General features: G+C 57.8%; 64 protein-coding genes and 2 tRNA genes (1 of these 66 running past the window's edge). 43 read left to right on the top strand and 23 right to left on the bottom strand.

The genetic code is table 11. From position 1 onward, the window contains the following. The 6 genes in view from CUJ86_RS09940 to pyrI are tightly spaced (at most 2 nt apart) and all read left to right on the top strand, a layout consistent with a single transcriptional unit that may run on beyond the window. Window positions 1-658: the end of a single-stranded-DNA-specific exonuclease RecJ gene (locus CUJ86_RS09940; RefSeq protein ID WP_130647434.1), read on the top strand. Its footprint begins 737 nt before the window's first position; only the last 658 of its 1,395 coding nucleotides appear in the window; the start codon falls outside the window, past its left edge; the stop codon is at window positions 656-658. Beyond that, a complete protein-coding gene (locus CUJ86_RS09935; protein ID WP_130647433.1) occupies window positions 603-1,079 on the top strand; it encodes a PUA domain-containing protein in 477 nt (158 codons plus the stop codon). The genes CUJ86_RS09940 and CUJ86_RS09935 overlap by 56 nt, the downstream gene beginning before the upstream one ends. Window positions 1,080-1,081: 2 nt before the next feature. After that, window positions 1,082-1,426, top strand: a complete 345-nt coding sequence (locus tag CUJ86_RS09930; protein WP_130647432.1) for a nascent polypeptide-associated complex protein — start codon at window positions 1,082-1,084, stop codon at window positions 1,424-1,426. Beyond that, window positions 1,423-2,148: a methyltransferase domain-containing protein gene (locus CUJ86_RS09925; RefSeq protein ID WP_130647431.1), complete on the top strand. Its 726-nt coding sequence runs from the start codon at window positions 1,423-1,425 to the stop codon at window positions 2,146-2,148. Before CUJ86_RS09930 ends, CUJ86_RS09925 begins: the two co-directional genes overlap by 4 nt. A 1-nt stretch (window position 2,149) precedes the next feature. Further along, window positions 2,150-3,046 carry an aspartate carbamoyltransferase gene (gene pyrB, locus CUJ86_RS09920; RefSeq protein ID WP_130647430.1) on the top strand — a complete coding sequence of 299 codons (897 nt, stop codon included), beginning with the start codon at window positions 2,150-2,152 and terminating at the stop codon, window positions 3,044-3,046. Beyond that, on the top strand, window positions 3,043-3,504 hold the full coding sequence (gene pyrI, locus CUJ86_RS09915) for an aspartate carbamoyltransferase regulatory subunit (protein ID WP_130647429.1): 462 nt from the start codon (window positions 3,043-3,045) through the stop codon (window positions 3,502-3,504). Before pyrB ends, pyrI begins: the two co-directional genes overlap by 4 nt. 85 nt (window positions 3,505-3,589) lie before the next feature. Here the strand turns inward: pyrI and CUJ86_RS09910 are convergent, their stop codons facing one another. Continuing rightward, complete coding sequence (locus CUJ86_RS09910) at window positions 3,590-4,054, bottom strand: phosphopantetheine adenylyltransferase (protein WP_130647428.1); 465 nt, start codon at window positions 4,052-4,054, stop codon at window positions 3,590-3,592. Between the two features lie 30 nt (window positions 4,055-4,084). On the opposite strand from CUJ86_RS09910, the gene CUJ86_RS09905 reads away from it, so the two are divergent. From CUJ86_RS09905 to CUJ86_RS09890, 4 genes are read left to right on the top strand one after another with little or no spacing between them, the layout of a single operon-like run. Then, the gene (locus CUJ86_RS09905; protein WP_130647427.1) at window positions 4,085-4,576 is read left to right on the top strand and encodes a gamma carbonic anhydrase family protein; all 492 of its coding nucleotides are present in this window, start codon (window positions 4,085-4,087) and stop codon (window positions 4,574-4,576) included. After that, on the top strand, window positions 4,569-5,852 hold the full coding sequence (locus CUJ86_RS09900; protein WP_130647426.1) for a CoB--CoM heterodisulfide reductase iron-sulfur subunit A family protein: 1,284 nt from the start codon (window positions 4,569-4,571) through the stop codon (window positions 5,850-5,852). The genes CUJ86_RS09905 and CUJ86_RS09900 overlap by 8 nt, the downstream gene beginning before the upstream one ends. Beyond that, window positions 5,849-6,874 (top strand): S-methyl-5-thioribose-1-phosphate isomerase, encoded by a 1,026-nt coding sequence (gene mtnA / locus CUJ86_RS09895; RefSeq protein ID WP_130647425.1) that lies wholly within the window; start codon window positions 5,849-5,851, stop codon window positions 6,872-6,874. The genes CUJ86_RS09900 and mtnA overlap by 4 nt, the downstream gene beginning before the upstream one ends. A 23-nt stretch (window positions 6,875-6,897) precedes the next feature. After that, complete coding sequence (locus tag CUJ86_RS09890; RefSeq protein WP_130647424.1) at window positions 6,898-7,575, top strand: DUF116 domain-containing protein; 678 nt, start codon at window positions 6,898-6,900, stop codon at window positions 7,573-7,575. On the opposite strand, the gene CUJ86_RS09885 is transcribed toward CUJ86_RS09890, so the two are convergent. The 4 genes from CUJ86_RS09885 to CUJ86_RS09870 form a co-directional block, all read right to left on the bottom strand. Continuing rightward, window positions 7,562-7,972 carry a bactofilin family protein gene (locus CUJ86_RS09885; RefSeq protein WP_130647423.1) on the bottom strand — a complete coding sequence of 137 codons (411 nt, stop codon included), beginning with the start codon at window positions 7,970-7,972 and terminating at the stop codon, window positions 7,562-7,564. The genes CUJ86_RS09890 and CUJ86_RS09885 overlap by 14 nt on opposite strands. Before the next feature lie 16 nt (window positions 7,973-7,988). After that, a complete protein-coding gene (locus CUJ86_RS09880) occupies window positions 7,989-8,849 on the bottom strand; it encodes a geranylgeranylglycerol-phosphate geranylgeranyltransferase (RefSeq protein ID WP_130647422.1) in 861 nt (286 codons plus the stop codon). 27 nt (window positions 8,850-8,876) lie between these two features. Then, window positions 8,877-11,126, bottom strand: a complete 2,250-nt coding sequence (locus tag CUJ86_RS09875; RefSeq protein ID WP_130647421.1) for a DUF3160 domain-containing protein — start codon at window positions 11,124-11,126, stop codon at window positions 8,877-8,879. A gap of 68 nt (window positions 11,127-11,194) precedes the next feature. After that, window positions 11,195-11,269, bottom strand: a tRNA-Arg gene (locus tag CUJ86_RS09870). Between the two features lie 64 nt (window positions 11,270-11,333). Here CUJ86_RS09870 and CUJ86_RS09865 point away from each other — a divergent pair. Continuing rightward, complete coding sequence (locus CUJ86_RS09865) at window positions 11,334-12,446, top strand: tRNA (guanine(10)-N(2))-dimethyltransferase (RefSeq protein ID WP_130647493.1); 1,113 nt, start codon at window positions 11,334-11,336, stop codon at window positions 12,444-12,446. Here CUJ86_RS09865 and zupT read toward each other — a convergent pair. After that, window positions 12,436-13,218 (bottom strand): zinc transporter ZupT, encoded by a 783-nt coding sequence (zupT, locus tag CUJ86_RS09860; protein WP_130647420.1) that lies wholly within the window; start codon window positions 13,216-13,218, stop codon window positions 12,436-12,438. The genes CUJ86_RS09865 and zupT overlap by 11 nt on opposite strands. A gap of 73 nt (window positions 13,219-13,291) precedes the next feature. Next, window positions 13,292-14,404, bottom strand: a complete 1,113-nt coding sequence (locus CUJ86_RS09855; protein WP_130647419.1) for an OBG GTPase family GTP-binding protein — start codon at window positions 14,402-14,404, stop codon at window positions 13,292-13,294. Window positions 14,405-14,572: 168 nt separating this feature from the next. On the opposite strand from CUJ86_RS09855, the gene CUJ86_RS09850 reads away from it, so the two are divergent. The 3 genes from CUJ86_RS09850 (at window position 14,573) to CUJ86_RS09840 (ending at window position 16,138) form a co-directional block, all read left to right on the top strand. Beyond that, window positions 14,573-14,647 (top strand) — tRNA-Glu (locus CUJ86_RS09850). Between the two features lie 241 nt (window positions 14,648-14,888). Beyond that, entirely contained in the window at window positions 14,889-15,893 is a 1,005-nt protein-coding gene (locus CUJ86_RS09845) for a site-specific integrase (RefSeq protein WP_130647418.1), read from the top strand. A gap of 2 nt (window positions 15,894-15,895) precedes the next feature. Continuing rightward, window positions 15,896-16,138: a hypothetical protein gene (locus CUJ86_RS09840; RefSeq protein ID WP_130647417.1), complete on the top strand. Its 243-nt coding sequence runs from the start codon at window positions 15,896-15,898 to the stop codon at window positions 16,136-16,138. 265 nt (window positions 16,139-16,403) lie between these two features. Here CUJ86_RS09840 and CUJ86_RS11875 read toward each other — a convergent pair whose 3' ends face one another. Then, complete coding sequence (locus tag CUJ86_RS11875) at window positions 16,404-16,550, bottom strand: hypothetical protein (RefSeq protein WP_165394867.1); 147 nt, start codon at window positions 16,548-16,550, stop codon at window positions 16,404-16,406. Between the two features lie 335 nt (window positions 16,551-16,885). Then, a complete protein-coding gene (locus tag CUJ86_RS09835; protein ID WP_165394866.1) occupies window positions 16,886-17,065 on the bottom strand; it encodes a helix-turn-helix domain-containing protein in 180 nt (59 codons plus the stop codon). Between the two features lie 133 nt (window positions 17,066-17,198). Between CUJ86_RS09835 and CUJ86_RS09830 the strand changes: the two genes are divergently transcribed. The 7 genes from CUJ86_RS09830 (at window position 17,199) to CUJ86_RS09810 (ending at window position 20,811) form a co-directional block, all read left to right on the top strand. After that, window positions 17,199-17,459 carry a hypothetical protein gene (locus CUJ86_RS09830; RefSeq protein ID WP_130647415.1) on the top strand — a complete coding sequence of 87 codons (261 nt, stop codon included), beginning with the start codon at window positions 17,199-17,201 and terminating at the stop codon, window positions 17,457-17,459. A 1-nt stretch (window position 17,460) separates the two neighbouring features. Beyond that, window positions 17,461-17,604 carry a hypothetical protein gene (locus CUJ86_RS11870; protein ID WP_165394865.1) on the top strand — a complete coding sequence of 48 codons (144 nt, stop codon included), beginning with the start codon at window positions 17,461-17,463 and terminating at the stop codon, window positions 17,602-17,604. Further along, window positions 17,604-18,035, top strand: a complete 432-nt coding sequence (locus CUJ86_RS09825) for a hypothetical protein (protein ID WP_130647414.1) — start codon at window positions 17,604-17,606, stop codon at window positions 18,033-18,035. Before CUJ86_RS11870 ends, CUJ86_RS09825 begins: the two co-directional genes overlap by 1 nt. Window positions 18,036-18,043: 8 nt before the next feature. Next, window positions 18,044-18,193: a hypothetical protein gene (locus CUJ86_RS11865; protein WP_165394864.1), complete on the top strand. Its 150-nt coding sequence runs from the start codon at window positions 18,044-18,046 to the stop codon at window positions 18,191-18,193. Then, window positions 18,193-19,185 (top strand): ArdC family protein, encoded by a 993-nt coding sequence (locus tag CUJ86_RS09820; RefSeq protein WP_130647413.1) that lies wholly within the window; start codon window positions 18,193-18,195, stop codon window positions 19,183-19,185. The genes CUJ86_RS11865 and CUJ86_RS09820 overlap by 1 nt, the downstream gene beginning before the upstream one ends. A 109-nt stretch (window positions 19,186-19,294) precedes the next feature. Next, complete coding sequence (locus CUJ86_RS09815) at window positions 19,295-19,825, top strand: DUF6932 family protein (protein WP_130647412.1); 531 nt, start codon at window positions 19,295-19,297, stop codon at window positions 19,823-19,825. Further along, on the top strand, window positions 19,825-20,811 hold the full coding sequence (locus CUJ86_RS09810; protein ID WP_130647411.1) for a hypothetical protein: 987 nt from the start codon (window positions 19,825-19,827) through the stop codon (window positions 20,809-20,811). Before CUJ86_RS09815 ends, CUJ86_RS09810 begins: the two co-directional genes overlap by 1 nt. Before the next feature lie 238 nt (window positions 20,812-21,049). On the opposite strand, the gene CUJ86_RS09805 is transcribed toward CUJ86_RS09810, so the two are convergent. Further along, on the bottom strand, window positions 21,050-21,817 hold the full coding sequence (locus CUJ86_RS09805; protein WP_130647492.1) for a PaeR7I family type II restriction endonuclease: 768 nt from the start codon (window positions 21,815-21,817) through the stop codon (window positions 21,050-21,052). 13 nt (window positions 21,818-21,830) lie between these two features. Then, window positions 21,831-22,769, bottom strand: coding sequence for a DNA-methyltransferase (locus CUJ86_RS09800; protein WP_235855642.1), 939 nt, complete (start codon window positions 22,767-22,769; stop codon window positions 21,831-21,833). Between the two features lie 272 nt (window positions 22,770-23,041). Here CUJ86_RS09800 and CUJ86_RS09795 point away from each other — a divergent pair, with 272 nt between their 5' ends. From CUJ86_RS09795 to CUJ86_RS09790, 3 genes are all read left to right on the top strand, one after another. Next, window positions 23,042-23,185 carry a zinc ribbon-containing protein gene (locus tag CUJ86_RS09795; protein ID WP_130647409.1) on the top strand — a complete coding sequence of 48 codons (144 nt, stop codon included), beginning with the start codon at window positions 23,042-23,044 and terminating at the stop codon, window positions 23,183-23,185. A gap of 138 nt (window positions 23,186-23,323) precedes the next feature. After that, window positions 23,324-23,464, top strand: coding sequence for a hypothetical protein (locus CUJ86_RS11860; protein WP_165394863.1), 141 nt, complete (start codon window positions 23,324-23,326; stop codon window positions 23,462-23,464). Between the two features lie 406 nt (window positions 23,465-23,870). After that, on the top strand, window positions 23,871-25,853 hold the full coding sequence (locus CUJ86_RS09790) for a hypothetical protein (protein WP_130647408.1): 1,983 nt from the start codon (window positions 23,871-23,873) through the stop codon (window positions 25,851-25,853). A gap of 126 nt (window positions 25,854-25,979) precedes the next feature. Here the strand turns inward: CUJ86_RS09790 and CUJ86_RS09785 are convergent, their stop codons facing one another. Continuing rightward, window positions 25,980-26,483 carry a hypothetical protein gene (locus CUJ86_RS09785; RefSeq protein WP_130647407.1) on the bottom strand — a complete coding sequence of 168 codons (504 nt, stop codon included), beginning with the start codon at window positions 26,481-26,483 and terminating at the stop codon, window positions 25,980-25,982. Window positions 26,484-26,553: 70 nt separating this feature from the next. Here CUJ86_RS09785 and CUJ86_RS09780 point away from each other — a divergent pair, with 70 nt between their 5' ends. After that, window positions 26,554-26,766: a hypothetical protein gene (locus CUJ86_RS09780; RefSeq protein WP_130647406.1), complete on the top strand. Its 213-nt coding sequence runs from the start codon at window positions 26,554-26,556 to the stop codon at window positions 26,764-26,766. A gap of 3 nt (window positions 26,767-26,769) precedes the next feature. Here CUJ86_RS09780 and CUJ86_RS09775 read toward each other — a convergent pair whose 3' ends face one another. The 4 genes from CUJ86_RS09775 to CUJ86_RS09760 form a co-directional block, all read right to left on the bottom strand. Continuing rightward, window positions 26,770-28,302 carry a hypothetical protein gene (locus CUJ86_RS09775; protein ID WP_130647405.1) on the bottom strand — a complete coding sequence of 511 codons (1,533 nt, stop codon included), beginning with the start codon at window positions 28,300-28,302 and terminating at the stop codon, window positions 26,770-26,772. 24 nt (window positions 28,303-28,326) lie between these two features. After that, the gene (locus CUJ86_RS09770) at window positions 28,327-28,524 is read right to left on the bottom strand and encodes a hypothetical protein (RefSeq protein ID WP_130647404.1); all 198 of its coding nucleotides are present in this window, start codon (window positions 28,522-28,524) and stop codon (window positions 28,327-28,329) included. A gap of 150 nt (window positions 28,525-28,674) precedes the next feature. Continuing rightward, window positions 28,675-28,899, bottom strand: a complete 225-nt coding sequence (locus CUJ86_RS09765) for a hypothetical protein (RefSeq protein ID WP_130647403.1) — start codon at window positions 28,897-28,899, stop codon at window positions 28,675-28,677. Beyond that, window positions 28,892-29,347 carry a hypothetical protein gene (locus tag CUJ86_RS09760; RefSeq protein WP_130647402.1) on the bottom strand — a complete coding sequence of 152 codons (456 nt, stop codon included), beginning with the start codon at window positions 29,345-29,347 and terminating at the stop codon, window positions 28,892-28,894. The genes CUJ86_RS09765 and CUJ86_RS09760 overlap by 8 nt, the downstream gene beginning before the upstream one ends. Window positions 29,348-29,460: 113 nt before the next feature. On the opposite strand from CUJ86_RS09760, the gene CUJ86_RS09755 reads away from it, so the two are divergent. Together CUJ86_RS09755 and CUJ86_RS09750 are read left to right on the top strand one after the other, a co-directional pair. Further along, window positions 29,461-30,675, top strand: a complete 1,215-nt coding sequence (locus CUJ86_RS09755; protein ID WP_130647401.1) for a site-specific integrase — start codon at window positions 29,461-29,463, stop codon at window positions 30,673-30,675. A 100-nt stretch (window positions 30,676-30,775) separates the two neighbouring features. Further along, entirely contained in the window at window positions 30,776-31,306 is a 531-nt protein-coding gene (locus CUJ86_RS09750) for a PH domain-containing protein (protein ID WP_130647400.1), read from the top strand. 58 nt (window positions 31,307-31,364) lie between these two features. Here CUJ86_RS09750 and CUJ86_RS09745 read toward each other — a convergent pair whose 3' ends face one another. Next, complete coding sequence (locus CUJ86_RS09745; RefSeq protein ID WP_130647399.1) at window positions 31,365-31,553, bottom strand: hypothetical protein; 189 nt, start codon at window positions 31,551-31,553, stop codon at window positions 31,365-31,367. Between the two features lie 76 nt (window positions 31,554-31,629). On the opposite strand from CUJ86_RS09745, the gene CUJ86_RS09740 reads away from it, so the two are divergent. Beyond that, window positions 31,630-31,995, top strand: a complete 366-nt coding sequence (locus tag CUJ86_RS09740) for a DUF2085 domain-containing protein (RefSeq protein ID WP_130647398.1) — start codon at window positions 31,630-31,632, stop codon at window positions 31,993-31,995. Window positions 31,996-32,063: 68 nt separating this feature from the next. Here the strand turns inward: CUJ86_RS09740 and CUJ86_RS09735 are convergent, their stop codons facing one another. Next, window positions 32,064-32,459, bottom strand: coding sequence for a hypothetical protein (locus tag CUJ86_RS09735; protein ID WP_130647397.1), 396 nt, complete (start codon window positions 32,457-32,459; stop codon window positions 32,064-32,066). Between the two features lie 223 nt (window positions 32,460-32,682). Here CUJ86_RS09735 and CUJ86_RS09730 point away from each other — a divergent pair, with 223 nt between their 5' ends. The 8 genes from CUJ86_RS09730 to CUJ86_RS09700 all read left to right on the top strand — a co-directional run bounded on the left by CUJ86_RS09730 (window position 32,683) and on the right by CUJ86_RS09700 (window position 39,028). Continuing rightward, entirely contained in the window at window positions 32,683-33,093 is a 411-nt protein-coding gene (locus CUJ86_RS09730) for a DUF6979 family protein (protein ID WP_130647396.1), read from the top strand. 149 nt (window positions 33,094-33,242) lie between these two features. Next, complete coding sequence (locus CUJ86_RS11855) at window positions 33,243-33,386, top strand: hypothetical protein (protein ID WP_165394862.1); 144 nt, start codon at window positions 33,243-33,245, stop codon at window positions 33,384-33,386. Further along, window positions 33,383-33,640: a hypothetical protein gene (locus tag CUJ86_RS09725; protein ID WP_130647395.1), complete on the top strand. Its 258-nt coding sequence runs from the start codon at window positions 33,383-33,385 to the stop codon at window positions 33,638-33,640. Before CUJ86_RS11855 ends, CUJ86_RS09725 begins: the two co-directional genes overlap by 4 nt. Beyond that, window positions 33,637-33,981: a hypothetical protein gene (locus tag CUJ86_RS09720; protein ID WP_130647394.1), complete on the top strand. Its 345-nt coding sequence runs from the start codon at window positions 33,637-33,639 to the stop codon at window positions 33,979-33,981. The genes CUJ86_RS09725 and CUJ86_RS09720 overlap by 4 nt, the downstream gene beginning before the upstream one ends. Further along, window positions 33,978-36,740: a hypothetical protein gene (locus tag CUJ86_RS09715; protein WP_130647393.1), complete on the top strand. Its 2,763-nt coding sequence runs from the start codon at window positions 33,978-33,980 to the stop codon at window positions 36,738-36,740. The genes CUJ86_RS09720 and CUJ86_RS09715 overlap by 4 nt, the downstream gene beginning before the upstream one ends. Then, entirely contained in the window at window positions 36,737-36,967 is a 231-nt protein-coding gene (locus tag CUJ86_RS09710; RefSeq protein WP_130647392.1) for a hypothetical protein, read from the top strand. The genes CUJ86_RS09715 and CUJ86_RS09710 overlap by 4 nt, the downstream gene beginning before the upstream one ends. 164 nt (window positions 36,968-37,131) lie before the next feature. Next, entirely contained in the window at window positions 37,132-38,649 is a 1,518-nt protein-coding gene (locus tag CUJ86_RS09705; protein WP_130647391.1) for a PIN domain-containing protein, read from the top strand. After that, window positions 38,627-39,028, top strand: a complete 402-nt coding sequence (locus CUJ86_RS09700; RefSeq protein ID WP_130647390.1) for a hypothetical protein — start codon at window positions 38,627-38,629, stop codon at window positions 39,026-39,028. Before CUJ86_RS09705 ends, CUJ86_RS09700 begins: the two co-directional genes overlap by 23 nt. Window positions 39,029-39,195: 167 nt before the next feature. Here CUJ86_RS09700 and CUJ86_RS09695 read toward each other — a convergent pair whose 3' ends face one another. Further along, window positions 39,196-39,645: an EVE domain-containing protein gene (locus CUJ86_RS09695; protein ID WP_130647491.1), complete on the bottom strand. Its 450-nt coding sequence runs from the start codon at window positions 39,643-39,645 to the stop codon at window positions 39,196-39,198. Between the two features lie 214 nt (window positions 39,646-39,859). Here CUJ86_RS09695 and hsdR point away from each other — a divergent pair, with 214 nt between their 5' ends. The 6 genes from hsdR to CUJ86_RS09665 all read left to right on the top strand — a co-directional run bounded on the left by hsdR (window position 39,860) and on the right by CUJ86_RS09665 (window position 48,878). Next, window positions 39,860-42,163, top strand: a complete 2,304-nt coding sequence (gene hsdR, locus CUJ86_RS09690) for an EcoAI/FtnUII family type I restriction enzme subunit R (RefSeq protein ID WP_130647389.1) — start codon at window positions 39,860-39,862, stop codon at window positions 42,161-42,163. A 55-nt stretch (window positions 42,164-42,218) separates the two neighbouring features. After that, window positions 42,219-43,667 carry a type I restriction-modification system subunit M gene (locus CUJ86_RS09685; protein ID WP_130647388.1) on the top strand — a complete coding sequence of 483 codons (1,449 nt, stop codon included), beginning with the start codon at window positions 42,219-42,221 and terminating at the stop codon, window positions 43,665-43,667. Between the two features lie 17 nt (window positions 43,668-43,684). Then, window positions 43,685-45,367: an RNA-binding domain-containing protein gene (locus CUJ86_RS09680; RefSeq protein WP_130647387.1), complete on the top strand. Its 1,683-nt coding sequence runs from the start codon at window positions 43,685-43,687 to the stop codon at window positions 45,365-45,367. Window positions 45,368-45,611: 244 nt separating this feature from the next. Then, window positions 45,612-47,294: a restriction endonuclease subunit S gene (locus tag CUJ86_RS09675; protein WP_130647386.1), complete on the top strand. Its 1,683-nt coding sequence runs from the start codon at window positions 45,612-45,614 to the stop codon at window positions 47,292-47,294. 69 nt (window positions 47,295-47,363) lie between these two features. Next, window positions 47,364-47,726, top strand: a complete 363-nt coding sequence (locus tag CUJ86_RS09670; RefSeq protein WP_130647385.1) for a hypothetical protein — start codon at window positions 47,364-47,366, stop codon at window positions 47,724-47,726. A 51-nt stretch (window positions 47,727-47,777) separates the two neighbouring features. Beyond that, entirely contained in the window at window positions 47,778-48,878 is a 1,101-nt protein-coding gene (locus CUJ86_RS09665; protein WP_130647384.1) for an SDH family Clp fold serine proteinase, read from the top strand. Window positions 48,879-49,189: 311 nt separating this feature from the next. Here the strand turns inward: CUJ86_RS09665 and CUJ86_RS09660 are convergent, their stop codons facing one another. The 4 genes from CUJ86_RS09660 to CUJ86_RS09645 form a co-directional block, all read right to left on the bottom strand. Then, on the bottom strand, window positions 49,190-49,573 hold the full coding sequence (locus CUJ86_RS09660; RefSeq protein WP_165394861.1) for a type II toxin-antitoxin system death-on-curing family toxin: 384 nt from the start codon (window positions 49,571-49,573) through the stop codon (window positions 49,190-49,192). Window positions 49,574-49,888: 315 nt separating this feature from the next. Next, the gene (locus CUJ86_RS09655) at window positions 49,889-50,068 is read right to left on the bottom strand and encodes a hypothetical protein (RefSeq protein WP_130647382.1); all 180 of its coding nucleotides are present in this window, start codon (window positions 50,066-50,068) and stop codon (window positions 49,889-49,891) included. Next, window positions 50,034-51,242, bottom strand: a complete 1,209-nt coding sequence (locus CUJ86_RS09650) for an ORC1-type DNA replication protein (protein WP_130647381.1) — start codon at window positions 51,240-51,242, stop codon at window positions 50,034-50,036. The genes CUJ86_RS09655 and CUJ86_RS09650 overlap by 35 nt, the downstream gene beginning before the upstream one ends. 156 nt (window positions 51,243-51,398) lie before the next feature. Further along, window positions 51,399-51,641: a hypothetical protein gene (locus CUJ86_RS09645; RefSeq protein WP_130647380.1), complete on the bottom strand. Its 243-nt coding sequence runs from the start codon at window positions 51,639-51,641 to the stop codon at window positions 51,399-51,401. Between the two features lie 99 nt (window positions 51,642-51,740). On the opposite strand from CUJ86_RS09645, the gene CUJ86_RS09640 reads away from it, so the two are divergent. Then, a complete protein-coding gene (locus CUJ86_RS09640) occupies window positions 51,741-52,244 on the top strand; it encodes a hypothetical protein (protein ID WP_165394860.1) in 504 nt (167 codons plus the stop codon). Window positions 52,245-52,976: the final 732 nt, after the last annotated feature.

Here is a 52,976-nt window from a genome sequence, read left to right as displayed (position 1 = left end):
GCAGGCGGTGACCTCCGCCCTCGCCGAGCAGATCGTCGCCCACGGCGGGAGCGTCGAACGGCTCTGCGCCGAGGTATATCTCTTCCCGGACGAGGCAGAACGGACGGCCCTGCACAACGCCGCCGAGTACTCCACCCTGCTGAACGCCTGCGGGCGCTGGGCGCGGCCCGACGTGGGGAGCGCCATCTGCGCCGGCGACCGGGGGGAGGCGCTCCGGGAGGCTGAGCACATGCTCAGCCACCACCGCTCGACGATCCGGGAACTGATGAACCATATTATTGAGCATGGGGTGACCGAGGGTGAGGGCGTGCAGCACCTCCATGTCGGCGACAGGTTCCCGGACACGGTCGTCGGGATCGGGGCCGGCATGGCGCTCTCGCGGCTGAACCGGGACAAGCCGATCCTGGTGATGTGCTCCCTCCCCGAGGATTCGACGCTCACCAAGGTCTCGATGCGGGCGACCGATGCGATGGTGGCGTCAGGCATCGACCTGCAGGAGGCGCTGGTGGAGGCCTGCGGTCCCTTCGGCGGTGCCGCCGGCGGTCATGCCATCGCGGCCGGGGCCTATATCCCGCAGAAAATGGAAAAGGAGTTTGTTTCTCGTGTCAACGAAATCATCAGGAAACAGCGCGGAGCAGCAGGTCAGAACGACTGCTGATTTCCAGTTCGGGCGGGGTGCGGGCGTGGCGCTCTTTCCCGCCGGTTGCCGCTTTATCAGGTCGAAGACCAGACGGGTCCGGCAGGTGACGGACGGCGGGCAGCGGATTGTAACAGTCAGGGCGCGGGACGGGCGGTTCACCCTCAGCATCGAGGGCGCCCGCCGCCTGGCGCGGGCCATCCCCCCGCCGGCCTACCGGGTGGAGATCGCCGCCGAGGTGACCGAGTTCATCGCCCGGGGCAAGAACGCCTTTGCCAGGCATGTGGTGGCGGCTGACCCCGGCATCCGTGCGGGCGACGAGGTGATCGTGGTCGGCGCCGGCGACGAGGTGATCGCCACCGGCGAGGCGGTGCTGTCCGGAGCAGAAATGCTGGCATTTAATTACGGAGTAGCGGTAAACGTAAGGAAAGGAGGAACCTGAGCGTGTTTCCAGGCGGCAAGATCAATCCAAAGAAAATGAAGCAGATGATGAAGCAGCTCGGCATGGAGATGGAGACCCTGGAGGACGTGCGGCGCATCGTCATCGAGACCGGTGCCGGGGACTATGTCTTCGATCAGGCCGAGGTGGTTGCGACCATCATGCAGGGGGTCACCACCTACCAGATCACCGGTGACGCCCGCTTCGAACCGGCAGAGCTTGAGATCCCTGAAGACGACGTCAAACTGGTGATGGAGCAGACCGGCGCCGGTGCCGACGCTGCCCGGGAGGCATTGAAGGCCGCCGGCGGCGACATCGCAGAGGCGATCCTGCGTCTGACCGGGGCATGATCGAGGCGGGGGAGCGGCTGGTCCTCGTCTCCGGGACGAGAGAATATTATGTGCGTGCCGGTGAGGGGACGCTCTCCACCGATCTCGGCATACTCGACCTCGCCGCCCTCGTCGGTGGCGACTACGGCGATATCGTCGCCACCCATCTCGGGACGGAGTTTGTGGTCCGCCGCCCCCGCCCGACCGACTTTTTCTCCCATGCCTCCCGGACAGGGGCGCCGATGCTCCCCAAGGACATCGGCATGGTGATCGCCTACACCGGCATGAACCGGGAGGACACCGTCCTTGATGCCGGCACCGGGAGCGGGATTGCGGCGATCTATTTCGGCAGCATCGCACGATGCGTCGTCACCTGCGAGGTCCGCCCCGAGTTCGCCCGAAAGGCGGAGGCGAACATCAGGGATGCCGGGCTTGATAATGTGGAGGTGCGGGCCTGCGACGTGCTCGAGGTCGAGGGTCTCTTTGACGTCGTCCACCTCGACCTGCCGGTGCGGGCCGAGCACCTCGCCCATGCCCACCGCCTCCTGCGGAGCGGGGGCTACTGCGCCTGTTACACCCCGTTTCTCGAGCAGATGTCGGTGGCCTACGACGCCGCCGCAAACCTCTTTTCAGAGGTGCACACCTATGAGTGCATGGAGCGGGAGATGACGCGGGGGTCCCGCGGCACCCGCCCCTCCACGCGTGTCGGTCATTCGGGCTATATCACGATTGCAAGGCGATAAGATGCGGCATATCATCTCAATACGGGAATTTGAGAAGGAGGAGATCGATGCCCTCCTCGACAGCGCCGGGACGATCGATGCGGGGCGCTATGACCGCACCGCCCTCGCCGACAGGATCCTGGGGGTGCTCTTCTTCGAGCCCTCCACGCGAACAAGAATGTCGTTTGAGGCGGCGATGGCCCGTCTTGGCGGGCGGTCGATCGACATGGGCGGTGTGGAGGCGAGTTCGGTCTCCAAGGGCGAGACCCTGGCCGACACTATCAGGGTGGTGAGCGGGTATGCCGATGCCATCGTGCTCCGCCACCCCAGGGAGGGGGCGGCGCGCCTTGCGGCCGAGTTCTCCTCGGTGCCGGTGCTGAACGCCGGCGACGGCGCCGGGCAGCACCCCTCCCAGACCCTCATCGACCTCTATACGATCCGGCAGGCGATGCCCCTCGACGGCATCGATGTGGGCCTGCTCGGTGATCTCCGCTACGGGCGGACGGCCCACTCGCTGGCCTATGCCCTGGCCGAGTACAACGCCACCATCCACACCCTCGCTCCCGGGAGCCTTGAGATGCCCCAGAACGTCATCGAGGGCCTCAGGGATGCCGGCGTGGAGGTGGTGGTGCACACCGACATCACGGAGTTTGCGCACACCCTCGACGTGATGTATGTCACCCGCATCCAGCGGGAGCGTTTTCCCGACACCGCTTCCTATTATGCCGTTGCCTCGAGTTACCGGGTGACCCCCGAACTCCTGGAGGGGGTGCGGGAGCGGATGATCGTCCTTCACCCCCTGCCGCGGGTGGACGAGATCGATTCGCGGGTGGACACCCTCCCGCACGCCCGTTACTTTGAACAGGCCAGAAACGGCATCCCGATCCGCATGGCCCTGCTGATGGAGGTGATGGGATGACCGGAAACCGCCGGACGCTCCAGATCAGCCCGATCCGGAACGGCACGGTCATCGACCACATCACGGCCGGTGAGGCCTTCAATGTGCTGCGGATCCTGGGGATCACCGGCACGACTCACGAGATTCTCTCCATTGCAACGAATGTGGCAAGCGGCAAGGCCGGAAAGAAGGATATCGTCAAGATAGAGAACAGGGAACTCTGCAAGGAGGAGGTGGACCGGATCGCCCTCATCGCACCGAACGCCACCATCAATATCATCAGGGACTATCTGGTCTTCGACAAGAAGGGTGTCGAGATCCCGGACGTCCTCTATGGCGTCATCCGCTGCCCGAACCCGGGCTGCATCACCAATACCAACGAACCGGTGCGGAGCCGGTTCGAGGTGACGGCGAAGGGGCTCCACTGCACCTACTGCGAGTGGTACCTCACCGAGGACATCGCCGGGCACATTATCTGATCTCTCTATTTTGTACGAATCGGTACCGGCCTTCTGCCCTCACCCATCCATCCTGATCGCCCCTGAAGGGGGGGCGTGGAGGGCCCTACTCCCAGCCGATCACATGGCCTTCGTCGTCGATCTCGCCCCTGATGATCCGGGTGGAGGAGATCCAGCGCCCGTCCTCTGCGAGAACACAGGCGATCTGGTGGATCTCGACCATCGGCATCCCCTTTGCCCGGCGGAGGCGGTTGATCTCGATCCCGGCCGGCAGCGTCTCCTCAGAGACCACCAGGATATCGAAATCGGTCTCGAGGGCCGATCCGTAACGGTCGTTCAGCGCCTCGATCTCCCAGGGGGTTTCTGTGCCGAGGGATTGGATATAGGTTCTGAGGGCGCCTTCACGCTCGGCATAGGGCATGACTGGATGGCTCTTTCTCCCGGCGAAGGCGTCTGAGGAGAGGCCGATCACCACCCGGCCGCGCGGTCCGGCGAGTTCGAAGGACCGCGATATCAGTTTTTTGTGCCCGGCGTGGAGGGGTGAAAAGGTCCCCCCTACCATAATCTTCATTCATAGTCATGGGCTACCTGTACTATTAGTATGAACCACAATCTGCGCATCGGCGATCGGGTCTTTGTCGCCGAAAACGCCACGCTGCTTGGCGATGTCACGATCGGCGACGGTTCGGGCATCTGGTTCGGTGCCGTGCTCCGCGGCGACCGCGACCGGATTGTCGTCGGGGCCGGGTCCAATGTCCAGGACAACGCTACCGTCCATGTCTCCGCGGGCCATCCCGCCATCATCGGGGACAGGGTCTCGATCGGTCACGGGGCGATCGTCCACGGCTGCACCATCTCTGACGACGTCCTCGTCGGCATGGGGGCAATCGTGATGAACGGGTCGGTTGTCGGCGAGGGTTCGATCATCGGCGCAGGTGCGGTTGTCACCGAGGGGCGGGTCGTCCCGCCGGGATCGCTCGTGCTCGGGGTACCTGGAAAAGTGGTCCGTGAGGTGACCGGCGCCGAGCGTGAGTCGATCCTGGAGAATGCCCGTGTCTATATGGACCTGGCCGGGGGGTATCTCGGTGAATGAGGCAGTGGTGGTCGGTGGCGGGATCACCGGCATCCAGGCCGCCCTCGATCTCGCCGGCCATGGGGTGCGGGTCAGGCTGATCGAGCGCGAACCATCGATCGGCGGGCACATGGCGATGCTCGACAAGACCTTCCCGACCAACGATTGCTCGATGTGCATCCTCTCCCCCAAGATGGTGGAGGTGGAGCGCCATCCCCTGATCACGCTTCACACCTGCACCGAGGTTGTGGGGATCGAGGGCGAGGTCGGCGATTTTACCGTGCGGCTCAGGCGCCACCCCCGCTATGTGGACGAGGAGCGGTGCAACGGCTGCGGCGACTGCACCGATGTCTGCCCGGTGGAGGTCTACAACCGTTTCGACGCCGGTATCGGCGTGCGAAAGGCGATCTATCGGCCCATGCCCCAGTCTGTCCCGAACATCACCATCCGCGATGCCGAGCACTGCATCGACTGTGGACTCTGCTATGACGCCTGTGGGCGGGATGCGGTGCTGCACGACGATGAGGACGGCGAGGAGGAGTCTACGGTCCGGGCGGCGGCCGTAGTCATCACCACCGGCTATGCCACGTTTGATCCGGCAAAGAAGGGGAACCTCCGCTATCTGAACATCCCGGACGTGATCACGAGCCTTGAGTTCGAGCGAATGATCAATGCCAGCGGTCCGACGGGCGGGGCGCTCAGGCGCCTCTCCGACGGGCGGGTGCCGCGATCGGTGGTCTTCCTCCAGTGCGTGGGGTCACGCGACATGCAGGTCGACCGCCCCTACTGCTCGTGCGTCTGCTGCATGGCGGCGATGAAGAACGCCATGCTGATCAGGGAGCACCACCCCGAGACCGAGGTGACGGTGCTCTACATGGATATCCGCGCCTACGGCAAGGGCTACGAGGAGTACTACAACCGCGCCGTCGATATGGGGGTGCGGTTCGTGCGCGGCCTCCCCGGGGAGATCCTCAGGAACGATTCCGGCATTGAGATGCAGGTCGAGGACACCGAGACCGCCGAGGTCACCACCCTCCGCCCGGACCTTGTCGTGCTCTCGGTGGGGATGGAGCCGCCGGTCGGGGCGGCCGAGGTGGCCGAACGCTTCGGCATCAGCCTTGAAAAGACCGGTTTTGTCCACACCCTCGACGAGAAGACGAACACCGTGGCGACGATCCGCCCCGGCATCTATGTGGCCGGGACCGTTGTCGCACCGAAGGACATCCCGGACTGCGTGGCGATGGGCGGTGCGGCGGCGATGCGGGCCTATACCGACGTCTTGAGGGCGCAAGAATGATCCCCCGCACGATCTGGCGCGAAGGGGAGGCGATCCATCTGATCGATCAGACCCGCCTCCCGACCGAACGGCAGATTGTGGTGTGCACCGACGTCGAGCGTCTGTGCCTGGCGATCCGCCGCCTCGAGGTGCGGGGCGCCCCGGCCCTCGGTGTGGCCGGGGGCTATGGTGTCGCCCTCGCCGCCATGCTGAACCGGGACCCCGGCCGCGATGCATTTCTGGCGGCGGTCACCGCCGCCGCCGACGCCCTGCGGGCCACCCGCCCCACGGCGGTGAACCTCGGGTGGGGGATCGATCGGGTGCTCGCCGCCATTTCGGGGAGCAACACCGTCGGGGATGCGGTTAGTGTTGCGGTCGAGGAGGCCGATGCCATCGCCCGGGAGGACGAAGAAACCTGCCGCCGGATCGGTGCCCACGGCGCCGCCCTCATCCCGGACGGTGCACGGGTGCTCACCCACTGCAATGCCGGCGCCCTCGCCTGCGCCGCATGGGGGACGGCGCTCGGCGTGATCCGTTCGGCGGCAGAGGCCGGAAAAAGCCTGTCGGTGACGGCCTGTGAGACCCGCCCCCTGCTCCAGGGTGCGCGGCTCACCGCATGGGAGCTGGCCGAGGACGGCATTGCGGTGCGGGTGATCCCGGACTCGGCCGCCTCCTTCCTGATGCGGCGGGGCGAGATCGACTGCGTCGTCGTAGGGGCGGACCGGATCACGCGGGATGCCGTCTTCAACAAGGTCGGCACCTACATGCACGCCGTCTCGGCCCGTCACCACAATATCCCCTTCTATGTGGCCGCTCCCCTCTCGACCTTCGATCCTGAGCGCTCGGAGGCGGAGGTCACCATCGAGGAGCGGAGCGCCGACGAGATCGCCGTCTTTAATGGGCGGCGGACGGTGCCGGAGGGTGTTCGCTGCACGAACCTCGCCTTCGACGCCACCCCCCTCGACCTGGTGACAGCGATCGTCACCGAAGAGGGTGTGCTGCGGCCTCCGTACAGGCGGATGCCCGGAAGAAGAAGTATTTAACCAATCCCTCCTCATTCTGTTGCATGTTCTTCGATACCCCGATCTGGTCGCAGGTGATGATGCTCATCGGTGAGGTCACGTTCTTCCTGATCGCGGGTGTGATCCTCTTTTCCGCCGTCCTTCTGGTTATCGCCGCCCTTTCCATCCAGAGCGGGGAGTTTTATTTCCCCCGCCTGATGAAAAGCGGTCTGGTGCTGCTCGAAGGAGTGATCAAGGGGATATGCAAATTTTTCGGGTTTGACGACAAGGACCTCATCCGTTTCTTCATCAGGCTCCACAATACGATGAACATGAAGCAGTTCGGGGATACGCCGGTGGAAAAACGGGCAATCTATCTGCCCCAGTGCCTGCGTTCAGGCGAATGCCCGGCCCACCTCACCCCAGAAGGACTGGTCTGCCGCCGCTGCGGACGCTGTGATATCGGTCATGAGATCGACCGTCTTCAGGAGATGGGCTACCGGGTATTCATCGTTCCGGGTTCGACCTTCCTGAAACGGATGGTGAAAAAATATCAGCCCGAGGCGATCATCGGCGTCGGATGCCTGATGGAGGTAAAAGAGGGCCTCGAACTCTGTGACCGCATCGGGCTTGTGGGAATGGGCGTCGTCACCATGAAGGACGGATGCGTCGAGACGGTGCTCGACTGGAGCGATCTCGGAGAGATCGCACAGGTCGGTCTTTCCGGGCCTAGTTCCCCATAACCTTCACATTTCTGCCGAACAGGCGGGTGCTCGTGATCCGCCCGTAGACATAGATCGTGGCGTCGCTCCTGACCTCGCCGACCTTCACCCCGGGTCGGAGGATGATATCGCCTCCGGCGGCGACGGATTTCACGATGGCGTTGTCGGAGAGGGTGATATTATCTTTGACCGTGAGGGAGCCCTTGATCCTGACGTTCCTCCCGATAACGCCTGATGTGCAGGTGACGTCCTTTCCGACCGTTGAAAGGGCGCCGAGTTCCAGGCAGCCGTCGACGTCGAGTTTTCCCCAGATATGGGTCTCAGGCGGAACGATGAAGTCGCCGGGGATGTGGACATTCCCGTCAAAAAAAGATCCTTTTGGGGCGATATAGGTGTCTCCGCTCTGGTAAACCTTCATAGAGTCTCAGGTACGATCATGCCCCCGCACCATAAAAGGTTTCGGAAAGGAGCGCAGCTGCGGTGAAGATTACCAGGGAGAGGAACATCCCGCTCTTCAGGGTGGTGGTGACGCCAGAGGCCCGGACACAGGCAGGCAGGGTGCACCCCCGCACCCGCAGGGAGCGGACGAGGACGGCGAGGTTCAGGGCGCCGATGGCAACGAGGTAGGGGAGGCCCCACCACCTGAAGACCGGGAGCATCGAGAGGACGGCGGCGGCCAGGGCGAAGGCGAAGGCGAGGATGATGCTCCACTCCACACCCACGATCATCGGCAGGGTCCTCGCCCCGCCGGCGCGGTCGCCCTCGATATCCTCGGCGTCCTTGAGAATCTCCCGTGCAAGCATCGCCAGCAGGGTGACGCCGGCCACCGGCAGATTTGCGGTGAGGCCGTCGATGCCGACGAGCGCACCGCCGAAGAGGAAGATCGAGGCCGAGAGGTAGGCGACGGTCAGGTTTCCGAGGAAGGGGGTGGCCTTCAGTCTGGCCGCATACAGCACGAGAAGGATGGAGTTGACGGCGGCGATCCCCCAGCAGAGGGGGTTGGTGGGGAGGGCGAGCAGGATCCCGCCGAGAAACAGGGCTCCCGCCCAGAGGAGGGCGCCCCGCTCTGAGACGGCGCCCGATGGGATGGGGCGGTCAGGACGGTTGACGGCATCGATGGCAGCGTCGTAGTAGTCGTTGATGGTGTTGCCGGCGGCGGTGATCAGGCCGATGATCCCGATCAGCACGGCGGACTCCGGCACCACGGTGCCGGTGGCGATGAGGTAGCCGAGGACGCCTGCAAGCCCGGCGACAATGGCGTTGACCGGGCGGGTGATGGCGATATAGCCGTACATCTGAAAAAAATGCGACGGCGGGATATTTCAAGATTGGCCGGAGCGGAGGGAGGCATAGCCCGCCGTCCACCAGGGGCGGTCGGGCGGGTCTGTGCGGAGCATCGCCTGCCAGGCCTCGTCGGTGAGTCGACCAGAGAGGGGGACGGTGAACTCGTAGTAGGAGAGGACCGGTCCTGCGGCAAGGAAGGCCGATCCGTCCCTGGTGGGGCAGGCGACAACGACGAGGTCGGTATAGCCGACCCCCTCCTCGAGGACGAGGTCATGGAAGGGATTGGTGTGGACGTCGGCAACGATCGCGGTCGTCTTCCCCTGCTCATCGACATCGGTGAGGGCGCCGTCGAGCACATCGCCGACATTCCTGATAAAGGCGTGGTCGGCGGGGGTGAGGTCCTCGCCGTTCAGTTCACGTGCCGAGATGTCGGCGAGGCGTTCGAGGACCGACTCGAGGCTCTGCAGGCGGCGCTCTGACACCCCGTCGAGGGCGTCCAGGTCCGCGAGACCCTGGCGCGTCATGACGGTGAGGGCATGGAGGCGGGTGTAGACCTCCGGCACCGGTTCCACGTACCCTGAGACCTCCTGCTCCATCGGTTCGACGGCGATCGCCTTGCCGAAGGTGTAGCTCTGCTTGGCGTAGAGGATGGTGTCGTGGCGGAGTTCGGTCCATGAGGCGAGTGAGGTCGTCAGTTCCTTCTCTCTCCATGCAGGGGTCTGCATGAAGGCCGGATACCCCTCCCCGAAGGTCTCGAGGAGGGGGCGCTGAGCGTGGAGCCAGCCCCAGTAGAGGTTTCTGGTCCAGCCGCTCTCGTTCACGGCGGCGAACTCGCCCTCCAGCCGTTCTGAGACCTCGGTATAGTTGAGGTACCTGCTGTCCTCCCCCTCGTCCAGGAGTCCGGCAGCCCGCTCTGAGCCCAGCAGGGCCATGACGTCGAGGGCCGTCGGGATCGCCCGTTCGCCCTCGACCATCGTGAAGGCGTCACCGGTGCCGGTGAACGACCCGGCATAGGGGTAGACCAGTTCTGAGAAGACATAGGAGTCCGGGACAAACCGCTGCCCCATGAACCGGAACCCCATGGTGGCGTTGAGGGCCTGCCTGGCCTCCGCCTCGGTGGAGACCACCTGATCGCCGGTACCGCTATAGATCGCCGGCGGGGCATGGGAGCGGAGTTCCTCCTGCAGGCTGGCGATCTCGTCGGCCGTGAGGGTGGGTTTCGCGCTGCCGAAGGCGGTCTTCATCGCCTCGATATAGTCGGCCGGGCCTAGGTCATCGGAGTATCCGGCATAGAAGGCGGTGACCGTATAGATCCGGTTCCAGCGCTCCATCAGGGCGGGGTCGGCATCGGTTGCGGCGGCGATCTGTGCGGCGGCCGCCGTCTGGACCGCTGCTTCCTCGGCGCTGACGATCGAACCCTCTTCGCCGCCGGTGAGCAGGAATGCCAGGCGTCCGTGCCACATCATCGCCAGGAAGTAGTTTTTCAGCCGTTCGGACCGGGTATAGTGGCCCCTCGGCACATACTGGGAGTAGTCCTCGGTGTAGGTGAAGATCGGGCTCTCCGAAAGACCGCCGTGTGCACGGATCAGGGCGAGTTCGGCGTCGACGATGGAGGCGACCTCCGCCGGCAGCGTGGTGGCGGCATAGTGCCCTGCATCCTCCTGCAAAAACCCGGTGTCATCGCTGATCTGGTCAGGTGCAGGTGCGAGCAGCGCCTGCGCCACGCCGAAATAGGCGGCGTTCCGCAACGCCGCCTCTCTCTCATCACCTGTGGCGGTGGCGAGCCTCTCGATCGAGGCATTGAGCAGGGCGGCGTCAAGGGCCCAGAGGTCGTCATAGAACCGCTCCTCCTCGATGGTCCGCATCGTCTCGTCGAACTGGATGTGGTAGAGGTGGAGGACCGAGTCGGCGGTCACAAACACCGGGACTCCCCGTGTCTTCAGGACGGAGTAGGGGCGTACGATGTCTGTCTCCCTCCGGTTGAACGGGTTTTCGACGACCACAAACCCGTTCTGGACGAGCATGGCGGTGGCGTTCCGGTCCAGGGAGAGGGCGGTCGTCGCCTCCCCACGGTTGGTGACGGTGGCGAGGTCGAGCGGCAGGGGATACTGCGGCGCCGAGGGATTGACCTCGAGCGGCAGGGGTTGATAGTATTCAGAAAAGGCGCCGCTGCCGGAGAGCAGGGGGGAATCAGTATCCGACGGTTTGTCGCCGCCATTGCCTGTGCATCCGCTCGTCATCAGGATGACAATGGTGGCGATGAGGAGGATGAGTGCGATCCGCTCCATGCCTCCACCATGGACATCAGGGCGGATAAAGATGCGGATGACTGCGAATTTTTTCGAAGCAAAAGGGACGGGCTTGGGGGGATTTGAACCCCCGGCGTTCAGCTTAGGAGGCTGACGCCATGTCCTGGCTAGGCCACAAGCCCCGTGCTCTATACTGTGGTCGCCGGCAAGGTATTAAGGTTTGTGAGCCGCCACCTTTCTGGCACGATGGAGCGTGTCCTGGTCACTGAGGGGAGGACGTCATTTTTTGCACCGGTTCAGGATGAGAATGCGGCCTTCCCTCCCGGTTCGGCCCCGATCTTCTATAACCGACGGATGGAGGCGAACCGGGACGCCACCGTCCTTTTCTGTGCGGCGGTGCGACCGTCCGACTATCTCGACGCCATGGGGGCGACCGGCGTGCGGGGGCTGCGGGTGGCGAATGAGAGCGGCACGCCGGTGACGATCAATGACATCGATCCCGGTGCCGCCGCCGAGATCAGGAGAAATGCCGGAGAGGGGGTCGAGGTGACCTGCGGCGACGCCAATGCCCTGATGAGCACCCGCCGTTTCGATGCCGTCGACCTCGACCCCTTCGGGACGCCAGCGCCCTTTGTGGATGCGGCCTGCCGGAGTGCACGGCGCTACCTCTGCGTCACCGCTACCGATACCGCCCCCCTCTGCGGCGCTCACCTGAAGGCCGGGATGCGCCGCTACTTCGCCCGCCCGATGAACACCGACTACCACAGCGAGGTGGGTCTGCGCATACTCCTCGGGTTCGTGGCCCGGGAGATGGTCAAGTATGACCGCGGTATCGAGCCCCTCTTCTGCTTTGCCCGAGAGCACTTCGTCCGACTCCACCTGCGGGTGCGCCGGGGCGTGCGGCACGCCGACCGCACCCTCGGGCGGATCGGGTATGTGATGCAGTGCACAAATGATATCCACCGTGAGGAGGCGGTCGGCCTCATCCCTCCCGCCGCCGTCTGCCCCGGATGCGGTTCATCTCTCCGCCCGATCGGCCCCCTCTGGCTCGGCGGGGTGAATGACCCCGATCTGATCGGGCAGATGGCAGGCCTGCTGCCCGGCATGGGGTTCGGGACCGAGCGCTACCTCTCGCGTCTGCTCCCCCTGCTGGCCGAGGAACTCCCGACCTCCTCCTATTATGACTATCATGAGGTCGCAAAGCACCTCCGGGCCTCGCCGCCGACGATGGCCGTTATGCTTGAGCGTCTGCGGGCCGCCGGCTACGGGGCGACGCGGACGCACTATGCCGGTACCGGGGTGCGGACCGATGCGCCGGCAGATGTGGTCGAGGCGGCCGTCCTGGGCGTCAACCCGTGATGATCAGCACGGCCCCCATCATGCCCATCCCGATCACCAGACCATAGACGGCGAGGTGGGCCTCTCCGTACTCCCGAGCGGCCGGCAGGAGTTCGTCGAGGGCGACGAAGATCATGATCCCGGCGACAGAGGCGAAGAGCAGGCCGAGGACTCTCGCAGAGAGGAATGGCAGAAGGATCAGGAAGGCGATCAGGGCACCGGCGGGCTCTGCGAGTCCGGAGATGAGGGCGTACCCGAATGCCCGCCACCTGCTGCCGGTGGCACAGCAGATCGGCACCGAGACGGCGATCCCCTCCGGGATGTTATGGATGGCGATCGCGACGGCAATCGGCACTCCGATCCGCAGGTCGGCGGTGGCGGCATAGAAGGTGGCCATCCCCTCCGGGACGTTGTGGAGTGCGATTGCGAGGGCGGCGAGGAGGCCGGTGCGATAGAGGGATGGATCGGTCCCCTTCTCCGCCTCCTCCACCCGCCGGGCTTCATGGGGGTTCTGGGGGTAGGGGATGATATGGTCGATGGCGGCGATCCCGGCGATCCCGGCGAAAAAGGCACATAGAACTGCCCATTCGTTCCCTGCGGCCTGATGTGCCGCAGGCAGGAGTTCGGTGAAGGAGACATAGATCATCACTCCGGCCGAGAACCCCAGGGAGAAAGAGAGAAGCCGGGTGCTCGTTCGTCGTGTAAAAAGGACGAGAAGACTTCCGATACAGGTGGAGAGTCCGGCGATGAGCGTCAGCAGAAAGGCGACGGCAACCCCTTCGGGATCGATCATACCCGTCACCGGGTTCCCGCTCACCCATATATAGCCGTCGGGGGTATCCCCCCGACAACATCGACCCTGCTCCTCAGAACCGCGTGACGACCGTCACGATGTCGCCGTCGGCGAGGGTGTGCTGGAGGCCGACCCGCTGGGCATCGTGCTTCACGGATTTGCCCCAGATTTTTGCATACCTGAACTTCTCGACAAATTCGCGGTGGAGGCGGCGGCAGATGTCTTCGATGGTCGATCCCGACCTGACGATCATCGGTTCCTCGAGGTCTGCCGGTCCGCCGACCGGTTTCATATAGATCCGCATGAACCCGAGGTGGTCGAAGATGGCGTCCTTGAGCTCCTCGATGTTGTAACCGGAGTGCGCCGAGATCATGTGGGGGTGCTCGCCGAAGCGTTCGGTGAGGTCGGTCTCGATCTCGCTTCTGGTCTTTTCATCGACGAGGTCCACCTTGTTGATGGCGATGAATGCCGGCACATACACCCGGTTGCCGATCATGGCGTCGATGAAGTCCTCCTGGGAGATCGAACCGCGGATGAGCACATCGGCGTTCATGATCTTGTTCTCGGCGAGGATGGAGCGGACCTCCTCGATGTCCAGCGCCTCATCGCCGACATAGTTGAGACGTATGCCGCCGTTCCCGGTCTTTTTGATGGTGATGTCGGGCTTCGGGGTGTTGATCCGGATACCGGCGTCATAGAGTTCCTTCATCAGCACATCGATATGGATCCCGTTGTAAACGTCGCCCAGGATGATGATCAGGTCGGCGCTCCGCACCACGGCGATCACCTCCTTGCCGCGTCCCTTTCCCATGGCGGCACCGGCGATCAGGCCCGGAATATCCAGGATCTGGATCTTTGCCCCCTTGTGCTCCAGCAGTCCCGGAACGACCGTCAGGGTGGTGAAGGCATAGGCGCCGATCTCGCTCTTCTGGTCGGTAAGCTGGTTGAGGAGCGTCGATTTCCCGACCGATGGGAACCCGACGAGCACCACGGTCCCGTCGCCGGATTTTTTGACCGAATACCCTTCCCCGCCGCCCGAGGACTTCATCGCCCGCTGGACGGCATCTTCCTTGATCTTGGCGAGCTTTGCCTTCAGGCGTCCGATATGCTTGGATGTGGCCTTGTTATATACGGTGCGCTGGAGCTCGTCCTCGATCTCCTTGATCTGATCGTCAAGACCACTCATTCCTCAAATATCTGTCAGGTGACTACATAAGGATCGTGGATAGGGAACGCCGTTCCGCTTCTGCGCGACGTTGAACTCGATATGGCGGGCGGCGAGGAATCGGGCGGCGCAGAGCGGAATGGTTAAATACGCTCATATCCAATATTGTAGAGCACTCAGGTGCGCCATGCTGCTATAGTGTAGACCGGCCAATCATGCAGGACTCTCACTCCTGCGACTGGGGTTCAAATCCCCATAGCAGCACTTTAGATAAAGTTAAAATCTTTTAGGGCCTTATTCGCTCTCGGTGACGAAGTTGAGAGCAGAAGCACCCACAATTCTTGATAGTAATTTTCATCGTATTAAAATTAACTCATTGAACGAGTCCCTCAAAAAAAGTCTTTTGAGCAACACGATTTCTGAACAGGATTATTCTTTAATTCGTGAATACCTGGCAGAAATAGCGGCCTATCACAACGTTAGCACGGTCCGCTTACACAAAATCATGCACCATCTCGTCGGATGGAGACGATACCTCGGTCCCTATCTCGACAACGACCTCACCGACCTTCTCAACGGCATCAATCTTCTGCGGTGCGGGACCAGCCGACGGGGCACACCCTATAAACAGAACACCATTCGGGATTATGTCACCATCCTGAAACAATTCTATCGGTGGCTTGCGTTCAAAGAGTATATCGACATCTCCACCGAGAAACTCCGGAGGATTAAGACCCCCGCAAAGGACCGGATGACCAAGACCGCCGCCGACCTTTTATCGCCCTCCGAGGTGGAGCGGGTCATCGCGGCGGCCCGGTCGGTGCGGGACCGTGCGCTCGTGACGACGCTATATGAAGGCGGGTTTCGGGCCGGCGAGATCGGGACGCTGACCTGGGGGAACCTGGTCTTCGATCAGAACGGCGTTGTGGCGAATGTGAACTTCAAGACGAACCGGCCCCGGTATATCCGTCTGGTGCTGGCCCGCGAACCGTTGATCCAGTGGCGGTCGGTGTATCCGTTCAGGGCGGAGGGGGATAACCTGGTGTTCCTGAGCCGGTCGAACAAGGCCCTGACCTATGCGGCGGTGGCGGCCCTGCTCAGGGAGGTGGTGAAGCGGGCCGGGCTCGGTCGGCATGTGACGCCGCATACCTTCCGCCACTCGCGGATCACCCATATGATCCAGGAGGGCTACCCGGAGACGGTGATCAAGTTGATGATGTGGGGGACGGTGGCGGCGACGGAGTTTGCGACCTATACCCATCTGACGGGGTGCGATATCGATCGGGCGGTCCTGGAGAAGAACGGGATCGTGGGTGGCGGCGAGTTGTGGCAGGGTGTCGAGGGGGTGAAATGCCAGTATTGCGAGATCGTGAACCCCCCGGCGGCCCGATATTGTTACAGTTGCGGTCGTCCGATGAACGCTGAGGATGTGATGAACGAGTTGAAGACGCTCCTGAAGGCGAACCCGGCGGTGGTGCGGGTGTTGATGGACTCGGCGCGTGAGGGGTGACGATGGACCGGGATGAATTGGATTTGAAGTTCGTGGTGAAAACGACGTGGGAGTGGACGTTCCCTATCCGCGTGTGCGTTCTTTTGCTGTCTGTCGTGTTTCTGGGATGTGTTTTCCACGCCCCGGATCTCTTCTGTTTCGTGCTCTATTGTGCCGCGTTCGTGTTCTATGTGTGGCAGATTGTGTATGCGATCCGCTTTTACAGGACGCATTGGGCGGGTGAACAGGAAAAGGCGGGGGCGTAGTCCGGCCCGCCGTGTTTGCTCGCCCGTGCTCGCGGCACACCGCGGGCCGCTTTCGGGCCGGGCCTGGCTGCGGGGGACGCCCCCGCCGGCGTCGCTGTTCGCTCCTTGTCGGCGGCTGTACCGATTCCTCGCTCCGCACCGTGCCAGAGGCACCGTGCTCCGCTCGGCCCGACGGTCCCCCTCCGGGGATGGGCGAGCATCCCCTCCGGGCGACGTCGGCATCCCCCGCCCGCCGCCTATCGGCGGCTCCTCCCCTCCGGGGCAGTCAGCTGCGATAGGTGCTCTGGAGGGAGGGCGGTTTTCGTGACGCGAGCGGGAGCGAGTGAACGAGAACCGCCCGGCGGTCGGTGCGCCGCGAGCAGGAGCGAGCAAGCACGGACCGCCGGCGGGGGTGGGCGGCGGGATGGAGCATCACCGGGGGCCGAAAGGTCCCCGGTCATGGTTGGCACAAGCGGCCAAGCATATCCTGCGAAAAATGGAATATGATGAAAAGATCACGATGCCTGGGAGGATAGAACCAGCATTATTAGACAAAAGATTATTAATGCAAAATATAGTATGATGACCCCTCGGTGAAATCTTTCCTTACACGGGTCGGATAAACGTTCTACCAACGAATTATATGAACCCACAAAAATACCTCCCATTGCTCCCGCCAGCAATGCGATAAATATAGACAGGAGTGTTGAATTAACAGTGATAGCCATGTGATTGGCATTATAATTAGTAGATGAAAATAATTGCTTTTTAAACCTCTAACTCCCCGTCCTGAATTTTCTTGATCGTGCTCTCCTTGATGCACCAGGTCCGGCCCACCTTGACCGCCGGGAGTTTTCCGTCGGCGATGAGGCGGCGCAGTTTGCGGGGGTCGCTGCCGAGGTATTCGGATGCGTCGGTGAGGTTATACATCCGCTCGATCTCTGCCATGCAAAGGGTTTGGTCGCTATGGTCCATAAATGTTGCCTACAATATACCATAACATACCATAAGAAACATTTATTATACATAACGACCTATAACGGTATAGGGGGCGGGGGGACCGCCCCCGGAGGTGAGAAACATGGGATTTGAAAAAATCGGCCGGATAGGTCTTTTCGAGGGGCGGATGATCTGCGTCCTCGACGGTATCGGCGGCTTCTTCTTCGACGACCACGCCCTCCGCTCCATGAAGGACGGGCGCAGGGTCGGCAGGGTTGCACGGTCAAAGAGCGGGCGGGCGGTCAACGTGCGCTACGCCGGGCGGATGTTCACGGCGGCGTGGGCCGACCTCCTGCGAGTGGTTCAGAACGGTGGAAAAGCGGCAGTCTTCGAGGTGGCGTGAAATGTTTGGCGACAGAACCACCACCCCGAACGCTCGTGAAGAGCAGGGAGTATCTGACCTTCCCCGCTATCTTTTTTGTGCTCTCGTCCCCTCGCCCTACGAGGGCGGGCCGGCGTATGCACTCCTCCCCCGGAGGGATGCGTAATGCGGAGCGTCGGAACAATCACCAGGGCCGGCGGCGCCCTCAGGATCAACCTGATGGCCTGGGGCGGCGGCGATCTGGTGGTCGGCATGACGGACGCCGCCCTGCTCCTCTCCGAAGGGCGGGGGGTGCCGGTCTATGAGATCCGGCGGGGGGACGACGTGGACGTGATCGACGAGGCGGGAAGCGTCGCACCGACCCGGAGCGGGCGGGGCGTGCAGGTCCTCCTCACCCGTCACCTGGCGCCGATGTATTCCTCTCTGGCGCAGGTCAGGGCCGTGGCCGCCGGGGAACGCCTGTCCGCCCGCCTCGGGGTGCCGGACACGCCGGTCCGGAGCGTCACGCCGGACCGCAGCGACAGCATGGACGAGGGCCTGCAGCGGGGGTTCGGGGATGCCGCCAACCCGCCGCGGCGGGCCGGGGGGTGTCGGTGATGGCCCGGATGAGCGTTGCCGAGATCCGGGAACGGCGGGCGGTCCTCTCCGACCGCTGCCCCCGCTGCGGTGCGGTCGGCGAGTTTTTCACCGTCCGCCGGGGCGTGGTGCGGTGCGGGCGCTGCAGTGTCGAATATGATTTCCGGCGGTGGCCCTGATGGCCTCGGTCTATGAGATGGTGCGGGACCGCATCATCTCCTCTCTTGAGTCGGGGACGGTGCCCTGGCGGCAGACCTGGCAGGGCATGACGCCGTGCAACCTCGCCACCCGCCGACCCTACCGCGGGATCAACCGGGTGCTGCTGGCCGGTCATTCTTGGTGGGGTACCTACCGGCAGATCCAGCGGGCGGGCGGGCATGTGCGGAAGGGCGAGCGGGCCGCCGGTCTGGTGGTGCTCTGGAAGTACGACGAGGAGCGAAAAGTGCGCGACCCGGCGACCGGCGAGGTGCGGCGGGTGGTGGCCCGACGGGAGCGGCCCCTTGTGCGCTACTATAAGGTGTTCCACCTCGGCCAGTGCGACGGCATCGAGCCGGAGGGCCTCGCCGCCCCGGAGCCGGTGGCCTCGTGCGAGGAGGTGATCCGGCGGAATGAGCCGCGGGTGCGGGCGGGCGAACCGGCGTATTATCCGGGGCGGGACGTGATCACCATGCCGGGGCCGGAGCGGTTCGAGAGCGCCGCCGCCTATTATTCGACCTTTTTTCACGAACTGACGCACTGGACCGGGGCGGCCCACCGCCTGGATCGGGAGGGGATCACCAGGGCGGCCCGCTTCGGGAGCGAACGCTATTCCCGCGAGGAACTGACAGCCGAGATGGGGGCGGCGTTTCTGTGTGCGATCTGCGGGATCGATACGCCGCCGGTGGCCGAGAACCAGGCGGCCTATATCGCGGGGTGGCTCCGGCGGATCCGGGAGGGGACGGCGGCCGATGTGGTGCGGGCGGCGAGCGATGCGCAGCGGGCGGCGGACTGGCTGACCGGGGCGCTTCGGCCTCTTCCCTGGGGGGGACGCTCTGCTGCTCGTGCTCACCATGACCGGGGCGCTTCGGCCCCGGTTACGCTCTATCCCGCCGCCCGCCCCCGCCGGCGGTCCGTGCTTGCTCGCCCGGCTCGCGGCGCACCGACCGCCGGGGCCCACCAATATCGTGAATAATTTTATCGAGTCGGTGTTGTGAAGATGTCACATATAAAAAATATTTCCAACAAACATCGAAGATTTATTATGTTTTGTGATTTTAAAACAGTGATTGAGGCAATAAAACATGGTAGAGAGCCAGATCCCGGATTTTGTTGAAAATGGATATTTGCCCCCAGGATATTACCCCGCAACATTAAGGGAATATAAAAATAGATTTGTTACCGAATTCCCAGAATCAGAAACACGAAGCACGATTTTTTCCGATTTTATAGGATATGCTGGATTTTTATCGACTTTTAAAATCACAATTGAAAAATGGATGGGGGGGAGTTTTACATCTGCTAAACTCAATCCAGGAGACATAGATATGGTAGTTCTTTATGATGGTCTAAAATACAATGGGCACCCTGAACAAGACGAATTTGATAGATTCTTTTTAATAAACAATGGATATCAGATTCTTTATCATCATACAATATATATTCCCGTGTATCCAGAAACAGATAGAAGATACAACATTACATTTGCTGAGGTGCAGAGATGGAAAGAATTTTTTTCCACTGATGAGAGTGAGACGATAAAACGAGGTCTGGTAATTCTTGACACCCTATCAGAGGAATACAAAATGACACTACTTGAGGAGGTTTCACAGTAATGTACTCCTCAGACCCTAGATCTATCCAAATAATAAAGGAAGATTTGGCTGTAGTTGATGAAAGTATCAGCCATTATAACCAATATGTCGAGATGTATCCTTCAGATAAGGCCCTTAAATTTAGCCTTCAAAGCGTAGTAAATAGACGCTCAATATTGCTAAATGAATTAAATGAGGCATTTAAATTAAAGCATCGTTCATTATTTGATTTAAAACTCTCAAAAAATGAAAATTTCTCAATAAATTCGTTTTCAAATGAAATACCTGCGGCTGTACTTGGAGGAGTATTAACTACATATCAAGAACTTCTCACGTCGGTAGTACATAGGAGGAATGGTGGGGGAGAATCTTCGAAAGGGAGAATACCGAGGCATATCACTCAATTGTCTACAGTGAACGTGGCTGCAACAAGTTCAGGGTCATTTCGGATTGTATTTAGTGACTCATTGAATATTCTGTCATATTCCAATGAGGCAACTCAAATAGTTGATGCCTTAGAAACAATAAATGATATTTTCGATTGCTCAAATGACTTAGAAAAACTGAAAAGGCTTCGTGAAGATTTGGGTTTTCGGGTGTTTTCCAAATATAAAAAATTCATAGAGCAGATTGCAAAGAATCAGCTTGATATCTCGTTTTATGATGAATTAGGGTGTGAAAAGTTTGAAAAAAAAGTTATAAAGAAAGAATTTTCTTCAAGGACATTTGAAATTCTCACGAATATTGATACATTTCCAATAACTTATGAAAAATTGTCAGGCAAATTAGATACATTAGGGCAAAAGGAGCGCCGATTCAAATTTTATTTGGACAATGGAGCAATAATCTCTGGAAAATTTATTAAGAACCTCGCCTCGCAATTATCCAGATGGGACTTTAATCAGCGTGTTTGTTGCGAATTCAAACATGAAAGATTCTATAATGAAGCACAAGATCTCGAAATAGATAAGTGGACTTTAATGAAAGTGATCAAGAAATTCGATTGACCGTGAGCATATCCTAAAAGTGTCTTGGACATGAATATGCACATAGATCAAAGTATGTCGATTCAGCAATATGCCGGCGGTGAAGAGCAAAGCGACGAAGCCGCGGGCGTCCCCCCGCACCAGGACAGCGTACAGAAGGAGGCCCGCGGTGTGCCGCGAGCAGGGCGAGCAAACACGGCGGGCCGTCAGCGGCCCACACCATCACTTCCCACAAAGAAAGAGAAAAAGAGATCAGAAATCACTTCAGTTCATAAAAATTATTCAGATGCGAGCACAGGGACCGCAGGAACCGCGTCCCTGCCAACATCTCATCTGGTTCAGAATAATTCCTGGCCTTCATCTTCTCCTCCTGGTCCGCCAGCAGATAACACACCTCAGAATAGACCCGCTCCCGCACCAGCCGCAGGCAGGTCTGATGATAGCGTTCAGCATAGGAGGCGTTCTTAAACTCAGGGAAAACATCAAAGTGCGGCTCGTTATTTCTCACGCTCTTCCGGGACTTGTCGCAGTCCTCCAGCAAGAGCATATATCCCAACCAGGGAGATGGTGACGTCTTGAAGGCACCTTCTCGGTAGGCTGTCCAGAGATCATACGCACTCCCCAACACTTCCTCGGTCCGGTTGTTGATGTTGTTCCCGAACGACGGCCCCTTCTGAGACTTCAGTTCAAGAACCGCAACCAGTTCTTTCTCTCCTTCAGGGCGGTGTTTAATGACAATCAGATCCCACTGTTTTTCAGCGCGAAAAAATCCGGGAAGGTCCAGGTTTCTCTTCCGTGTGCAGATATCCTCCGCAGGCACACCAACATCCAGCAACAACGTTTCGATGAGGGAGAAAAACCCGTCCATGTGCTTTCCGCCCGTCGCCTCCGAACGGCTGCCCTGATCTTTCACCCCCCGGTTATTCTGGTCCTCCGCCTGTGACGCCCGTTTATCCCAGAAATACCGCACCGCATCGGAAAAATAGTCATCTCGTGAAATCTCTTGAAGAATCCGTTCGTTCACCATGAACATGCCCCTATCAGAATAATCGAGACTGTTTAAACTGATGAATAAACCGATCAATCTCCATTGAGAAATATTTTTCTTCTATCTCGACGGTGATGCTGTTTCGCCCCCACCGCCCTGCAGCAAGAGCGGTTGTTCCCGTTCCGCCGAAGGGATCGAGCACCGTGTCACCAACAAACGAAAACATCCGCACAAGCCGTTCTGCCAGTTCCTGTGGGTAGGGTGCAGGATGCTCACGGGTCGAGGCCCCCTTGAGGTCCCAGATCTGCCGGAACCACGCCTTATGATTCTCTTCGGAGATGACCGACAACAACCGGGCCGCCTGAGTGGGTTTCCGATAACCCCCTGGTTTTCTCTGGAAGAGGATGTATTCGATATCGTTTTTGACAATCGCGTTCGGTTCATAGGGTTTGCCCAGGAACGAGCCTGGCGATTTTGCCTCGAAACAGGCGTTTGCGATCTTATACCAGATGATCGGCGCCAGGTTGTCAAACCCGATCTTCCGGCAGTGCTCCTGTATGGAGGCATGGAGGGGCATGACCATGTGGCGCCCGACTATCCTGCGGGGGAGGCAGACATCCCCGACGACGATGACCAGCCGACCGCCGGGGACGAGGACCCGATAGATATGTTGCCAGACCCGATCCAGTTCATCCAAAAAATGTTCGTAATCTGCAATCTGGCCGAGTTGTTCATCCTTTTCAGGGTATTTTTTGAGAATCCAGTACGGCGGCGAGGTGACGACGAGGTGAACACTTTCATCGGGAATGCAGTCGAGGTTCCGACTGTCCCTATTGATAAAGCGGTGCTGCGACGGGAGGTTGCTGGAGAGTGCTTCGATCTCTTTTATCAACGCAGGGTTCTTGGCGATCTGGGGGATTGCACGCTGCCCTTCGGCCTCGGCGATTGCAAGAATATCTGCAGGGACATAGGTTTCGAGTGGCTGGTCCAACCCGACCTGATTGATAAAGAATGATTTTTCAGAATGGAGGGGGCTGGATGATCCTGGTTGGACGGCTCGCGAGATCATATCTGAGGATACTATCGACGCTCCTGTTTACATACATTCCCCACTGTGTTTTGCCATCGTCGGTGATGGTGGGGCTCAGAGTGGGGGAGGGTGATCTGTATTGTCTTTCTCACTTTTAAGGGATTGAATTGGTCATCAGAGAGGTTCGAGATGCTTTCAATAAATTTATCCTTGCTATTGTTGTTTGATTCTGTATGCCATACACCTGTGGCGAAAAACCTGGAAAGGGCAGATATGTCTGCCTCCACTGTGGTGAAGATCTCTACCTCGACGACGACACCGACCGCTTGCCCCCCTGTAGCCGGTGTGAACGCTGTGATTTCAGGAAGGCGTACTAGCACCCCACCATTTCACCGAACTTCCCCCTCTTTTTTTGGATCATATAAGCAAACACGGCGGGCCGTCAACACACTCCCCGCACACTTTCACCCCACGCACGGCCCGTCTTTATGGATTCCGCCGCCCGCTCTTTCTTCATGCCATACACATGCGGCGACAGACCCGGAGCCGGGAGATACACCTGCCTCGGGTGCGGGAAGGTTCTCACCCTCGACGACGACACCGACACCCTGCCCCCGTGGAGCGTTTGCAAAGGTAACAAGAACAGGAAAGAGTGAACCTTTACCTCTACCCAAACCTTTCCTATCTCCAGAGAGGAATAGGAACGGAAAGGCAGTTTTCCATCCCACATCAGGACAGCATAAAGAGGGAAATGGAATGCTGCGAGCATTCTGAGATGACATGGGCGGAGTTGAGTATTCTTCATAATTCTGAGAAATTATGGCTCTGTTGAAATGCTTCCCACAACCCCCAGATATTGTCTGATCATCGATGGAGGAAAGTGGCATGAACCCTAAAAGGAGGTTTTCAACAGAGCCGAAATTATCCAAACTTTCTCTTTTAATTCAGGAAGTAATAATTCAAAACGATTATAATTACGAAAGCAGATAAGAATTTACTTATCAGAAATAATCCCCTGGCAGCAATAGTTGAGATGATAAAAGTTCAATTACGGAAGGAAAAATGGATGCCTGTAACATTGATGAAGAAATGAATAATGAAATCGTTGCAAGATTACTCATACTGACTGATAACAATGTGGTGAGAATAAAAAGTGAAATCTGTAAATCATTTTTTTTGGCGGCATTGACAGATTATGATGTTGGCGACATAATCCTGTTGGATGAAATGATAATAAAAATCAAAAATTCGATCAAGTGTAGGATTGAAAAAGAAGATGCCATTGTTGTAATTGAAGAATTAATTGATGACGGGGTACTAAGTCAAGTAAATGGGATGAAATATAGAATGGACAAAAAAATACCAATAAATAATTTTTCAACACAAGTATCTCCAATATGGGATGAATTTAATACCTTTTTGAAAGAACAAATGCCTGACTATGATATTTATCTTGATAGAGATGCTAAACCCATTTTTGAGAACATAATACTTCGACTACTTACTCATGTTGCATCCACATCTGAGAATTTAGAGTTTCAACTGGAGTCTCTTCAGGAAATTGATATACAAAAAATAATTGAGAACAATGTTAGTCAATCTGGCTTATTGCCCGACTCAGCGAAAAAGTTCTCTCAATTAATTATTGAATACTTAAGATCGAATAGTCCACAGTTACAAAAATTGGTATTCAATTCATATTACTCAACAATCTGTATGCACATTATGTTTCAAGCAAAATCTCTTCCATCCATTAATATTGTTGAAAATCTTAGGTATTTAGTATTAGATACCTCATTTTTAGTATCTCTTTTTTGTAAAACGGATCCTCGACACCCATTGACATTAACTATTGTTGAGTATTGTAAGAAGAGGAATATTCCCCTATATTACTTATCAAAGACAAAAGATGAAATGTGGAGATTAATAGAGGGATCGAACCACGAGATGGGTGGTTTATCCTCTTCAAAGGCACGCCCCACAATTATGAATCAATTTGTTGAAGATTTCATAAATCAGAATGAAATAGATGGGATCACAAATTGGGATGATTATTACGAATTTTTAAGGGGTTGGGAATTTTCGTTTAATAAAATGACGGTACAAGAGATTCCAAATACGATCAAATGTGAAATAAATGATGTAACTGAATCCTATATAGTAGATACCATAAATCTCGTTGGAAAAGAAAAAAATCGCTCCAAGCAACAGGTAGCCCATGATGCTCATTGCATTGGTTTTGTAGATTGTGCTAGAGGATCTATATCTGGAGGCAATACTGGAGAAATATTTGGACCCTGGTTCATTACTTTTGATAACTTATTAGCCATAGTAGATGGGCTGTACCAAAGACATAATAATAAACTTGGCCTCGTACTACAGCCACGTTCTTTATTGAATTATTTTATCGCTTATACTGGTGTTGAATTTGACACAGAAGACCAACAAATGGTTAGTGAGGCCATATTAAAATATTCGATGACCACAACTCGAAGTAAACTAACAATAGAAGACTATGCAAAATTAGTAACTTACAAGATCGGACTATCAAAAAACGACATAAACACAGTTAAAAACATTATTCTAAATCATCCCTTAAGAGAGCAAATCCGTAGGGCTTTAGAATCAAATAGAGGGGATTTGGCAGACGCCAGTTTTATAGAGATAATTTCTGATGAGCCTTTTATAGAACATATTTTAGAATATAATGATCAGAAAAACCGGATTAAATATCTTGCAAAGGCCAACGCCGAAGCAGAGGCAAAACTTCGTGAGATGTCAATAAAATATGAAACATTGCATGAACTATTGTCTCTCTTTGATTCAAATACGCAACAAAAACTCGATGCAATTATGTCAGTGTTGGAAAGTGAAAGTGTGTTTGAAAAAGGGATCATGCCAATGCCTCCACAGGAGCCAACTCTGGAAAAGGTAAAAGCATGGTTAAGGGGGATTAAAGAAACCATTGACACAACACAAACATTATCTGAAGGGGTCAAAGCGGCATTACCACTCATACAACTCCTATTGAAATCCTTAAACTAGTCTATTTTTCACCTCATGCAAGGATAGTCAGGTTCGAGAAAACCCCAGAGGGGGGAGGGCCGCCCCCTCAGCGGCCCGGTGGTGACAAAGAGGGACGGAACAAAACCGGAGGAAGGGGGGTGGCCCTCAGTTGAGAGCCGTCACACCGTCCGCCCAGGTCTCGATGGTCGTGAGGATGGAGTCGTCCTCATAGGACGTGACCCGCACCGACTTGCGGGTGAACGAGACATAATACAGCTCGCCGTTGGCGGCGTGGCACTTCAGCCGGCAGTTGAAGGTGTCGGCGTCCGGGTTGCGCACGACGTCCCCGCCCACGGCGGTCTCGAGGGCCTCGTTCCCCTGGAGTTCGGTGGCGGCGGCGTTGAAGCCCGAGAGCGAGGGACAATCCACGGCGGCGTCGCCGATCACGGCGCCCTCCTCGTCCTCATAGTTCACCTTCACGGTGTAGGACTCGCTCGCCTTCTCCACGGCGGCGTGCTCCACCCCGCCCGAGGTATAGGGGGTGCAGCCCCAGGGGTTGTTTGCAATGATGTCGGCGATGATGCCAGCGAAGGTGGCGGCGTCGGCAATCGGGGCGGGAAGTTCCCGCACGGCGGTCTTGGTTACAGAGGTCTGCGTGAAATCGGCCATAGTACTTCACCTCATGCACATATTACTGGTGATAATATATTAATATATCTCAATTACCGATAGTAATTTTATGCCTGACGACACCACCGTCCGGGACATGCTCTTCGAGGTGGCCTGCGACGTGAAATGGATACGGGAGTCCCTCGACGAGATCAAGGAGACACACGACGAACTCGAAGAGCGGGTGCGGGAACTGGAAGGCTGGCGACGGGAGCACGCCGGTACCGAGCACCGCCCCCGCCTGAACATCGGCGCCCTCCTCCTCCGCCTCTTCGGACTGTGAGGTTCAGCCCTCCCACTTCGCCACCAATTTCTTCCCGAGCCGCGTCCCGGTCCGGCTGAACCTGATATCGAGCCGCCGGTCATACTCGAGTATCCCCCGCTCCCGGAGGGCGTCGCAGGCCGCCCGCACCGCCGCCAGGTCGGGCGGCGGGTCCTCGTCCCGGAGGTAGCGCAGCAGGTCCTCGTAATACACCGGGGCCCGGAACCGCCGGGCCGACCAGCACCCGAAGGCTGCGAGAAAACAGAGCGCCGCCAACCGTTCGAGGCGGAGGTGACGGCAGAGCGAGCCCACCACCCTCTCGATCTCCCACCCCTCGAGGGCCGCCACCTCGTCGAAGAGGGCGGCGAGGGCGGACCCCCCCGACGGCTCGGCGCTCTCCGGCGTGGCGGCGATGACAGGGCGGGGGTTCTCCCGCAGGTCCGCCGCAATCCGGGCGGCGAGATCGTTGGTGTCGATCAGCACCGGGCGGGTGTCCGGCCCCCACCAGCGGGTGAGCCAGTCGGCGAAGAGGCCGGGGCGGTCCCGCAGGTCCGCAAGTACCGTGAGCACCTCCTGCCGGACGGCGAGGGCGGTGTTCGCCTGATACTGGTTGCGGGCGTCGGTCTCGATCCGCATCGTCCCCTCCCGCTCGTAGATCTTCAGCCCCGGCGTGGCGGCGTTCGGGGCGGGCCGCCGGTAGGTGCCGTCCCCGGCGAACTGACCTTTGAGCACCGCCCGGACCGCCGCCTTCGTCTCCTCGTCGGTGACGATCACGGTGAGTTCGTCGCGGGTGAGCTGCGCCGGGCGGCGGACCGCTGCGGCCAGGACGGAGGCCTCCGGGTGGAGGTCGCCGAAGTGCTCGACGAGCCAGCCGGGGATGTCGGCCCCGTCCGGGTCGGCGGAGTAGAAGGTGACGGCGTCGCCGACCTCGCCCACCTGGAGGGTGAGGGCGGGGCCGGGGGTGATCCAGGCGGTCCCCCGCACCTCCCGCACCGACCACGAACGGGCGGCGGCGGTCCGCAGCACCAGGTCGTGGAAGAGGCGGTCCACCAGCACGAACTGCACCTGGTCGTGCTCCACGTCGCCCAGGGCGAGCGGGCAGCCGGTGCAGACGGCGGACCCCTCCGGCGGAGCACGACCCGACCGGGGATCGGGCGACGACGACGCACACGCTCCCGCGGCAGGGGGTTCACCATACCCTCCGCCCCTCCGATCCACGGACGGCGGCGGGAGAGGGCCGCGAGGGGGAGCGGGACCGGTCCGATGTCCGCTATGTCCGCCCTTCGGTCCGGGGTCATGTCCGCTATTCTTCGCCTGGAACACCCGCCAGATCCGGCCGGTCCCCCGATCCGCCGGCGGCACGGCCCGCTCGTGCAGGGCCGAGAGGGTAGTAGTATATCTCACCGCCCGCCCGTGCCGGACCGGGGAGATGTCCGGCATGTCCGCTATCACCCGGCGGACGTGCCGGTCGGTGCACCCGAGGGCGGCGGCGAGGTCCGCCGAACTCAGGGGCCCGTTCTCGCCGATGAGGTGCCGGATGCTGTCGGCGGTGGACATCGGAGGACACTCCGCTGTCTGCGCTCAGCCGCCGCCCACCCCCGCCCCCGCCGGGAAGCGGATCATGGCGTGGCGTTCCCGCTCCCCCTCCATCCACCAGACCAGGAGCGCCGAGCCGGTGCGGGCGATCATCGTGAGATCCCGCTTCGAGACGGCGAGCAGATTGATGACGAGTTCCTCCGCCCAGGTGGAGGAGAGGGTGCTGACGGAGTGCGAACGCATCCGTCGTTGTTCTTCTTTGAGAAAGGAGACGTTCCACCAGGGTTTCTGGTCGGGCCAGACCGCCGCCCGCCAGATGAGGGTGACGGTGACGCCGGCGCTCCGCTCGTAGGCGTCGATCTCTCGCGCCAGGTCCTCCGGGTCACACAGGGGTCATCCCTCCTGCGGGCAGAGGGGTACCTGGCGGGGATCGACGGCCAGGGCGCGGAGAGCGTGGCGACCGGAGAGGGGCGGCAGCGGGATCTCGTCTTCCCATTCCTTTTCCGTGAGGTACACGACCCGGCAGCGCCGGCCGCAGCCGCCGCAGAGGTCGTCGTCGTCATCCCGGCGGTGGGAGTATTCGACCCGGCCGCAGCGGGGGCAGGAGCGTTTATACATAGGGCGCCCCCTGCTCGGCGAGGGCGCGAACGAACTCCCGGCGTTGAAACTCAATTTCGATGCGGAGGCGGGCGAGTTCGACGAGCAGCCGGTCCCGTGAGTCGCAGAGGTTCTGATAGTTCTCCTGCGCGCCGAGGCGGCGCCCCACTTCGGCGGCCCGTTTCTCGGCGTTGGAGAGATTCAGGAGCCGGATGTCCCGTTTGTCGTGGCGACGGATGAGGAGGTATTCTTCTTCGACCTCTTCGGTTGTCTGCTGTTCCTGCCGGACGATGAGCCGTTCGATGTCGGCGAGCGCCGTCTTTACAAGGGTGCGCTGGTATTCGAGATCCCGGATGGGGTCGGTGCGGGTGGTGACCGCTTTGCCGTTCAGAAAAGACGTTTCGGTGGTGCCCCGGAGGAGATCCTCGTTGGGGGGGCGGTGTTCTCGTTCACGGTTGATGAGTTCCATTCAATCCCTCCGAAGTGGGGGATTTTAACTTCATCTTGCGTGCACCATAGCAGCATTCTGACTTTCGGTCCAAAGCCAATACCCTTTTTCCCGCCCTGACCGAAGGCATGCATATGAAAAGTGCGCCAACGCTTTCAGACAGCTCTTTCCATTGCGTCAAGAGCGAGTATGCGGAGAACTCCATCAACCGTGGTCTTTCCAACGGCACGCTCACCGCGTGTGACGCCGACCTGATCCGTGAGTTCATCGCCGAATCGCAGTCCTGCAACAACATCGGTGCAGGCCGAACAAACAAGCTCGTCTTCACCCTCGTCGGGTGGCGACGCTTCATCGGGCCATACCTGGAGAACAGCATGGCCGACATCTACAAGGGCATCTCTGTCCTCAAAACCGCCACCAGCGCCCGCGGCAGACCCTTCAAGCGAAACACCATCGTCGACCACATCGTCATTCTCAAACAGTTCTATGGGTGGGCGATCGAGAACGGTTACACCGACCTCCCTGACCGAAAGATCCATCGCCTCAAGGTTCCGACCAAGGACACCATGACCAAAGAGGCCTCCGACCTGCTCACACCCGCCGAGGTGACGGCCATGATGGCCGCCACCCTCTGGAGCCGGGACCGTGCCCTCATCATGATGCTCTACGAAGGCGGGTTCCGGATCGGCGAGATGGGCACCCTCGCCTGGAAGGACGTGCTCATGGACCAGTATGGGGCCGTCGTCAATGTCAACTTCAAGACCGGCAAACCCCGCTACGTCAGGTTGGTCATGGCCCGGGAGCACCTTGCCACCTGGCGGAACGACTACCCGTTCCACCCCGTCGGCGATGCCCTCGTGTTTGTGAACCAGCGCGGCCGGCCCCTCACCCACGCCACCGTGCAGAAGCAGCTCACCCGCCTCGCCAAGCGTGCCGAGATTACGAAACACATCACCCCGCACATCTTCCGCCACTCCCGGATCACCCACATGATCACCGAGGGGATCTCGGAGAGCGTGATCAAACTGATGATGTGGGGCAACATCACCACCCCGATGTTCAAGACCTATGCCCACCTCACGGGCCAGGACATCGACCAGGAGATCCTGCGGACCTACGGGATCGCCCGGGACGGCACCAGGCACCGGCGCCCCAGGCTCGAGCCCCGCCAGTGCCCGCACTGCCAGACCATCAACGGCCCGTCCTCGCACTTCTGCAGCACCTGTGGGCGGTCCATCACCGAGGAGGCGGCCGAGAGCATGGACGAGTGCCTCACGGTCGCCAGGGGATCGCAGGAGTACGACCTCCTCCTCAAGCAGCTACGGGCTGACCTGGAGAGGAAGATCTGATCAAGACTCCTTTTTTTTGTGGTCGGGGCATTTATTGGCAATCTCAGATTAAAATCACAATATTTTTCTATTAAAAATCTTAAATTCGCCTGTTGATAATATGGCCACACAAGAGGAGATAAATGAACAAATTAAGCAGATTGGGGCCGGTGGTTTCCTTTACAGGAAAGAAGTTAAAGCATTGCCCAGTATCCTTTGGGAGGATGAAAACCTCGAAAAATTAGTCCAGGGGTTTTACCATGGTGGTACAGGCATCCTCGTTGCAACGGACAAACGTCTCATTTTCATTGATAAGGGATTAATCTACGGATTACGTGTAGAAGATTTTCCCTATGATAAAATAACTAGCATCCAGTATAAAACAGGCCTCATACTTGGAGAAATTACCATTTTTGCCTCTGGTAACAATGCAAGGATAGAAAATATCCAGAAAGGAGAAGTGAAACCCTTTGCAGAATATGTCAGGGCACGAATCACCGGCAAGATGGGGCATGCAAGCGCACCACAAAATACACCTGTGGCTCAGGATGACATCATTTCGAAACTCGAAAAGTTGGCGTCCCTTAAAGAAAAAGGCATATTATCAGATGAAGAATTTATCGAACAGAAAGCAAGGATACTAAATCAGTAGAAGATGCAGTCTTGATATGAACGTGAAAATCGCGGGATCCATACATAATATAAATCAATTATTTTGAGCGAAGCGTATTCCAGTATATCACTATTTGACCGAAGATTGCCAGAAGTAGAAACACTATGACTATCGGTCCAATCCAATCGCCTGGTATCGGCGTATATGCTGCGAGCACATATGCAAGCGCAAATGCTCCGATAAACGCTCCCACTATGCCGCAGCAGTAATCTGTTTCGCCAGCCATCAGATATCTAGATTACAATATACCTAAATATATACTTGATCATTTTTTACTACATGGTAGGATTGATATTTTGCAAATGAAGTATGCCTGGGACAATCAAATTGGTCCAAATCTCCGGATATCCATTCTTGGAAGAACCATGTTACTCTGTCTGTGCCACAGAAAAGAAGAAAGAACAACCTATTTTTTCGGTTTCGAAAACATTCTGTGTGCTCGGTGCCAGGGAATTTTATTTGGAATGCTATCAGGCGTTCTCTGCTGGATGTATTCCCTATCATTTATCCCTACAATTGTGGCAGTTTTATTCATGATTCCCATGCTTGTTGATGGGTTCACTCAAAACTTCAACAAAAGAGAAAGCACGAACACGTTGAGGATAATTACGGGATTTTTATTTGGTTATGGCTTTGCCATATTTTTCCTTACAACATTCCATACGTAACACAATAACACTGATTTGTATCCTTGATTAAAAATGAGGCAGGGGTGAGAAGAACCACACACTGACCATTATATCAACACAACAAAGTCATCTATTTTCCAAGTTTCATCTTCGAATACAAATGGTACCTCCAGATCAGAGGTTATTTTATATCCCTGAACTTTTGATTTGATGGAAACATACACTATTGCTTTGGCCCCGGTTTCATCAATATTTGTTATTTCATAATCATATGGCTTGGTTCCTTGAGAGTATATGCCGTAGATTGTGTTATAGATCGAATCTTTTGATTCCTTTGACTGTGCATCGGCTGACAACAAATCCCAGATAGCATCTTCGTTCATCAGGAGATATGAATAATAATAGTCTGAAAAAACCTCTTCAACGGTGGGGGGAGAAACAGTTGTCGGAACAGTTGTCAGAACAGAAGTTACTGCGTCATTTGAACTCTGCGTCTTTTCCACACCAGAACTGCTTCCGGTGCAGCCGGATATAAACGCGGCCGAAACACAAAGAAGGATTGCTAACACAGATAGTTGCCTTATTGACATATGACTGAATAATCCATTGCAATATATACGCATTTTGATTTTAACCTCTGAAAAAATATTAATTTAGATTACAGGGCATCTTGATGCCAGGAAATACATTTATGCACGACAAGAACCTCTTTTCATTCACTGCAACGTGGAGGATGAAATGGGAGTTTTTGGAAAAACTGCAGTTCGTGCCGTTGAAATAATTCAATCTGGATCAGTTCAAGACCCGAATGAGGCGTGGGAAAAGGGTGCGATGGAGGTATCACGATCAGAATCCACACGGAACAAAGGGTGCCCGAGAGATTCATTTTTAGGACTCTGTGAAGAGGGAATGGTGAAGGGGGTTCCCCCTGGCGCGTACACCCGATCTAAAAAGAACAAACAATATGCCGTGAGTGCGGTCCGCCTCTTGGCAAAATCAAATAATCTGCCCACACAGTCTGATCTATGGGCAAAAATCTCGGATACAGCCCATCAAGGACAACTTGATGTGGTGTATGAATTGTGGCAACAAGATCTGATCGTCGACCCGGACAATTTCGCACGAAGGAATAGATAAATCTGCCCTATAAATTTGACTTTCGCCCTTTCAGCCCATTTACCCCCACTTTTTATCCCCTCTCCCCCACTCTCTCATCGGTGCGGTGTCGCCGGTCCCCCTGATCTGTTTTGACCTGAGGCGGCCCGCCCAGGAGAGTCGAAGAAACCATGAAAGAGATCTCTCAGGAGGTCCTTGACCACATGCCCGACCCGATTGCCAGGATGGTCTGGGAGAGGTGGATCGAGGACGGTACGGCCAGACTGAAGACATACCAGAGCGAGGGACAGAAATGCAGGGCGACAACCCGATGAATGGCAGCCCCCGGATAGAATCGTGCGCCAACACTGGTTCAGAGAGGACCGCCACCACCACGTCGGTGTCCGGCGTATTAAGTGCATCGAGAGAGGTCCATGCCGCCGAACTGTTGCCCCTCTACCTGGTGCCCCCCACGATCGCGGCCAATGTGAAGAAATTCGGCGGGGCGATCAGCGAGATCCACGTCCACCGGACAAAGGGGCACGCCTATGCGGTCACTGTGGTGACGCAGGAGGAGGCGTCCGCATGAACGAGGAGATCGGGACCCTGCGCCTCGGCGCACGGGAGAACCTCCACCTTGTCATCGGGGGCGAGCACTACCGGATCGCCGCCGAGGACCTGCGGACCCTGCTCTTCCACGGCCACCCGGCCCCGGTGACGATGACCGTCGCCGAGGAGAGGGCGGGCGGGGCGGTGGTCACCGAGACGGCAATCGTCGGCTATGCCTCCATGAATCTCACGGGCCGGGCGGTGAAGGTCTTCACCGTGGCGGGGCACTTCATTGCGCCGCTTGTCAGTGTGCAGAGGGTGGCCCGGGGGGAGGCGGTCTCGGCACCGCTCTTTCCCCTGGTGGCGGAGGGGTATCCATGATCGCCACAGCCCTCGCGGCCCTGGTGCCGCCCGGGGATGTGGTGGAGGTGCGGGCCCTCTCGGACCGCTTCACCCACTCCGGCTACTTTGACGATCTCACGCGATGTGCGGAGGCCGTGGCGGCCCTGGACGCCGACCCGGACCTGAAGGGGATCTATATCACCCTGAACCGCGTGGACCCGGCGCTGCTCGCCCGGCGGGCGAACCGGGTGAAGATGCGGCTCTCCCGGAGCGATCCCACGACCTCTGACGCCGACATCCTCTCTCGCCGCTGGCTCCCGGTCGACCTCGACCCGGTGCGGCCGAGCGGGGTCTCCTCGACGGACGACGAGCACGAGGCGGCATTGCGCAAAGCGGACGAGATCGCCCTCTGGCTCAGCGACCGGGGCTTCCCCGCCCCCATCCGGGCCGACTCGGGCAACGGGGCGCATTTGCTCTATGCGGTGGACCTCGCAAACGACGACGGGGGGCTCGTGAAGGGCGTGCTCACCACCCTGGACGCCCTCTTCTCGGATGAGCACGTCACCGTGGACACCGCCAACTCGAACCCCGCCCGGATCTGGAAACTCTATGGGACGTGCTCCCGAAAAGGGGACCACACCCCGGAACGCCCGCACCGCCGGGCACGAATGCTCTCGGTGCCCGGGGAGGTGGAGGCGGTCTCTCTCGATCTCCTGCGGTCGATCGCCGCCCTCCTCCCGACCGAGGCCCCGGCGCCGACCTCGAAGGGGATCGACCTGGGGCGCTGGCTCAGTGAGCACGGCATCGGCGTGCGGAGCACCCGCCCCTGGCAGGGGGGCACGCTCTATGTGCTCGAGGACTGCCCGTTCTCAGGCGCCCACCACGACGGCGCCTTTGCCATACAGTTCCCGAGCGGAGCGGTCCACGCCGGCTGCCACCATGCCTCCTGCGGCGGCGGGGTGCAGCGCTGGCCCGAACTGCGTGAGAAACACGAGCCAAAGAAAAAGAGGGAGGAGGTGCCGCCACCTCCCCCGCCCCCTTCCCCGGCGCCTGAGGTCCGCGAGTGGGCGATGGAGATCCTCACCTACGCCGACCCCCTCCGGTTCCTGCTGGACACCTTCAACCGCGAGCACGTGGGCGACCGCATCGTCGCCGAGTGCCTGGTGATGTCCCTGGCCTCGCAGTCGGTGGAGAACACGAATGGATTGCACGTCTCGGTCTCCGGCACCTCCGGGAAGGGGAAGAGTCATGCCTGCACCACGATGCTCCGGCAGGTGCCGGAGGGCTACCGCATGGCCGGCAGCGTCTCCAACAAGGCGCTCTACTACCATGACGACCTCCGGGCCGGCACGGTCTTCCTCTTCGATGACGTGTCGTTATCCGACGACCTCCAGGAGGTTCTGAAGGCCGCCACGGCAAACTTCAGGCAGCGGATCGAGCACCGCACCGTCACCCCGGACCGCAAGCTGCAGGTCTGCCGGATACCGGACCGCTGCGTCTGGTGGCTCGCCCGCGTCGAGGACCCGGGCGACGACCAGGTGATGAACCGCATGCTCACGGTCTGGATCGACGACTCAGTCGAGCAGGACGCCCGGGTGCTCGCCCACATGAAGGAGGCCGAGGCAAGAGAGGACGGTGGCGACGGCGAGGACGCAGACCTCCCCATCTGCCGGGCGGTCTGGGATATTCTCAAGGAGGAGCGCCTCCATGTCTCGGTCCCCTATGCCGGGCGGATCCAGTTCACGGTCACGGCCAACCGCCGCAACCCGGGCATCCTTTTTGACCTGATCAAGGCCTCGGCCCTGCTCCACCGCTTCCAGCGGGAGGAGTACGACGGCGGCATCCGGGCGAATCGGCAGGACTTCGAGACCGCCGCCCGGATCTATGCGGCGATCAACGGCGAGTCCGGCGGGCAGGAGACAAAACTCACGAAGAACGAGGCCGCCGCCCTGGAGACGGTGGCGGCGATGGGCTGGACCCAGTTCACGATCCGCATGTTGCAGTCGGCCCTGGGGCTTTCCTACCACCAGACCTACCGGATCCTCAACGGCTACACCAGCCGCGGCACCACCTACTCCGGTCTCCTGGAGAAGTGCCCAGCGGTGAGTTACTTTGATACGATGATCACCGAGGACGGGCCCGGGCAGGTGGTCCGCCGGAGGGAGCACCTCTTCTCCTTCGATCCCGCGGTCTATCGCCGCTGGGCATTCGGGGCCGGGGTGTGGATCGATGAGGGGGACGACGACGACCGGGACGGTGGTCCCGGCCCCTCTGATCCTTCCAGCATTCCAGCAGGTTTGCCGCGGGATGGCAGCGCCGGACGCGAGGTCGAGAGTGTGGGGAACGGTTCTGGATCGCTTAGTACTAGTACAGATAGAGAGACGCGTCTCTCTCTCAGTACTGGAGTACAGCAACACACACACGCACATGAGCGGACCGGTGTGGGTGCGGGTGTGTGTGGGTGTGGGTGTGAACCCCGGAATGATGAGAGCGATCCACCAATCTCGGCGGAACATGGAGAACGCCGGGAACGGGCGGCACACCTCGGACCTCTGGCTGACGCCGCCCCCCGTAACCCGCTGAAAAACGGTGGAAGTGCTGAGAGGATCTTGCAGGACCCCCTGCCGGGCGTGCTGGAGCACGCCGAGTTTACGCGGGTCTCGACCGATCTGGGGCGCTGCACCCTCTGCGGGGAGGGGCGGGCGGTGTTCGTTTCTGAGGACCGCCGGACGCGGTTGTGCGAGGGTTGTTATGCCCGCCTGGTGCGGGCCTGGAATGTGCAGAAGGGGATCGCATGATCCCCCTCGACCCCCTCCAGACGCCGGCGGTGGTGCTCGGGATGGCGGGAGCGGTGCTGGTGGCCGGGCGGAGTCCTGGCGTGCGGGCGTGTGGGTTTGGTGCCTGGGTGATCGGGAACCTGTTCTGGGTGGCGTATGGGGCGGTGACCGGGAACGTGTACGTGGTGGTGATGTTCGCGTTTTACTGGGTGATGGCGGTCGTGGGGGTGAGGAATGCGGGGAAATAGTCCCTGGGTTAAGTGAAATCAGATCTTTCACACGTGATTATCTGAGCTATGAAGACATTTGTGACGCTGAAGTACGAGTTGGAGAAGACAATCAAGTCCGTATAGTGGCACTAAAATCAAAAAATCTAATTCATATGAAGGATATTGTCAAAAAGTAAGATATTATGAGAGTTTTAATCGATACTAACATTCTAATCTACCGTGAAGACGATCGATACGTCTCTCCCGAGATCAGTAACCTGATAAAGATCCTCAGCAGGACCCATACAGACGTACTGCTTCACCCTGCATCATTAAAGGATATTCATAGGGATAGAAACGAAGAGAGAAAACGGATCACTCTCTCCAAGGTAGAAGCCTATCCAATTCTTGAAAATGCCCCTGTACCCGATAAAGACGAAGAATTTTTCAAAAAAATTGGAGAGCCAAAGAGTGAAAATGATGAGATTGATAACCTGATTCTTTACTCCCTATATAAAAATGCAGTTGGTTTTTTGATCACCAACGACGACGGAATCCATCTAAAAGCCTCGAATCTCGGCATATCGGACAGGGTTTTTTACCCCTATGAAGCAATTGAACACTTTCAAAAGGATCTGCCGCCATCAGAAACTGTACCCAGACCTTTCGCGCTGAAAAAAGGTTTTGTAAGTGATCTCGATCCAAAAGATCCTATTTTTGATACTTTAAGGCAAGATTATCCAGAATTTGATGAATGGTTTACAAATGTCGCAAGAGATGGGCGTGAATGTTATTACTACAAAAAGAATGATGGAAGCCTTGGCGCATTAATGATCTATAAATTCGAGGAGGAGCCGATCCCTTCTAATCCCCCGCAGCCGTCGGTGAAACGCCTAAAAATTGCTACATTAAAAGTATCGCATGAGGGGAATAAGATAGGGGAACTGCTACTGAAGGTCGCCTTTGGAATTGCAGCAAAAAGTAATCTTTCTCAGGTATATCTTACACATTTCACAGAAGATGGAGATCGGCTGGTTTACCTGATAAATCAGTTTGGATTCAAACATGTGGGAGTGTTGCCTCGCGATATGGGTGAAGATGTTTTCATTAAGAAATTATATCCCACTGGCGATGATTGTAAGGAACTTACCCCTTTAGAGATCTCGCGAGATTATTATCCCTCATTCTATGATGGAAGTAATGTCAATAAATTTGTCGCACCTATAAGGCCGAAATTTCATCATCGTCTGTTCACCGAATATTGTGATGGTGGAAGCAGACAACTCACATTCGATGAGTCCATGGGGGACTTCATCGTAGAGGGTAACACGATTAAAAAAGCATATCTTACCAATAGCAAAATCAAAAAATTGAAAGAAGGAGATCTTATATTATTTTATAGGTCCCAGGACATCAAATCAATTACATCTTTGGGCGTTATTGAAAAGGTCCACTATTTACAGGATAACCCAGAGAAGATCATAGAAATCATCGGTAAACGGAGCGTTTATTCCAAATCTGAAATTGAAGGTTACAAAAAACCACTTACTATAATTCTATTTAAACACCATATGAATTTAAAGAATCCGGTAAAATTATCAGTATTGATAGAATCCAGCATATTAAATGGCCAACCTCAAACCATACAGCAAATAGATGATGATAAATTCAGCATGATCAAAAAAATTGGTGAAATAAATGAATGTTTTACTATCCATTAAACCGGTTTACGCTTCCAGAATAATGGCAGGGACAAAAAAATACGAGTTCCGGAGATCTATTTTTAGAAGAAAAGATATCAATTCGGTTTATATTTACTCAAGTTATCCTGTCAAAAAAATCATCGGCAAATTCACGGTAGGTAAGATCCTGGAAGACCGGCCGGATCTGCTGTGGGAGACTGTAAAAGATCAGTCCGGACTGGACGAATCCGAATTTTTCAAGTATTTCGCGGGGAAGTCAAAGGGTTTTGCAATAGAGATTGGTGAGTTTATGCCATTCAAGAATCCTATTGATCCAAGAAAGTGTTATGATAATTTTATTCCTCCTCAATCATTTTACTATCTTGACCATGATATAGAACAGATCTGCCAATCTTAATTTATAATCGCATTTCCATTCATCTCTCCCTTTTATGCGCTTGATTAATGCAGTCACCCAGTCATAAAGCGTAACAACTGCCATTAAAATCGTGCCAATGGCTACGCCCAGATTGGCAATGGTATCAATATCAAACCCAAATATCAACGTATATGGCATTTGATCCCTCAAGAATGCGAATGTGTCATTATCAAGGCAAAGTCCTCCTCCGGGATCGCCCGCATCGCCTGCCCCCTGATGTGTCCGGACCACTGCTTTTTGTTGGTGATGAACTGCAACCGCGGGATCAGGGGCTTGAACTCCAGGGGCGGGTCGAAGACCTGAACCGTCTTCAATTTAATCCGCAGGGGGAAGACCTCCTTCCCGAGTTTGGGCGGGGCGGTGAAGATCGGTTTTTCGTCTTCATAGACCTCCGAGGTGATCTCGAAGCACCCGGTGATCGCCGGGGGGAGGGTGGTATCCCTGTCGATCACCTGCTGCCCGACATAGACGAGGAGGGTGTCGCCGGGCTTTGTCTTGCTGATCTGGTTGATGGAGCGTTTCGGGACGCCCCAGATCTGCTTTCGTATTGTGACGTCGGAGTTTGTGCGGTTGGAGATGGCGAGCCAGCGGGTCATGTACTGGCAATACACCTCCCGTTCGGAAAAAGGTGTCGGGAAAAGAAAGCAGGGCGAGTACAGACGACGGAAGCACTCATTCCGGTGATGCTCTGCCATGCCCCGAACAGTGCCTCCTCCTCCGAACAAACCTTCAGAGAACCCGATCCAAGAGTTTATTTTTGTCAGGAGTCATCTATTGGTATTTACCAACCTTAGAGGACTGATTTCGCAAATGGTGACCGCCGATAAAAAATCGCTAAGCGAACAGGATATCCGGACCAGATATATCACGCCGGCGATCCGCAACGGCGGCTGGAACTTTGCGACACAGGTCAGGGAAGAGGTGAACATCACCAGGGGCCAGGTCCTCGTCCAGGGGGCGAAGGCACGCAGGGGGACGCGGAAATTCGCCGACTATGTCCTCTATTACAAACCGAACCTCCCCCTCGCCGTTGTCGAGGCGAAGGACAACAACCACGATATCGGCGATGGCATGCAGCAGGCCCTCGAATACGCCGCCATGCTCGACGCCCCCTTCGTCTTCAGTTCGAACGGCGACGGCTTCCTGATACACGACCGGACCCATACGTCCGCGAAGATCGAGCGGGAACTCGGGCTTGACGAGTTTCCCTCGCCTGCAATCCTCTGGGAGCGCTACTGTGCGTGGAAGGGGCTGGACGCCGACCAGAAACGGCTCATCACCCAGGACTATTATGTCGACAGTTCGGGTAAGGTGCCCCGCTACTACCAGATCGCAGCGATCAACCGGATGGTCGAGGCGATCGCAAAGGGGCAGGACCGGATCCTCCTGGTGATGGCCACCGGCACCGGGAAGACCTATACGGCGTTCCAGATCATCTGGCGGCTCTGGAAGGCGGGCACGAAGAAGCGGATCCTCTTCCTCGCCGACAGGAATATCCTCGTCGACCAGACGAGGACGAACGATTTCAAGCCGTTCGGGACGGCGATGACAAAGATCCAGAACCGTTCGGTGGACAAGAGTTACGAGGTCTACCTTGCCCTCTACCAGGCGGTCACCGGCGAGGAGGAGTGGAAGGACATCTACCGGCAGTTCTCGCCGGACTTTTTCGACCTGGTGGTGGTGGACGAGTGCCACCGCGGGAGCGCGGCCGAGGACTCGGCGTGGCGGGAGGTGCTGGACTACTTCGCCTCGGCGACCCAGATCGGGATGACGGCGACGCCGAAGGAGACGAAGTACATCTCCAATATCCACTATTTCGGCGAGCCGGTCTATACGTATTCCCTGAAGCAGGGGATCGAAGACGGTTTCCTCGCCCCGTTCCGGGTGATCCGGGTCGATCTTGACAAGGATCTCGAAGGGTGGCGGCCCGAACCGGGCCAGCGGGACCGCTACGGGAACGAGATCGAGGACCGGGAGTTCAACCTGACCGACTACGACCGGAGCCTGGTGCTGGAGCGGCGGACCGAGGTGGTCGCCGGGCGGGTGGCGGCGTTCCTCCGGGCCACGAACCCGTACGACAAGACGATCGTCTTCTGCGAGAATATCAATCACGCCGAGCGGATGCGGCAGGGCCTGGTGAACGCCCTGCCGGAGTTTGTGGCGAAGAGTCACCGCTATGTGATGCGGATCACCGGGGATTCGGTCGACGGGAAGGCGGAACTGGACAATTTCATCATGCCGGAGAGCCGGTACCCGGTGATTGCGACGACGTCGCGGCTGCTCGGGACCGGGGTGGACGTGCAGACCTGCAAACTGATCGTGATCGATCGAAGGATCGCTTCGATGACGGAGTTCAAGCAGATCATCGGGCGGGGGACGCGGATCAACGAGGATTTCGGGAAGAACTATTTCACGATCATGGACTTCCGCCGGGCGACCGAGCATTTCTCCGATCCCGAGTGGGACGGGCCGCCGCTGCCCGATGAGGAGTTCGAGCCGGGGCATGTGCCCACGACGCGGGATACCGAACAGGACCGCCCGAAAGGGAAACGCTATGTGGTTCATGATGTCGAGGTGGGCGTGGTGGCCGAGCGGGTGCAGTACTATGGTGCGGACGGGCGGCTGATCACCGAGTCGCTGAAGGACTATACGAGGCGGGCGGTGGCGAAACAGTATGCCTCGCTGGACGAGTTCCTGACCTCCTGGACGGGGGCCGAGCGGAAGATGGCGGTGGTGCAGGAACTGGAGGACCGGGGCGTGCTCTTCGAGGCGCTTGCCGAGGAGGTGGGCGGGGAGTTCGATCCCTTCGATCTGATCTGCCATGTGGCCTTTGACCGGCCGCCGTTGTCCCGGCGGGAACGGGCGGAGCGGGTGAAGAAGGCGTCGTATTTCGCCCGGTATGGGGAGCAGGCGAGGGCGGTGCTCGACGCCATCCTGGAGAAGTACGCCGACGAGGGGCTGGCCGACGTGGAGAGCATGGAGGTGCTGCGGGTTGACCCGATCAGCCGGATCGGGACGCCGGTGGAGATCGTGAACGGGATCTTCGGCGGGAAGGAGCGCTACCTTGCGGCGATCCGGCGGCTTGAGACCTGCCTGTACGGGGCCGAGTGCTAACCTTCTATCTGCTGTGAGCGCCAACCATTCTGGAGAGTTCGAGGTTTAAGGGTTCATGTCGATCAGCACGACCATCAAGGGCATTCAGGACATTATGCGCAAAGACGCCGGGGTGGACGGCGACGCCCAGCGGATCAGCCAGATCGGCTGGATGCTGTTTTTGAAGATCTTTGACGACCGGGAGCAGGAGTATGAACTCCTCGACGACGGGTATGTCTCGCCGATTCCGGGGCGGTTGCGGTGGCGGGCCTGGGCGGCGGATGCCGAGGGAGTGACGGGAGACGCCCTGCTGGATTTCGTGAACAATGACCTGTTTCCGACGCTGAAGGATCTCCAGCCGCGGCTCGACGGCTCCGGGGTGGAGCATGTGATCCGGGGCGTGTTTGCGGACTCGTACAACTATATGAAGAACGGGACGCTGATCCGGCAGGTGGCGAACAAGATCAACGAGATCGATTTCAACAGTTCGAAGGACCGCCACCTCTTCGGCGATATCTACGAGAAGATCCTGAAAGACCTCCAGAGTGCGGGGAATGCCGGCGAGTATTATACGCCGCGTGCGGTGACGCAGTTCATGGTGGATATGGCGGACCCGCAGCTGGGGGAGGTCGTGCTGGACCCGGCGTGCGGGACCGGGGGTTTTCTGACCTCGACGATCGATAACATCAGGTCGGCGCAGGTGAAGACGGTGGAGGACGAACAACTGCTCCAGCGTTCGATTCACGGGATCGAGAAGAAGCCGCTGCCGCACCTGCTCTGCACGACGAATATGATGCTGCACGGGATCGATGTGCCGGTGCAGGTCCGCCACGATAACGCCCTGGCCCGGCCCCTGCGGGACTATGGGCCGCGGGACCGGGTGGACGTGGTGGTGACGAACCCGCCGTTCGGGGGGATGGAGGAGGACGGGATCGAGAGCAATTTCCCGTCTGCGTTCCAGACGCGGGAGACGGCGGACCTGTTCCTGGTGCTGATCGCTCACCTGCTGAAGGACGGGGGGCGGGCGGCGATTGTGCTGCCGGACGGGACGCTCTTTGGCGAGGGCGTGAAGACGCGGGTGAAGGAGAAGCTCCTTTCGGAGTGCAACCTGCATACGATCGTGCGTCTGCCGAACGGGGTGTTCAACCCTTATACGGGGATCAGGACGAACCTGCTCTTCTTTACGAAGGGGGAGCCGACGCGGGAGGTCTGGTACTACGAGCACCCGTATCCCGAGGGCTATAAGTCGTACTCGAAGACGAAGCCGATCAGGATCGAGGAGTTCGAGGCGGAGAAGGCGTGGTGGGAGCACCGGGAGGAGAACGAGCACGCCTGGCGGGTGCCGATCGCCGAGATCGTGCGGAACAACTACAACCTGGATATCAAGAACCCGAATACGCCGGTGGAGGAGAACGGTGACCCGGTGAAACTGCTCGCCCGCTACCGGGCGGTGTCGGCGGCGGTGGAGGAGACGAGAGAGAAACTTAAGGAGGAACTGACCCAATCACTCATGCGGGCGGAGTGATCGGGGTGGAGAGGGCGATGCCGGGGGATCTGGATGCTCAACTGCGGGAGATGATGGATCTTCCGGCCGAGACCGAGTGGATTGAGTTCAAGGAAGCAAAAACCGATTATGGTTTCGACAAAATCGGCAAATATTTTTCGGCGTTGAGCAACGAGGCCAATCTGCACGGGAAGCCGGCAGGCTGGCTGATCTTCGGCGTCACCGACCGTCCGCCCAGGACGATTGTCGACTCACACTACCGCCTCACCCCGCCGGGCCTCGATCGTCTCAAGGAGGAGATTGCGCAGCATACGAATCACCGTATCTCGTTTGCCGCCGTTCACGAACTCATGGTCGAGGGGAAACGGGTGGTGATGTTCCAGATCCCTCCGGCCCCGCGTGGCGTTCCGACGACGTGGAAAGGTTATGCCTACGGCCGGAACCATGAGTCTCTCGAACCGCTTGCCCTCTATGAGATCGAGGCAATACGCCGGCAGGCCCCGCAGGACGACTGGTCGGCGGAGGTCTGCGAGAGTGCAACATTCGCGGATCTCGATCCCGATGCGATCGCCTTTGCGCGGGAGAAATACAAGGAGAAACACCGGGATCTTGCAGACGAGGTCGATGAGTGGGACGACAGTACGTTCCTTACAGAGGCGAAGGTCTGTGTTCAGGGCCGGGTGACGAATGCCGCACTCATCCTTCTGGGCAGGAGCGAGGCGGCGTCTCTCCTCTCGCCTGCCGTTGCGCATATTGTCTGGGTGCTCAGGGACGAGGGCGGGGATAACGTCGATTATGCCCATTTCGGGCCGCCGCTGATCCTCGCGGTCGACCGGGTCTTTCAGAAGGTCAGGAATCTTACGGTCCGCCATATTTCAGGGGAAACCCTCTTTCCTCTGGAGGTGACGCAGTACGACCCCTGGGTGATCCGCGAGGCGCTGCACAACTGCATCGCCCACCAGGATTACCGGCAGGCGGCTCGCATCACGGTGACCGAGCGGCCGGGTTCTCTGATGTTTACCAACCGCGGCGAGTTTATTCCGGGGACGGTGCTGAATGTGATCGAGCGCGATATGCCGCCTGACCGCTACCGGAATCCCTTCCTTGCGAATGCGATGGTGGAGTTGAATATGATCGACACCGTCGGCAGCGGGATCAGGCGGATGTTTCGGAAGCAGTGGGACCGCAATTTCCCGATGCCTGATTATGATCTCGATGAGGAGGGGATGGTGCAGGTCACGATTCCGGGCCGGGTGATCGATGAGCGCTACACCCGGATGCTGATCGAGCATAAGGATCTGACGCTTATGGATGTGATCGCCCTCGATCGGGTGCAGAAGGGGTATCCGATCCCGAAGGAGGAGCGGGATCTCCTGCGGAAGAAGAACCTGATCGAGGGGCGGCATCCGAACCTGTATGTTTCGGAGATTGTGGCAGCAAAAACCGATACACGGGCTGATTATATTCGAAATCGGTCGTTTGATAGGGCATATTTCAAGGATATGGTGGTGGAATACCTCCTGGCGTATCATGAGGCGAAGAGAGGGGAGATAGAAAACCTGTTGCTGGACAAGGTTTCCGATGCTCTGAATGAGGAGCAAAAGCGCCGGTTCATCAAGGATCTGCTTCAGGAGATGCGGAAGGAGGGGACGATCACGACGGTCGGGAGGACGAGGGGAGCGACGTGGGTGCTCACCCCCGGCACCCGGGATGATGCATGATTGGCGGAAGTATTGGGGAAGATTGGCGAAAAGATCTCAAATATTATCAGTTGAATTTCAAAATAAGCATTAATACATCGAGATCTTGAAACCGGGATTGGGGGACGATTGGGGATCGGATTGTCGAAGATTGTCGAATGGATTCCAATAATTCTGCCCGGAATCACGCAATTAACCGATATGATTCGAGATGTGAACACCTGTATTGGAGAATGATTGGAGAATGATTGGAGACAGAGATGCCATGAGACCTGAAGCCCTCCTCCTCGACCACTTCGCCGCCCTCGCTGCGGCGCCGGGGGGCGTGGCGAAACTGCGGCAACTGATCCTGCAACTGGCGGTGCAGGGGCGCCTGGTGCCGCAGGATCCGGCGGACGAACCGGCGTCGGTGCTGCTGGAGCGGATCGCGGCGGAGAAGCGGCGGCTGGTGCGGGAGGGCGTGATCAAGAAGGCGAAGCCTTTGCCGGCGGTTGATGAGGTGCCGTTTGCGGTGCCGGCGGGGTGGGTGTGGACGAGGCTCGAAGAGATTGGTACAATTAATCCGAGAAACAAAGGAATCCCGGATGACATGGATACCTCCTTTGTTCCTATGACTCTTATCTCTGAAAAGTACGGATCAAAAATATGCTCTGAACCTCGTAAGTGGAGAGAAATCAAGAATGGTGGATATACACATTTTGCTAACAATGACGTAGTTTGTGCAAAAATAACTCCCTGTTTTCAAAATGGAAAATCTGCTGTAATAGATGATCTAATTGGCGGCATAGGAGCTGGAACCACTGAGTTACATGTGTTCCGTTCACATTGCGACCTTTTAAACCCTTTTTACGTATTGATTTATCTCAAATCTCCTGGATTCATAAATAATGGCGTTTCAAAGATGACCGGATCAGCAGGTCAGAAGAGGGTTCCCAGAGAGTATTTCTCAAGGAATCCATTCCCCCTCCCCCCGCTCCCCGAGCAGCACCGCATCGTCGCAAAGGTCGACACCCTCATGGCTCTCTGCGACGCCCTCGAAGCACGGCAGGCAGAGCAGCGGGAGACGCACACGAACCTCGGCACGGCGGCGCTCGCCGCCCTTTCAGAGGCGGAGGCGTTCGAGGACGCCTGGGCGCTTGTCGCCGGGAACTTCGACCTGATCTTCGACTCCCGCGAGAACGTGGCGGCGCTGCGGCAGACGGTATTTTCATTGGCAATTAAAGGGTTTTTAACATCTGATTGGCGGTTTACACATTCAGATATAGAGCAAATTGAAGTGCCGTTTCATAATGTGTCAAAACAATCAAAAAAGAATTCAAATGAAGATGCACGGGGATTCTTCAGCATTCCAGATCTGTGGGAATGGTTGTCCACACATGCTGTAGGAGAAGTAAAACTAGGCCGTCAACGATCCCCTAAAAACCACACCGGCCCTTATATGAGACCCTATCTCCGCGTTGCAAATGTCTATGAAGATAGAATTGATACCAATGATGTTTTGGAGATGAATTTTTCACCAAAAGAATATGAGATATTTAGACTTCAGTTTGGAGATATCTTATTAAATGAAGGTCAGAGTAGAGAATTAGTGGGAAGGCCAGCGATATATCGAAATGAAGTGCCAGGAGCATGTTTCCAGAACACGTTAGTTCGTTTTCGACCATTCAAGATTGTTATCCCGGAGTATGCATTGATCGTCTTTAGGTGTTACTTGCATGCTGGAAAGTTTCTAAAAATCGCAAAACAGACAACAAACATTGCTCATCTTGGAGCAAATAGATTCTCAAAAATGCCATTCCCCCTCCCCCCGCTCCCCGAACAACACCGCATCGTCGCCAAAGTCGACGCCCTCATGGCCCTCTGCGACGCCCTCGACGCCCGCATCGCCGAGCGGGAGGAGACCGGCACCAGACTGATCGAGGCGGTCGTCGGTTCGTGCGCCTCCTGACCGCCTCCTCCCGGCGTGCCCGACCAATTGAGCACAAAGCATTTTGAAGGAGCGATCTGATCGTCATATATGGCACGGAGACGGCATACAACTTCCCCCGGCCAGTCCCCAGAGACTAAAATATTTTTTGAAGGACTCTGCGCCGGGATATTTGCCGGTATCGCTCTGAAGACCGGCATCCAGGCCGAACCCGAGGCCATTGTTGGTCAGGTATTCGAGACCACCGTCGAAGTCTGCGAAGAGATCAGCCCCGAATCTGATTTTTCCTCATTCCGGGCAATTTTTGCTGTTTTTTCTTCAATAATGGCCGTTATTGGAGCCCTAGAGATCTTTAAGATGGCTTGCGGTGCTGGTAGTGCCGCTCTGGGCATAGTTCTCTTTGTGATAGGATTTTTGATTGGATGTGTTTTCATCGTGGCCTTTCTACACTGACGCCCAGTAAAATTTCAGTACCTTCATATAGGGACAGACAAAGGGTAGTATATGGGCTATGCCGAGCGGGTAGAACTCTATAAACAGATCGAAGAAGTACGAAAGCGACCTTTGATAACCTATGTCACCAGTTCCCGTAGCGATGGTGGTGGAGGGCGCATGGGATCTGATGCAATACCGATGTTTTGCGAGCAGATCCAACGACTTCCCACGACCGCACACGGGGTCGATATCCTCATCGTCAGCGAGGGAGGCGATCCGATTGTCTCATGGCGCATAATCAGTATGCTTAGAGAACGGTTCGACAAAATCGGGGTTCTCCTCCCATACCAGGCCTACAGTGCTGCAACGCTCCTCGCCCTCGGTGCAGACGAGATCATCATGCACCCTTTCTCAAACCTTGGCCCTGTGGATCCACAACTCCATGTGGAAAAGAACAATGAGGGAAAACGGGAAGGCCTGGACTTTGCAGCCGAGGACCTCTCGCATTTCATTGACTTTGTCCAGTCTGATGTTGGGATTACAGACCAGGCACAGAAAGAACGTGCCTTCGAACTCCTCTGTAAAGAGGTTGGTACAGTTCCGATCGGAGCTGCAAAGCGAAGTTCAAACCTTGCTCTCTCCCTCGGAGAAAAACTTCTCAGCCTCCATATGGACGACCAGAACAAAGTGCGGGCGATCTCAGAAGCCCTCAATAAATCCTTTTATCATCACGGCTACCCGGTTGGACGAGCAGAGGCGAAAAAGATTGGGCTTCCTATCATAGAAGCTCCAGATGACCTTGAAACCCTCATCTGGGAAGTCTGGAAAGATCTCGAAGGAGAGATGAGATGTAATGAGCCATTCAATCCCTTTGAAGTTGCTATGGCCAACCCTGTCCTATCCCAGCAGATCGGGCCGGTGCCCCAGATACAGGTGCCGGCCAATCTCCCTCCCGATCTTCTTCAACAGATCTACCAGCAATTTTTACAGAACGTCTCTGTTGTACCTGTACAACCTATTTATTATGAGTTTTTTAACGCAACGGTCGAGAGCACGAGAATTCGAAGTGACTATCGATCAAGAATTATGATCAATGCGATCAGGAATCCAGATCTGAACATTAATATCAACGTAACACCTATGTCACAAGGCTGGAAGATAATCCAGTAAAAATGAGGAGGTGCCAGCATGTATCCAAGGATGATAAATTCGAATAACGAAGAGGGATTCATGAAATCCATCGGACCGTATCGTTTCCGCTCATCGGAAAACTCTACTATGGTCGCTGGAAGCTCGGGCTCTTTTGTCCCTCGCGGCACCTTCACCATCGGTGAAACTACAACATATAACTTAGATAGTGCCTTCAAACTGGTAGATCACGGTAAAGAAGACAAAGGACTCACCCCCGTCGAGCGGGCCGCCCTCGAACTCTCGATGCAGAGGCACAGGCGGGCATATGATCTCCTGGCCCAGCATTAATCCTACATTTTTTGGCAGTTTTTCTGAAGCCAGCATTTCACTTCATTAAGGTCATGCTGATAACACGCAACTTCACGTACATAGAGATCGATCGCCTCATCCTCAGCAGCAATATACCATCCACCTTCGAGCATGAGGATTATTTCTGCAATGGCGAGTGCGGTCCGTTTATTTCCCTGATAAAACGGGTGCCGGGAAGCAATGCCATGGAGCATCAGGGCGGCCTTAGTGCATGAATCATTGATGTAATTCATCTCATCGACGAGATAATCGAGAGTTCCGTGGTCACGTACAAGCCCCTCGGTTCCTTCGTCCTCCTGGTGTTTACTCGCCATGATAATATGGATCTGGACTTCGATGATCATTTTAACCGTGAGGTCTACCATGGATCGCTCTTTTTCCGGTTGTGTGTATGAACACTTGTACGTATTGATTTCACACACCCAGGATGTCCAGAAAGAATTGAGGACTCCTCCCTCTACTCGGGTGTCGTGAGACGGTTCCGCCCCCGGCGTCCAAGATCGTGCCGAGTGGGTCCAGGCCATCAACGCTCACGGCGGTTTTGGCACCTGGCATGCCGATGTCTCGTTCAATCCGGCCGATGTTGATGGGATCATTGCAAAATATGTGAAAGAGCAGCCTGCAAAAAAGGGGCGTCGCATGAAAAGCCCGGCCGCATGACCCGGCGCCACAACAATACCTCACTTCTTCCTATACACATTCACCCCGATCTTGATCTCCTCCCGCCCCGGCACCGACACATTCCCCTCGGTCGAGGCGATCGTGATCGACTTCCCGGTCTTCGACGCCCCAAACTCCTGTGAGAGATCGACCGTGATCACCAGCCTATCCCCGTCCACCTTCATATCGACATTTTTCATCCTCAGCAACTCCTGTAACAGACTGTAACGACGCCCCCGATGAACCTGCCGGCACCGGCCCGACCATCTCCTCCACCCCCTCGCGCACCACGATCTCCCGCGTCCACCCCTGCCCGATCTTCCGCTGCCGCCTCGTCACCAGGTCCAGCGCCTCCAGCCTCTTCAACCGTTCATAAAACCTCGTATAACACATCGGCTCGACCGCCGCGACCGCCTCATACACCCGGCCCGAGGTCGTCTCCTCCCCCCGCCGGACCATGCCCGCAAGCACAGAGAGCACCGCCCTCTCCTGGGGTGCGAGGGTCTGCACACCGGCGGTAAGGCGGGTGTGCCTGGCGACCGCAAACGCCGCCTCGACGTCCCCGACCTCCACCGCCGTCCTCCCCGCCCGCTCGGCATGGAGCACCGCCTCATTCAGGAGGTGCAGCCCCACCCGCACGTCTCCGCAGGCCACCGTCCGTTCGACGACGAGGTCCAGGACCGCCGGCGGCACAACGCCCGGATACACCCCGACCTGCAGGCGGTCGCCAAGGATGCCCCGCACCTCCTCTGCGGTATAGGGGTGGAAGGCGACCTCGTTCGGGCAGAGCACGGAGTAGGTCGCACGGTCGAGGACGCGGGAGAGATCGGTGTCGGTGGAGGAGTCGGTCATCACCACGCCGGTCCTTGCCCCGGGATAACTCTCGTGCAGGCGGAGGATGCGGGCGAGCACCTCGTTCAGCACTCCCTTCGGGGCGAGGTAGTTGGCGTCGTCCAGGCCGACGACGAGCACCGTCCCCCGCTCCGCAAGGGTGCGGCCCACCGCGGCGAGGAGGCTGGTGCCGGAGGTGCCGTGGGAGGGTGGCGGGTGGCCGATGAGGGCGGTGAAGAGTTTGGTGTAGACGGTGTGCGCCGTCCTTTCCGCCTGGCAGGAGACGAGGATGGGCACGACCCTGCAGGTCGTCTCCTCGACCTGGGCGAAGATGTAGCGGGCGGCGGTGGTCTTGCCGGTGCCGGGCGGGCCGCGGAGCACGGTGTTCAGGGGCGAACCGCCGCGGAGGGCGGGGCGCAGGGAGAGGGCGAGGGCCTCCATCTGGGTGTCGCGGTAGTGGAAGGTCTCGGGGAGGTGGTCGGCGTCGAAGAGGTCGGGGTCGCGGAAGAGCGTCTGGTCGGCCATGAGGGGGTGATGTGTCATGCGTGATGGGTGGCGGTCGCGGTATATAGGGGTGCGGCGCGTGTGGGGCGAAAGTTGAAAGTGGGGGGATGGGGCTCACCGTGATAAGTGCGTGATCAATGCGTGATAATGCGTGATCAGTGCGTGATGGTGCCCGGGGCAAAGAGGGGTAACCCTTCACCCCCACCCCATCATCTGCAGCACGATCGCCACCGCTCCCCCCACAACTCCCCCCGCCCCGGCGGCGATCTGCCTATCCCGCCTCGCCTCCCCCACCGTTTCGCTCTGCCAGCCCTCCAGGGAGCGGAGGCGCTCCTCGGTCCGGTCGCCCTGCTCCTCCATCCGTGCAAGCGTCCGGCAGATCCATTTCACGTCCCGGGCGGTCTCGGCCACCACCTCCCGGGTGCTGCGCTCCTCCATGCTCGATACAGTGTTGATAAGGCAGATTAATATTACTTATGGTAATATTGTGGTGTGCCTGTCATGCACCCGGGAGCATGCTGGCAGGAGTACCAAACCATGGCAGACTTTGTCGAGACCAGCAACACCAAGACCGCCGTCCGGCAGATCCCGGCCGCAATCGCCGATATTGCGACCTTCGAGGGGATCATCGCCGACGTGATCGCCACCAACCCCTGGGGGTGCGTGGAGTATGTGCAGGGTGGGTCCACCCATCCGGGCGTGGAGCGCAACCGCCAGTCCTACACCGTTCGGGTGAACTACGAGGACGGCGAGGGCAGCGTCGTCGGGTCGGTGAGCGCAAAGGCCCCGGATATGTCCGGGTTCAACGCCGCCGCCACCGAACTCGCCGCCAACGCCGCCCTGGAGGCGGCCATGGGCGGAGACGCCGTCCGGAACCCGGACGCCGACGCCTTCAGCTGCCAGCTGCGGTGCCATGACGCCAACGGGGAGACCTATTACGTCACCTTCGCCCGCGAGAGCGTGCGGATCACCTCGTATGAGGACGACGCCATCCTCGCCACCGTCGAGACCTGGGCGGACGGGGTCGCGGCCCTGAACTGAGGGGGGTGAAAACCCCTCTTCTCCTGTGCGGCAATCTCTCTATTCTGGGCGTAGTTTTCGATTTTGAGCGTTTAGATCTCGATATTCCGGGCTGTTTTTCGGATCGGGGTGTTCTGAGGGTATTTTTGGGATTTGAGGAGAAATGGTGCCGTTTCATCTGGAGTTCCAGGGGTGCGGAAGCGTGATCAGGAGCGATGGGTCGGAATGGTGGGGAGAGGTGACGAAAAGGGCGGGAAAACGGGCGGAAATCGGTGCGAATTGGGCCGAAATCTGGAAGGGTGTGTTCGGTCTCAGCCGGACCGCTTATGCCGTCGTCCCTGGGTTTCCCATTGTTCGATGGCCCTGATCAGGATCTGGCTCACTGACTCCTCCGGCGTCTGTTTTCTGGTGGGAGTTTTGTTCTTACGGTTCATGGGCCATCAGATATTTTATAGACGATATGTGAGGAGGAAGCCGGCTTAAACCATCCGGTTTTGTTTTTGGGAGGTTTTAAGATGGAATTCGCCCCTTTTGCCGGTTTGCGTCCCGTCTCCACCCCGGAACCCGCCGCTGCACATGTGCGGCTTTTTGTTTGTGCGACACCGATGAGGGACAACAGGAGATGGTCGGGATCGACCCCTCTCCCCCGCTCCCTATCGGTCGCTCCTCCTCCCCCCTCGGGGGGGAGGCAGTCGTTGCGATAGGGCGGGGCCCGGAAGGTCCCCGGTCATGGTGAGCACGAGCAGCAGAGCG

Source organism: Methanofollis fontis (assembly GCF_004297185.1).
GTDB classification, from domain to species: Archaea; Halobacteriota; Methanomicrobia; order Methanomicrobiales; family Methanofollaceae; genus Methanofollis; species Methanofollis fontis.
The sequence above is the reverse complement of the archived record's forward strand: the minus strand, read 5'-3'. Positions and strand labels throughout refer to the sequence as shown.

Excerpts from the sequence above, each read along its gene's own strand:
- CUJ86_RS09715 (WP_130647393.1), top strand. The coding sequence starts at position 33,978 with ATGATCGCCACAGCCCTCGCGGCCCTGGTGCCGCCCGGGGATGTGGTG.
- CUJ86_RS09675 (WP_130647386.1), top strand. The coding sequence starts at position 45,612 with ATGAGACCTGAAGCCCTCCTCCTCGACCACTTCGCCGCCCTCGCTGCG.
- CUJ86_RS09740 (WP_130647398.1), top strand. The coding sequence starts at position 31,630 with ATGAAGTATGCCTGGGACAATCAAATTGGTCCAAATCTCCGGATATCC.
- CUJ86_RS11870 (WP_165394865.1), top strand. The coding sequence starts at position 17,461 with ATGTTTGGCGACAGAACCACCACCCCGAACGCTCGTGAAGAGCAGGGA.
- CUJ86_RS09925 (WP_130647431.1), top strand. The coding sequence starts at position 1,423 with ATGATCGAGGCGGGGGAGCGGCTGGTCCTCGTCTCCGGGACGAGAGAA.
- CUJ86_RS09910 (WP_130647428.1), bottom strand. The coding sequence starts at position 4,054 with ATGAAGATTATGGTAGGGGGGACCTTTTCACCCCTCCACGCCGGGCAC.
- CUJ86_RS09760 (WP_130647402.1), bottom strand. The coding sequence starts at position 29,347 with ATGGAACTCATCAACCGTGAACGAGAACACCGCCCCCCCAACGAGGAT.
- CUJ86_RS11860 (WP_165394863.1), top strand. The coding sequence starts at position 23,324 with ATGCCATACACATGCGGCGACAGACCCGGAGCCGGGAGATACACCTGC.
- CUJ86_RS09710 (WP_130647392.1), top strand. The coding sequence starts at position 36,737 with ATGATCCCCCTCGACCCCCTCCAGACGCCGGCGGTGGTGCTCGGGATG.
- CUJ86_RS09815 (WP_130647412.1), top strand. The coding sequence starts at position 19,295 with ATGGTAGAGAGCCAGATCCCGGATTTTGTTGAAAATGGATATTTGCCC.
- CUJ86_RS09705 (WP_130647391.1), top strand. The coding sequence starts at position 37,132 with ATGAGAGTTTTAATCGATACTAACATTCTAATCTACCGTGAAGACGAT.
- CUJ86_RS09875 (WP_130647421.1), bottom strand. The coding sequence starts at position 11,126 with ATGGAGCGGATCGCACTCATCCTCCTCATCGCCACCATTGTCATCCTG.
- CUJ86_RS09885 (WP_130647423.1), bottom strand. The coding sequence starts at position 7,972 with ATGAAGGTTTACCAGAGCGGAGACACCTATATCGCCCCAAAAGGATCT.
- CUJ86_RS11865 (WP_165394864.1), top strand. The coding sequence starts at position 18,044 with ATGAGCGTTGCCGAGATCCGGGAACGGCGGGCGGTCCTCTCCGACCGC.
- CUJ86_RS09785 (WP_130647407.1), bottom strand. The coding sequence starts at position 26,483 with ATGGCCGATTTCACGCAGACCTCTGTAACCAAGACCGCCGTGCGGGAA.
- CUJ86_RS09640 (WP_165394860.1), top strand. The coding sequence starts at position 51,741 with ATGGCAGACTTTGTCGAGACCAGCAACACCAAGACCGCCGTCCGGCAG.
- CUJ86_RS09840 (WP_130647417.1), top strand. The coding sequence starts at position 15,896 with ATGGACCGGGATGAATTGGATTTGAAGTTCGTGGTGAAAACGACGTGG.
- CUJ86_RS09745 (WP_130647399.1), bottom strand. The coding sequence starts at position 31,553 with ATGGCTGGCGAAACAGATTACTGCTGCGGCATAGTGGGAGCGTTTATC.
- CUJ86_RS09670 (WP_130647385.1), top strand. The coding sequence starts at position 47,364 with ATGGCACGGAGACGGCATACAACTTCCCCCGGCCAGTCCCCAGAGACT.
- CUJ86_RS09755 (WP_130647401.1), top strand. The coding sequence starts at position 29,461 with ATGAAAAGTGCGCCAACGCTTTCAGACAGCTCTTTCCATTGCGTCAAG.
- hsdR (WP_130647389.1), top strand. The coding sequence starts at position 39,860 with ATGGTGACCGCCGATAAAAAATCGCTAAGCGAACAGGATATCCGGACC.
- CUJ86_RS09820 (WP_130647413.1), top strand. The coding sequence starts at position 18,193 with ATGGCCTCGGTCTATGAGATGGTGCGGGACCGCATCATCTCCTCTCTT.
- CUJ86_RS09720 (WP_130647394.1), top strand. The coding sequence starts at position 33,637 with ATGAACGAGGAGATCGGGACCCTGCGCCTCGGCGCACGGGAGAACCTC.
- zupT (WP_130647420.1), bottom strand. The coding sequence starts at position 13,218 with ATGATCGATCCCGAAGGGGTTGCCGTCGCCTTTCTGCTGACGCTCATC.
- CUJ86_RS09810 (WP_130647411.1), top strand. The coding sequence starts at position 19,825 with ATGTACTCCTCAGACCCTAGATCTATCCAAATAATAAAGGAAGATTTG.
- CUJ86_RS09880 (WP_130647422.1), bottom strand. The coding sequence starts at position 8,849 with ATGTACGGCTATATCGCCATCACCCGCCCGGTCAACGCCATTGTCGCC.
- CUJ86_RS09825 (WP_130647414.1), top strand. The coding sequence starts at position 17,604 with ATGCGGAGCGTCGGAACAATCACCAGGGCCGGCGGCGCCCTCAGGATC.
- CUJ86_RS09665 (WP_130647384.1), top strand. The coding sequence starts at position 47,778 with ATGGGCTATGCCGAGCGGGTAGAACTCTATAAACAGATCGAAGAAGTA.
- CUJ86_RS09890 (WP_130647424.1), top strand. The coding sequence starts at position 6,898 with ATGTTCTTCGATACCCCGATCTGGTCGCAGGTGATGATGCTCATCGGT.
- pyrI (WP_130647429.1), top strand. The coding sequence starts at position 3,043 with ATGACCGGAAACCGCCGGACGCTCCAGATCAGCCCGATCCGGAACGGC.
- CUJ86_RS09790 (WP_130647408.1), top strand. The coding sequence starts at position 23,871 with ATGGATGCCTGTAACATTGATGAAGAAATGAATAATGAAATCGTTGCA.
- CUJ86_RS09750 (WP_130647400.1), top strand. The coding sequence starts at position 30,776 with ATGGCCACACAAGAGGAGATAAATGAACAAATTAAGCAGATTGGGGCC.
- CUJ86_RS09805 (WP_130647492.1), bottom strand. The coding sequence starts at position 21,817 with ATGGTGAACGAACGGATTCTTCAAGAGATTTCACGAGATGACTATTTT.
- CUJ86_RS09795 (WP_130647409.1), top strand. The coding sequence starts at position 23,042 with ATGCCATACACCTGTGGCGAAAAACCTGGAAAGGGCAGATATGTCTGC.
- CUJ86_RS09770 (WP_130647404.1), bottom strand. The coding sequence starts at position 28,524 with ATGCGTTCGCACTCCGTCAGCACCCTCTCCTCCACCTGGGCGGAGGAA.
- CUJ86_RS09835 (WP_165394866.1), bottom strand. The coding sequence starts at position 17,065 with ATGGCAGAGATCGAGCGGATGTATAACCTCACCGACGCATCCGAATAC.
- CUJ86_RS09660 (WP_165394861.1), bottom strand. The coding sequence starts at position 49,573 with ATGGTAGACCTCACGGTTAAAATGATCATCGAAGTCCAGATCCATATT.
- pyrB (WP_130647430.1), top strand. The coding sequence starts at position 2,150 with ATGCGGCATATCATCTCAATACGGGAATTTGAGAAGGAGGAGATCGAT.
- CUJ86_RS09775 (WP_130647405.1), bottom strand. The coding sequence starts at position 28,302 with ATGTCCACCGCCGACAGCATCCGGCACCTCATCGGCGAGAACGGGCCC.
- CUJ86_RS09645 (WP_130647380.1), bottom strand. The coding sequence starts at position 51,641 with ATGGAGGAGCGCAGCACCCGGGAGGTGGTGGCCGAGACCGCCCGGGAC.
- CUJ86_RS09680 (WP_130647387.1), top strand. The coding sequence starts at position 43,685 with ATGCCGGGGGATCTGGATGCTCAACTGCGGGAGATGATGGATCTTCCG.
- CUJ86_RS09780 (WP_130647406.1), top strand. The coding sequence starts at position 26,554 with ATGCCTGACGACACCACCGTCCGGGACATGCTCTTCGAGGTGGCCTGC.
- CUJ86_RS09855 (WP_130647419.1), bottom strand. The coding sequence starts at position 14,404 with ATGAGTGGTCTTGACGATCAGATCAAGGAGATCGAGGACGAGCTCCAG.
- CUJ86_RS09725 (WP_130647395.1), top strand. The coding sequence starts at position 33,383 with ATGAATGGCAGCCCCCGGATAGAATCGTGCGCCAACACTGGTTCAGAG.
- mtnA (WP_130647425.1), top strand. The coding sequence starts at position 5,849 with ATGATCCCCCGCACGATCTGGCGCGAAGGGGAGGCGATCCATCTGATC.
- CUJ86_RS09845 (WP_130647418.1), top strand. The coding sequence starts at position 14,889 with ATGCACCATCTCGTCGGATGGAGACGATACCTCGGTCCCTATCTCGAC.
- CUJ86_RS09700 (WP_130647390.1), top strand. The coding sequence starts at position 38,627 with ATGAATGTTTTACTATCCATTAAACCGGTTTACGCTTCCAGAATAATG.
- CUJ86_RS09695 (WP_130647491.1), bottom strand. The coding sequence starts at position 39,645 with ATGACCCGCTGGCTCGCCATCTCCAACCGCACAAACTCCGACGTCACA.
- CUJ86_RS09655 (WP_130647382.1), bottom strand. The coding sequence starts at position 50,068 with ATGAAAAATGTCGATATGAAGGTGGACGGGGATAGGCTGGTGATCACG.
- CUJ86_RS09865 (WP_130647493.1), top strand. The coding sequence starts at position 11,334 with ATGGAGCGTGTCCTGGTCACTGAGGGGAGGACGTCATTTTTTGCACCG.
- CUJ86_RS09650 (WP_130647381.1), bottom strand. The coding sequence starts at position 51,242 with ATGACACATCACCCCCTCATGGCCGACCAGACGCTCTTCCGCGACCCC.
- CUJ86_RS09905 (WP_130647427.1), top strand. The coding sequence starts at position 4,085 with ATGAACCACAATCTGCGCATCGGCGATCGGGTCTTTGTCGCCGAAAAC.
- CUJ86_RS09830 (WP_130647415.1), top strand. The coding sequence starts at position 17,199 with ATGGGATTTGAAAAAATCGGCCGGATAGGTCTTTTCGAGGGGCGGATG.
- CUJ86_RS09685 (WP_130647388.1), top strand. The coding sequence starts at position 42,219 with ATGTCGATCAGCACGACCATCAAGGGCATTCAGGACATTATGCGCAAA.
- CUJ86_RS09765 (WP_130647403.1), bottom strand. The coding sequence starts at position 28,899 with ATGTATAAACGCTCCTGCCCCCGCTGCGGCCGGGTCGAATACTCCCAC.
- CUJ86_RS11855 (WP_165394862.1), top strand. The coding sequence starts at position 33,243 with ATGAAAGAGATCTCTCAGGAGGTCCTTGACCACATGCCCGACCCGATT.
- CUJ86_RS11875 (WP_165394867.1), bottom strand. The coding sequence starts at position 16,550 with ATGCTCCATCCCGCCGCCCACCCCCGCCGGCGGTCCGTGCTTGCTCGC.